The 57671-nt window shown below is 50.5% G+C and carries 45 protein-coding genes (1 of these 45 running past the window's edge); 3 read left to right on the forward strand and 42 right to left on the reverse strand.

Annotated elements, in window-relative coordinates; all coding sequences use genetic code 11:
- Positions 1 to 421 precede the first annotated feature (421 nt).
- The 9 genes from ligA to AC0YNS_RS21095 all read right to left on the reverse strand — a co-directional run bounded on the left by ligA (position 422) and on the right by AC0YNS_RS21095 (position 16207).
- Positions 422 to 2464, reverse strand: coding sequence for an NAD-dependent DNA ligase LigA (ligA, locus tag AC0YNS_RS21055; RefSeq protein WP_475782941.1), 2043 nt, complete (start codon positions 2462 to 2464; stop codon positions 422 to 424).
- A 29-nt stretch (positions 2465 to 2493) separates the two neighbouring features.
- Positions 2494 to 4869, reverse strand: a complete 2376-nt coding sequence (gene pcrA / locus AC0YNS_RS21060; RefSeq protein WP_475782942.1) for a DNA helicase PcrA — start codon at positions 4867 to 4869, stop codon at positions 2494 to 2496.
- 199 nt (positions 4870 to 5068) lie between these two features.
- Positions 5069 to 5782 (reverse strand): heptaprenylglyceryl phosphate synthase, encoded by a 714-nt coding sequence (pcrB, locus tag AC0YNS_RS21065; RefSeq protein ID WP_475782943.1) that lies wholly within the window; start codon positions 5780 to 5782, stop codon positions 5069 to 5071.
- A gap of 45 nt (positions 5783 to 5827) precedes the next feature.
- Positions 5828 to 6196 (reverse strand): STAS domain-containing protein, encoded by a 369-nt coding sequence (locus AC0YNS_RS21070; protein WP_090982433.1) that lies wholly within the window; start codon positions 6194 to 6196, stop codon positions 5828 to 5830.
- A 30-nt stretch (positions 6197 to 6226) separates the two neighbouring features.
- The gene (locus tag AC0YNS_RS21075; protein ID WP_475782944.1) at positions 6227 to 8407 is read right to left on the reverse strand and encodes an ATP-binding SpoIIE family protein phosphatase; all 2181 of its coding nucleotides are present in this window, start codon (positions 8405 to 8407) and stop codon (positions 6227 to 6229) included.
- Positions 8398 to 10254 (reverse strand): AfsR/SARP family transcriptional regulator, encoded by a 1857-nt coding sequence (locus AC0YNS_RS21080; RefSeq protein ID WP_475782945.1) that lies wholly within the window; start codon positions 10252 to 10254, stop codon positions 8398 to 8400. The genes AC0YNS_RS21075 and AC0YNS_RS21080 overlap by 10 nt, the downstream gene beginning before the upstream one ends.
- Positions 10255 to 10469: 215 nt before the next feature.
- Entirely contained in the window at positions 10470 to 13019 is a 2550-nt protein-coding gene (locus AC0YNS_RS21085; RefSeq protein WP_475782946.1) for a U32 family peptidase, read from the reverse strand.
- A 147-nt stretch (positions 13020 to 13166) separates the two neighbouring features.
- Positions 13167 to 15059, reverse strand: coding sequence for a stalk domain-containing protein (locus AC0YNS_RS21090; protein ID WP_475782947.1), 1893 nt, complete (start codon positions 15057 to 15059; stop codon positions 13167 to 13169).
- A 32-nt stretch (positions 15060 to 15091) separates the two neighbouring features.
- Positions 15092 to 16207, reverse strand: coding sequence for a S1C family serine protease (locus tag AC0YNS_RS21095; protein ID WP_475782948.1), 1116 nt, complete (start codon positions 16205 to 16207; stop codon positions 15092 to 15094).
- A 244-nt stretch (positions 16208 to 16451) separates the two neighbouring features.
- Between AC0YNS_RS21095 and AC0YNS_RS21100 the strand changes: the two genes are divergently transcribed.
- Positions 16452 to 17420, forward strand: coding sequence for a sugar phosphate isomerase/epimerase family protein (locus tag AC0YNS_RS21100; protein WP_091225049.1), 969 nt, complete (start codon positions 16452 to 16454; stop codon positions 17418 to 17420).
- A 149-nt stretch (positions 17421 to 17569) separates the two neighbouring features.
- Here AC0YNS_RS21100 and AC0YNS_RS21105 read toward each other — a convergent pair whose 3' ends face one another.
- Positions 17570 to 17782, reverse strand: coding sequence for a hypothetical protein (locus AC0YNS_RS21105; protein ID WP_090982421.1), 213 nt, complete (start codon positions 17780 to 17782; stop codon positions 17570 to 17572).
- A 347-nt stretch (positions 17783 to 18129) separates the two neighbouring features.
- On the opposite strand from AC0YNS_RS21105, the gene AC0YNS_RS21110 reads away from it, so the two are divergent.
- On the forward strand, positions 18130 to 19740 hold the full coding sequence (locus AC0YNS_RS21110; RefSeq protein ID WP_475782949.1) for a nitrite/sulfite reductase: 1611 nt from the start codon (positions 18130 to 18132) through the stop codon (positions 19738 to 19740).
- A 150-nt stretch (positions 19741 to 19890) separates the two neighbouring features.
- Here the strand turns inward: AC0YNS_RS21110 and uvrA are convergent, their stop codons facing one another.
- The 7 genes from uvrA to ftsE all read right to left on the reverse strand — a co-directional run bounded on the left by uvrA (position 19891) and on the right by ftsE (position 30989).
- Entirely contained in the window at positions 19891 to 22779 is a 2889-nt protein-coding gene (gene uvrA, locus AC0YNS_RS21115; protein WP_475782950.1) for an excinuclease ABC subunit UvrA, read from the reverse strand.
- A 70-nt stretch (positions 22780 to 22849) separates the two neighbouring features.
- A complete protein-coding gene (gene uvrB / locus AC0YNS_RS21120; RefSeq protein WP_475782951.1) occupies positions 22850 to 24853 on the reverse strand; it encodes an excinuclease ABC subunit UvrB in 2004 nt (667 codons plus the stop codon).
- A 278-nt stretch (positions 24854 to 25131) separates the two neighbouring features.
- Positions 25132 to 26445, reverse strand: coding sequence for a PDZ domain-containing protein (locus tag AC0YNS_RS21125; RefSeq protein ID WP_475782952.1), 1314 nt, complete (start codon positions 26443 to 26445; stop codon positions 25132 to 25134).
- A 131-nt stretch (positions 26446 to 26576) separates the two neighbouring features.
- Positions 26577 to 28046 (reverse strand): S41 family peptidase, encoded by a 1470-nt coding sequence (locus AC0YNS_RS21130; protein ID WP_475782953.1) that lies wholly within the window; start codon positions 28044 to 28046, stop codon positions 26577 to 26579.
- Positions 28047 to 28204: 158 nt separating this feature from the next.
- Positions 28205 to 29383, reverse strand: a complete 1179-nt coding sequence (locus AC0YNS_RS21135) for a murein hydrolase activator EnvC family protein (RefSeq protein WP_475782954.1) — start codon at positions 29381 to 29383, stop codon at positions 28205 to 28207.
- Positions 29384 to 29395: 12 nt separating this feature from the next.
- Positions 29396 to 30313, reverse strand: coding sequence for a permease-like cell division protein FtsX (gene ftsX, locus AC0YNS_RS21140; protein WP_475782955.1), 918 nt, complete (start codon positions 30311 to 30313; stop codon positions 29396 to 29398).
- Positions 30303 to 30989, reverse strand: a complete 687-nt coding sequence (ftsE, locus tag AC0YNS_RS21145; protein WP_475782956.1) for a cell division ATP-binding protein FtsE — start codon at positions 30987 to 30989, stop codon at positions 30303 to 30305. Before ftsE ends, ftsX begins: the two co-directional genes overlap by 11 nt.
- A 269-nt stretch (positions 30990 to 31258) precedes the next feature.
- Between ftsE and AC0YNS_RS21150 the strand changes: the two genes are divergently transcribed.
- Positions 31259 to 32734 (forward strand): VanW family protein, encoded by a 1476-nt coding sequence (locus tag AC0YNS_RS21150; protein ID WP_475782957.1) that lies wholly within the window; start codon positions 31259 to 31261, stop codon positions 32732 to 32734.
- 232 nt (positions 32735 to 32966) lie between these two features.
- Here AC0YNS_RS21150 and argH read toward each other — a convergent pair whose 3' ends face one another.
- The 25 genes from argH to flgM all read right to left on the reverse strand — a co-directional run.
- Positions 32967 to 34382 carry an argininosuccinate lyase gene (argH, locus tag AC0YNS_RS21155; protein ID WP_475782958.1) on the reverse strand — a complete coding sequence of 472 codons (1416 nt, stop codon included), beginning with the start codon at positions 34380 to 34382 and terminating at the stop codon, positions 32967 to 32969.
- A 31-nt stretch (positions 34383 to 34413) separates the two neighbouring features.
- A complete protein-coding gene (locus AC0YNS_RS21160; RefSeq protein WP_475782959.1) occupies positions 34414 to 35652 on the reverse strand; it encodes an argininosuccinate synthase in 1239 nt (412 codons plus the stop codon).
- A 62-nt stretch (positions 35653 to 35714) separates the two neighbouring features.
- On the reverse strand, positions 35715 to 36671 hold the full coding sequence (gene argF / locus AC0YNS_RS21165) for an ornithine carbamoyltransferase (RefSeq protein ID WP_475782960.1): 957 nt from the start codon (positions 36669 to 36671) through the stop codon (positions 35715 to 35717).
- A gap of 21 nt (positions 36672 to 36692) precedes the next feature.
- Positions 36693 to 37907 (reverse strand): acetylornithine transaminase, encoded by a 1215-nt coding sequence (locus tag AC0YNS_RS21170; protein ID WP_475782961.1) that lies wholly within the window; start codon positions 37905 to 37907, stop codon positions 36693 to 36695.
- Between the two features lie 19 nt (positions 37908 to 37926).
- Positions 37927 to 38715, reverse strand: a complete 789-nt coding sequence (gene argB / locus AC0YNS_RS21175) for an acetylglutamate kinase (protein WP_475782962.1) — start codon at positions 38713 to 38715, stop codon at positions 37927 to 37929.
- 42 nt (positions 38716 to 38757) lie between these two features.
- Positions 38758 to 39999 carry a bifunctional ornithine acetyltransferase/N-acetylglutamate synthase gene (gene argJ, locus AC0YNS_RS21180; RefSeq protein ID WP_475782963.1) on the reverse strand — a complete coding sequence of 414 codons (1242 nt, stop codon included), beginning with the start codon at positions 39997 to 39999 and terminating at the stop codon, positions 38758 to 38760.
- Positions 40000 to 40054: 55 nt separating this feature from the next.
- Positions 40055 to 41104, reverse strand: a complete 1050-nt coding sequence (gene argC, locus AC0YNS_RS21185) for an N-acetyl-gamma-glutamyl-phosphate reductase (protein ID WP_475782964.1) — start codon at positions 41102 to 41104, stop codon at positions 40055 to 40057.
- Between the two features lie 142 nt (positions 41105 to 41246).
- Positions 41247 to 42152: a YitT family protein gene (locus tag AC0YNS_RS21190; protein ID WP_475782965.1), complete on the reverse strand. Its 906-nt coding sequence runs from the start codon at positions 42150 to 42152 to the stop codon at positions 41247 to 41249.
- A gap of 115 nt (positions 42153 to 42267) precedes the next feature.
- Positions 42268 to 43384 (reverse strand): peptide chain release factor 2 gene (gene prfB / locus AC0YNS_RS21195; RefSeq protein ID WP_475782966.1). Its coding sequence is split into 2 segments (ribosomal slippage): positions 42268 to 43311 and positions 43313 to 43384, totalling 1116 coding nucleotides; the frame shifts between segments, so codons are not numbered across the junction.
- 57 nt (positions 43385 to 43441) lie between these two features.
- Positions 43442 to 45949 carry a preprotein translocase subunit SecA gene (gene secA / locus AC0YNS_RS21200; protein WP_475782967.1) on the reverse strand — a complete coding sequence of 836 codons (2508 nt, stop codon included), beginning with the start codon at positions 45947 to 45949 and terminating at the stop codon, positions 43442 to 43444.
- Positions 45950 to 46184: 235 nt separating this feature from the next.
- Positions 46185 to 46730, reverse strand: coding sequence for a ribosome hibernation-promoting factor, HPF/YfiA family (hpf, locus tag AC0YNS_RS21205; protein WP_475782968.1), 546 nt, complete (start codon positions 46728 to 46730; stop codon positions 46185 to 46187).
- A 222-nt stretch (positions 46731 to 46952) separates the two neighbouring features.
- Positions 46953 to 47150 (reverse strand): cold shock domain-containing protein, encoded by a 198-nt coding sequence (locus AC0YNS_RS21210; RefSeq protein ID WP_090575545.1) that lies wholly within the window; start codon positions 47148 to 47150, stop codon positions 46953 to 46955.
- 198 nt (positions 47151 to 47348) lie between these two features.
- Positions 47349 to 47690, reverse strand: a complete 342-nt coding sequence (gene fliT / locus AC0YNS_RS21215; protein WP_475782969.1) for a flagellar protein FliT — start codon at positions 47688 to 47690, stop codon at positions 47349 to 47351.
- Positions 47691 to 47695: 5 nt separating this feature from the next.
- Entirely contained in the window at positions 47696 to 48082 is a 387-nt protein-coding gene (gene fliS / locus AC0YNS_RS21220; protein WP_475782970.1) for a flagellar export chaperone FliS, read from the reverse strand.
- Positions 48083 to 48097: 15 nt separating this feature from the next.
- Positions 48098 to 49666: a flagellar filament capping protein FliD gene (fliD, locus tag AC0YNS_RS21225; protein WP_475782971.1), complete on the reverse strand. Its 1569-nt coding sequence runs from the start codon at positions 49664 to 49666 to the stop codon at positions 48098 to 48100.
- Positions 49667 to 49693: 27 nt separating this feature from the next.
- Positions 49694 to 50086 (reverse strand): flagellar protein FlaG, encoded by a 393-nt coding sequence (locus tag AC0YNS_RS21230; RefSeq protein ID WP_475782972.1) that lies wholly within the window; start codon positions 50084 to 50086, stop codon positions 49694 to 49696.
- Positions 50087 to 50302: 216 nt separating this feature from the next.
- A complete protein-coding gene (locus tag AC0YNS_RS21235; protein WP_475782973.1) occupies positions 50303 to 50977 on the reverse strand; it encodes an acyltransferase in 675 nt (224 codons plus the stop codon).
- A gap of 77 nt (positions 50978 to 51054) precedes the next feature.
- Complete coding sequence (locus tag AC0YNS_RS21240) at positions 51055 to 52839, reverse strand: flagellin N-terminal helical domain-containing protein (RefSeq protein ID WP_475782974.1); 1785 nt, start codon at positions 52837 to 52839, stop codon at positions 51055 to 51057.
- Positions 52840 to 53066: 227 nt separating this feature from the next.
- Positions 53067 to 53318, reverse strand: a complete 252-nt coding sequence (csrA, locus tag AC0YNS_RS21245; RefSeq protein ID WP_475782975.1) for a carbon storage regulator CsrA — start codon at positions 53316 to 53318, stop codon at positions 53067 to 53069.
- Entirely contained in the window at positions 53312 to 53743 is a 432-nt protein-coding gene (gene fliW, locus AC0YNS_RS21250) for a flagellar assembly protein FliW (protein ID WP_475782976.1), read from the reverse strand. Before fliW ends, csrA begins: the two co-directional genes overlap by 7 nt.
- 58 nt (positions 53744 to 53801) lie before the next feature.
- Positions 53802 to 54374, reverse strand: a complete 573-nt coding sequence (locus tag AC0YNS_RS21255; protein ID WP_475782977.1) for a DUF6470 family protein — start codon at positions 54372 to 54374, stop codon at positions 53802 to 53804.
- 19 nt (positions 54375 to 54393) lie between these two features.
- Positions 54394 to 55314 (reverse strand): flagellar hook-associated protein FlgL, encoded by a 921-nt coding sequence (gene flgL, locus AC0YNS_RS21260; RefSeq protein ID WP_475782978.1) that lies wholly within the window; start codon positions 55312 to 55314, stop codon positions 54394 to 54396.
- A gap of 24 nt (positions 55315 to 55338) precedes the next feature.
- The gene (gene flgK, locus AC0YNS_RS21265) at positions 55339 to 56919 is read right to left on the reverse strand and encodes a flagellar hook-associated protein FlgK (RefSeq protein ID WP_475782979.1); all 1581 of its coding nucleotides are present in this window, start codon (positions 56917 to 56919) and stop codon (positions 55339 to 55341) included.
- A gap of 15 nt (positions 56920 to 56934) precedes the next feature.
- On the reverse strand, positions 56935 to 57435 hold the full coding sequence (locus tag AC0YNS_RS21270; RefSeq protein ID WP_475782980.1) for a flagellar protein FlgN: 501 nt from the start codon (positions 57433 to 57435) through the stop codon (positions 56935 to 56937).
- Between the two features lie 21 nt (positions 57436 to 57456).
- Positions 57457 to 57671, reverse strand: partial view of a flagellar biosynthesis anti-sigma factor FlgM gene (gene flgM, locus AC0YNS_RS21275; protein ID WP_475783316.1) — the 3' portion only. It continues 52 nt past the right edge of the window; 215 of the gene's 267 nt are visible here — the last part of the coding sequence; its start codon lies off the right edge, out of view; the stop codon is at positions 57457 to 57459.

Genomic DNA, 57671 nt, shown 5'->3' on the forward strand with positions numbered 1-57671 from the left:
ACGCCGCCAGCGTTCGTCCTGAGCCAGGATCAAACTCTCCATAAAAGTGGTAAGCCCGAAGGCTTGGCCATTTTTAAGAATTCGCTTGTTAGCTCATTCAAAAAACTAGCTACGCAGATTGCTCTGCGATATTTTAAAACATTTTGTTGAATCTGACGTGATTCATATGTTCAGTTTTCAAAGAACTTGTTTGTCTCACTTTCGTGGTGACAAGTGATTATATTACCAGCTTCGTCATCATGTGTCAACAACTTATTTACTTTCTGTCGAAAGTTGTATGTTGTTGTTGCCGTATGTCTCAGAAGCGACAAGAAATAATTTAACACATCCGCAAACCCTATGCAACTTGTAAAAAATGACAAAGGAGCATGCCCTCTACAACCTGCGTAGAATTCATGCTCCTAATCATTTACTACAGTAATTACTGCAACAGCTTAAGCAGCTCTTCTTCATCTTCAATAACGGTTACCCCGAGATCGCGCGCCTTTGTAAGCTTACTCCCTGCACTCTCGCCGGCGATGACGAAGTCCGTCTTCTTGGACACACTGCCGCTGATCTTCGCACCAAGCGCCTCCAGCTTCTTCGCCGCCTCATCGCGCGTCATTAGAGAGAGCGTTCCGGTAAGCACAACGGTTTTGCCGCTGAATATGCTGTCCGTCCGCGCAGCCTCTTGCTGCTCCGCTTCTGCTTTGACACCAAGTGCCAGCATACGGTCTAAGCACTCCGAGATAATCGGATCGCTAAAGTAGGTGTAGATGCTGTCTGCCACAATCCCTCCAACGTCAGGCAATCCAACGAGCTCCTCGACAGTCGCGGCTCGCACAGCACTTAAGCTGCCGAAATGGTCCGCGAGCATCTTCGTTGTCGCTTTGCCCGTATTGGGGATACCAAGGGCAAATAGAAACGCTGCCAGATCCCGGTCCTTGGATTTCTCAAGCGCATCAAGCAGCTTACGCGCCTTGCGATCACCGAAGCGATCAAGACCGATTAGTTGATCATAGGTCAGAGAATAGAGATCCGCAGGATCGCGTACTCCGCATTCATCAAACAGCTGCTCTGCTGTCATGATGCTGAACGATTCGATATCCATCGCATCGCGGGACGAGAAATGGGTAATCCGACCGATCGTCTGGGGTCTGCAGCCAAGCTTATTGTTGCAGAACAAATGCGCTCCGCGCAGCTCCAGCGGTGTTCCGCAAGAAGGACATTCGGTAGGCGCTATGATTTCTATGCCGGGCTCATCGTCGGCTTTGCCCAGAATTTCCGGAATGACGTCGTTGGAACGGCGAATGATGACATGCGTGCCAAGCGCGAATTTAAGATTCTTACGCTCGATATCACCGATATTGTTGAGCGTACAGTTCTGAACAGTAACGCCTGCGAGATCAACAGGCTCGACGCGTGCGACAGGTGTGATTTTGCCGGTACGGCCCACTTCCCAGGATACAGACTCCAGGATCGTCGTCGTCTCTTCGGCCTCGAACTTAAACGCAACAGCCCAGCGCGGGAATTTATCGGTATAGCCGAGCGCTTCGCGCGTCCGCATGTCCGTCAGCTTCACGACTGCACCATCAATGAGGAAATCATGCTCACCTCGGCCTTCAGCGACACGACTGAGTTCTGCCTGCACCTCTTCAATCGTCGTGCAGTACAACGTATAAGGATTAACCTTAAACCGGTTATCCTTCAGAAACTGAATCATCTGTGCATGCTGCTCGAAGGATATACCTTCGGCGTACCCTATATTATAGAAGAACGCATTCAGCTTCCGCTCTGCGGTAATCCGCGGATTCTGGTTACGCAGCGCACCTGCTGCTGCATTACGTGCATTCTTCAGCGGTTCGACAGCACTTACATTGTAAGCTTCAAGCACGGAGAGATTCATAATGCCTTCGCCTTGAACCTCAATGAGACCGTCTTTGAACGGAATTGTCAGCGGTATGGAGCGAATCGTCTTTACTTGCGCCAGAATCCCCTCGCCTACAACACCGTTGCCGCGAGTCGATGCTTGCACAAGATTGCCCTCATCGTAAGTCAAATTCAGCGTAAGTCCATCAAATTTGAGCTCGATGACATAACTAGACTCGGGCAATGGCGCTTCGCTCGGATTCTTGGTGTTATAGTCTGCGATTGCTTTCTTCACCCGAGTATTCCATGCGAGCAGATCCTCCGTGTCCTGCGCTTTATCCAGACTCCAGAGCCGGGCGCGATGACGATGAGGCTCGAAGCCTTTCAAGATATCGCCGCCAACACGCTGCGTCGGCGAATCCGGAAGGAAGCTGCCTGTCTCCTGCTCCAAGCGTACCAGCTCGTCATAGAGCTCATCCCACTGTTTGTCGCTGATCGTCGGCAGATCCAGCGTATAGTAGTTGTGATTGTGCTCCGCAATGAGGTCGATTAGCTCACGCATTCTCGCAAGCTTCATCGGCTCGATATTAGATCCCGGTTCCATCGCAGTCGTCATAGACGTTCTCCCTCTCTCGTTCAAATTCCTTATACCTTCGTAATCGGTGCAAAGCTCGCAAGCAGCTTCTTCAGACCAACCGGAGCCGGGAATGCGATTTGGAGCTCCTTGTCATTACCGGTACCACGGACGGAGACAATCGTGCCGATGCCCCACTTGCCGTGTGATACTTTATCGCCGGCTACAAACTCGCCGCCCGCTCCAGCCCCTGCTGCTGCACCGGAAGCTGCGCGCGCCGCATCCATTGGCGTGGTAATCCGAACGCCGCTGCTGCTGCTGCCTGCTCCGGAAAGAGACCCCGACCGGGCAGCCGGCGACGGTGCACCGCTGCGGAAGCCAAATCCCGTTGATCCCGAAGCTCCGGCACCTGCTGCGCCACCTCCGCCAATACCTCGACTGCCTGAACCAAACCCGATTCCGCCGCCTGCCGGACGGCCGCGTCCTGTTGCGGATGCATCCGTCTTCAGCTCATCCGGTACCTCCCGAAGGAATCGCGAAGGCATATTCGCATTCGTCCGGCCAAACAACGTACGCATTCGAGCGCTAGTCAGATAAAGCTGCTTCTCCGCGCGTGTAATCCCAACGTAGGCAAGTCGGCGCTCCTCTTCCAGCTCTTCGTTATCATTCATTGCCCGACTGTGAGGAAATACACCTTCCTCCATCCCGATAATGAATACGATCGGAAACTCCAGGCCTTTGGCGCTGTGCATCGTCATCAGCACGACGGCATCCTTCACGCCGCCTTCCGGCTCATCTTTATCCATCGAGTCAATGTCTGCAATAAGAGCAAGATCCGTTAGGAATGAAACCAAGGATTTGTCTTCATTACGCTTCTCAAAGTCCTGCGTTACGGAGAGAAACTCGTCGATATTCTCTAAACGCGCCTTCGACTCCAGCGTGTTCTCACGCTGCAGCTCCTCGCGATAGCCGCTTAGCTCCAATACCTTCTCCGTCAGCTCTGTAACCGATAAGTATTCAACCATACGCGTCAGGTTATCGATAATATCACGGAATTCCGCTAGCGCCGTGCGGGCACGACCTGTTACATCAAGCCAGTCCAGCTGCTCTAGCAGCGCAAAGACCGAGATCCCGCGCAGTCCCGCTTCATCAAACAGTTTGGCAACGGTCGTATCGCCAATCCCCCGCTTAGGGACATTAACAATCCGTTGGAAGCAGATATCATCATCCGGATTCGAAACAAGCCGCAAGTAAGCGAGCAAGTCTTTAATCTCTTTGCGATCATAGAACTTGACGCCGCCGACAATTTGATAAGGAATATCGGATTTAATGAGTGTTTCCTCTATCACCCGTGATTGCGCGTTCGTCCGGTACAGGATCGCATGATCGCCGAACTTCCGGCCGCCGCCTACGTGTTTGCGAATAGCACCTGTCACGAAATACCCTTCATCATGCTCCGTGTCTGCTTGGTAAACGGTGATCGCTTCACCTTCGCCCTGATCCGTCCACAGTTTCTTCGGCTTCCGGCCGCTGTTAAGCTTAATAACGGCATTGGCAGCGTTCAAGATATTCGCGCTGGAACGGTAGTTCTGCTCCAGCATGATCGTTTGCGCTTCCGGATAGTCTTCCTCAAAGTTCAAAATATTCGTAATATCCGCGCCGCGCCACCGGTAAATCGATTGGTCGCTATCCCCTACAACGCAGATATTGTGATGTTTGCTGGCTAACATATTACACAACATATATTGCGCTCGGTTCGTATCCTGATACTCATCGACATGGATATAGCGGAATTTGTTCTGGTAGAAGGCAAGTACATCCGGCTCGTCCTTGAACAGCTGGATCGTTTTCATAATGAGATCGTCGAAGTCCAGCGAGTTGTTGCTCTTGAGCCGCTTCTGATAAGCGGTATATACCTTAGAAACGATCCCGTCAAAATAATCCCCGATCTTCAGCTCGAACTGCTCCGGTGAAATCAGCTCATTCTTCGCCCCGCCAAGTGCGGCCTGCACACTCTTAGGCTCAACTTTCTTCGTATCGATATTAAGATCCTTCATGCAGTTGCGGATAACCGACAGCTGATCGGCGGAATCCAAGATCGAGAAGCTGTTCGTAAAGCCGATCCGGTTAATGTCTCTGCGCAAGATCCGCACACACATCGAGTGGAAGGTCGATACCCAAATATCTTGACCGGCATTGCCGACCAGCGCGCTTACGCGCTGCTGCATTTCCCGTGATGCTTTATTGGTAAAGGTAATCGCCAGGATACTCCATGGCGCTACTCGCTTCTTCTCGATTAAGTATGCAATACGGTGCGTAAGCACGCGTGTCTTACCGCTTCCCGCTCCTGCCATGATGAGCAGCGGCCCATCTGTTGCTTGCACAGCTGCACGCTGAGGCGCGTTCAGTTTCTGAACAGCCTGGTCGATGCTGAATTCGTTTAACATAGAGAAAATAAACCCCTTTGTTCGCATTTGTTCGCCTAATCTCAGTCTAGACAACCGCCGAGATTGTGTCAATTACAACCGGGCAGATTGCAGTTATTTTCCAATAAATAAAAACGGCCTCCGAAATGACGATCCGCATGTCCGTTCAGCAGCCGATTCGTTCCGAAGCCGTTCTTGTTCATTTCCGCTATCTTCAGCTTTACTTAGGCAGTTCCGTGGATAACACAGCATTGACCGTCGACAGCGCCGCGTCCAGATCATCATAGATCACATTACCAACGATAACCGTATGCGCTGCTTCTGCCGCCTGTTTTGCTTTTGCCGCATCATCAATCCCGCCGCCATAGAACAGCCTCGCTCCCGTCACGAGCCGAAGGGTTCGCTTCACAAGCTCCATGTCGCCGAATTTGCCGCTGTACTCCATATAGATCACCGGCAAGTGCATAAGTCGATCCGCCATATAAATATGAGCCGCGACCGTCTCAGAGTCAAGCCCTGCCTGAGCACCCGTAAGCTTCGCCGCTTGGGCTTCCTCGTTCAAGATCAGGTACCCTTCTGCCGAGGTGTTCTCCCAGGGGATGAAAGCCCCGAATTTACGCAACGCCTGTATTTGTCTGCCTGCGAGCCATTCCGCCTTATCGGTATTCAGCACAAGTGGAATGAAATAATGGTCAAATCCCGGCACTGCGGCCTCTTCATTCGACACCTCAAGCGCACAAGGCACCTCATACCGGCGAATTCGCGACATCAGATCAACGGTATTGTCAAAGGTAACACCGCTTGATCCGCCCACTAGGATAGCATCGGTTCCGGACATGCAGATGGCATCGAGCCGCTCATCACTGATTTCACGTTCCGGATCCAGCTTAAATACATGCCGCCATTCTTTATATATTGCCGATTGCAGTTCCATGTTGCCCTCCGCCTAATTTAGATATCCTGCCATCCTTAAGCCGGCTTACAGCTCAAGCGCCTCAATTCGCTGCATAACGGCAAATTCATTGGGATAAATCATCATAAACTCCGTTAAGCCTACCATGCGGAACAGCTTCTCGTAATGGGGCGTTATGCCCCATGCGAAAGTGTGTACGCCTGCTTTGCTGCCCATCCGAGCCAGCCGGATCAGTACAGCCATCCCGCCGCTATTAATATAATCGACTTTCGTCAGATCCAGCGCCATAAACCGGATGCTTCGGCCGAGCTCCGATTCTTGCTCAAAACCCGCAATCAGCTTGCCCTCGGCTGCCTTGCTCAAATCGCCTTCCAACTTCAGTACCATCCCGCTTGGGAATTTCCGCGTTTCAATTTGCAAGGGCTGTTCGCTCATCTTCTCAAGCCTCCTTATCCAGGTCATCGGTTATCCGCCAGAAGCCGTCTGTAATTTTCTCATAAAATAAAGCTCCGTATAAAATCCGCGTTCATCTCGGCCGGTTGTCCAGTAATCCGCCAGCGTATCAATCATAACCAGTCCCCAGCCTCTGGGGTCCTCTGATTCCAGTTTCTTGCGCATCTCCGCTTCATCTCGGGAGAGCCTTGGATAATAGCCGCCGCCTTCATCGTAAATGCGACAAACGGACAGCATGCCGCCGATTTGGGCGATGACGGTAACGTATGTATTCGGCTGCAGCTTGTTGCCATGCTCGATCGCATTAATCATCGCTTCGCACACGGCGCTTTGGACATCCTCTTTGATTTCGGATTCCGGCCATCTCTCTTGCATCCAATCGCCCAGCTTCAAGGCGATAAGCCTCTCCTCGCCAAGCTTGCTGCGCAAGGACCATTCACGGGTCATAAACGGATTATCGAACGCCGCGGCTACGTCACCGTAATCGCCTCGCGGAATATCCAGCTTATCCAGCGCGCTGCGATATTCACCCGCAAGCTCCAGAACGACGACGGTGCGATCGTCTTGACCCGGTCCGCATGCCTCATCGACACGAGCAAGCCAATCATCCACTACGACAGACAATTCGCCTTCTGATTCCCAAGTCGCAATCTCCGCTTCAAGCCCGTCGAAGCTGTACATTTTGCCGGTTTGATCGATCGCCTCAATTAATCCATCCGTATACAGCAGGAACCGATCCCCGTCCTTCAACTGCAAGTCTTTCTCCTCGTAGACGGCCTCAGGGTCAATCCCGATCGGAAGCGAGCTGCAATCGATCGCGGTGAACTGCCCATCCTTGGCAATGATGTATGGCGACAGATGTCCTGCACTGGCATATTGCACCTTATTATTAGTTAAATCGATGATGCCTACACCGATGGAAACACAACCTTCGTCCCCCATCGCTTCGCACAGCTGTCGGTTCATACGGGCAAGCACCTCCGAAGGGCTGCCGTTTCTCCGAATCTCGGAGCGGAACACAAGCAGCTGCGCCGACATAATGAGTGCCGCGGGCAATCCTTTGCCTGACACATCACCGATCATCACTGCAAATCGGCTGGGGCCAAGCGACACAACATCGAAGAAATCCCCGCCAACCTCACGGTAGGATCGGCAGCGTGCTGCAATGTGATAGGCGCCTATCGTCAGATTTCCGGGCGGAAGGAGCTTCTGTTGCACATTGTAAGCCATTTTCAATTCCCGCTCCAGTGATTCGTATTCCCGGTTAATCCGATTCTGCAGCTCACTGTAGGCCACCGCAAGTTCTCCGGCTTCGTCATGTACAATAGACGCTGTATGGGCATGCCGGATATCCGTTCCGCCAACAAGTCCGCGAATATCCCGAATGAGGCCTCGAAGCTCCTGCCTAAATTGCATCGTCACATAACTGAACAAACTTAATCCGATTAAGAAATAAAATAAAGCAATCAGTCCGAATTTGTAAGGCTCCATCGATTCATGCGGTCTCGCTGTCACAATGGCCAGCTGAAACAGACTCAGAATCGTGACCAGAAACGTACAAGTATACGTAATCACAAGCGGTTGCGAAAACGAAGCCCGTCCATCAAAGCTGCCGGACAGCGGCTGGAGCTTCATCATGTAAGGACGAAACAGTCGCCGCACGGAGGTGAAGAGAACGAGCGCCACCGTCATGATGAGACTTTGCTCCCCCGCCATAATGCCGGTCAATTGCAGCCAATCGATGGAATCGCCTTTCTCTTGATCATTCCACACCTGGATCAGATCGGCCAAATGAAAGCTTGCCGAGATCAGCAGTCCGAGCAGCAGCACGCTGATCAGCAGCTCATAAGGCATACGATACAAACGAACGAGAGCTGCACTAGTCAGACTGTTGTCCCGTTGTATACCCGTCCTTGCGGAAGACGAAGCATCTTCTTGGAGCTCCTTAATGACGGGCTGCAGCCGCCACGCCGATGCGCAAACTAGAATGACCGCAAGCATAACCGACCCAAGCACGTTCACGATAAACGGAAAAGGGAACATCGCTTCAAAGTGCGAAACCAACATCGTTTCCGCACGCAAAATCAATAAACTGAGCACCAGCGCTATGACATAAATGAGCAACAGCCGATTAAGCAGCGAGCGTCCCGCAAAGGATGGCCGATTCTTATTCTGTGTCGTCCTCAATTCCATAGCAGGCTCCTAACCTCATCAAGCGGTTCGCTGCCCAGTTCCTCTTTGCAAACGCGCTCTAGGCGCCGGTACCAGCCGATCGCTTCGATTCGCCGATCTCCGCGCAAGCAAAGTCTAATCATAGCCTCGTACGCTTCTTCCTGTTCGGGCCGCAGCGCAATCCATTCGGCTAAACTCTGCTCCACCCTTGCCTCGTCATGCAATTCACCGTAGTAGCCGGCTATTCGCTTGATCATATTCGTCTGACGATCCAGAAGCTGCTCCCTGACTCGCTCGAGCCATTCCGCATAGGGAAGCTCCGTTCCAAGCAGGCCATAGAGAGGCATCGCCTTGTCGTATAAGCGGCAAGCCTCTTCGCGATCATCTATCCAGAGCTGGTCGCCAACACGGGACAACGTCAGATAGCTTTCCACATCGATCGCTTCAAAAGTCACTTCCGATATGCCTACGACGCCGCGTTTGGCATAAACCAGATCCTCCGGCATGCCGAGTTCCTTTAACGAGGAACGTAAGTCATGAAGGGTGACATAAAGCTGATTGGATCGTTTAGCGGGATCGCCTTCTCCGAAAACCCGTTCAATAACTTGCTCTCTATTTGCCTTATAACCCGGTTGAAGCAATAAATAGACGAGTAATTCACCGGCTTTCCGCCGCTTCCATATCGGTTCAGCCAGCTTACCTTCCGGTGTACTGAAGCTGATCCCATCAATGAGCTGTACCCGCCATCTGGCCGTATTGGTTTCAGCGGTATGCATATGCACATTGTCATTGGAGTTGTCCGGTGCGGGCTCCGGAACTGCGCCCTGTTGTACGTCATCTCTATTCAGCAGACCAGTCCCCAACTGTTGATCCAATTCGCTTAGCTGCTGCTGTCTAATTTGCTCTTGTGCAAAGAACGTGATCGTGTGGGCTTCCACATTCGCCTGATCTTCCATTGACTGCTTGAGCTCCGCTGCAAATCGGTCAATAGCCGGCGTGGAAACTAGTTTACGCAGCCGATCCAGCTTCGGATAGAATTGTTCCGCTTGAGCAAGCTGCCCTTCTTGAAGAAACCGTTTCAATCGAGCTCCGCTGGCAAAGATCGAGCTTTCAATATCCTCCGTCAGATCTGCCGAGAGATTCTCATCCGGCTGCTGCATCAGGATCGCTTTGCTCAAATAAGCAAAACGTTCAGGCAGCATCGCGCACAATTCCGCACTTGGCTCCTTACTCGTCAGCAAATCAACCAGCACAGCACCCGATGGGTTGTTCACCATATGGCGTTTGAGCCAGTGCAGCCACAGCTGCCAATCGGGATGCTCCTTCTCGAGGGGATCAAACAACAGCCGATCGAGCAGCACAAACCCGAGCCAAAGCGGCTTGCCTTCTTCTCTGAAACGTTCAGCGGACATAATAAAGAGACGCTGCGCCAGCTCATATTGCGCGGAACCATTGGCTGCCGCATGGGCCAGTGCCCACGGCACAAAACCGCTGCAGTTCTCCGGATTACGCGCCCACTCCTGTGCCAGCAGGGCCATTACAGGCTTAGACTCCTGCTTATCGCCTACCTGCTCGTACAATAGACCCAGCATCGCCATCATCGTCAGCATCGAGGAATCATCCGCTTGCGCGGCAAAACCTCGGAGTGCGGCTTCCAGTCTTAGCTTGGTTTCGACTAACCGTCCCCTAAGCAAGCCATCCTCGCATTCAGCGCGAAGCAGCAGCGGCGATTTCATTCTTATATCAGCCGGAATGGCCAACAATTGCGCAATAGCGGGCATTTGGCCATCAAGAATGGTCCGTTCGGCCTTCAGTACTTCCATTTGCCAACCGTCCTGGTTGGTCTTCACCTTGTTAGGTTGTTTCATTGGTCATCCTCACCAAGCCTATTTTATTCTCGACTTCCGGCACGCAATCATAACTGCCGGTACGAAATGTACACAACCTGAATTAATGCTACTATTCGCCCCCCAATCCCGAAAACCTCCCTGACTGTCGAAAATGAAAGAAATTTGTAAGGGCTCGGGATAGGAAATTATGACTATATAAGAAAAGAGAGGCCGCCTTAGCTGCCCCTCTACTCTTATTTGACCAGCTGACCTCTTGTAACGCCGAGCTGATTGATGGCTTTCAAGCTGCGCCACACTTGCGTACCGCCAATTCGTCCGGCGATGGCATCGCTGTAGAGCTCGATAACCTCATCTACTTTATCGGCGGTCTCTTCCAGAAACTCGATTCGGAAAGAGGCTACACCAAGATCACCGAATTGTTTGATGTATTCAGCGCCCGATTGCTCGATGGCGTTATAGACCGTATTCCGGCAGCCTTCATCGACGCGAACCGGATGAGACATTCCGATCCGGTCTTGCAGCGACACGCGGCGATCTTCGCACGGTCTGCCGCAGTTGGTGAAATCCGTACCTTCGCTCAGGAACGTGCAATATACGCAGTGCTCCGTATGGAACATCGGCAAATGCTGATGAATAACGACTTCCATGCGCGACGTATCGCTGTTGCGAAGCAAATCAAACATTTGCTGTACGTTCAAGTCATAAGACGGCGTTACCAGGCTGCAGCCGGCATCGAAGAAGAGATCAGCTGCTTTATGATTCGCGATATTCAGCGAGAAGTCCCCGATCAGCGTCGGGAACGGCTCATTCGGCTTGGAAGCGCGCGCCCTTAAATAGTAATACAGCGCACCTGTATTCCGTACCAGCACGGCATCCGGCTTCAGCTTCAAAATATTCGCATGGTAGCCGTTCTCGTTCGGCATATGAATCCGCGGCGTCACCAGCCCAATCGGCTTGCCTGCGCTCCGCGCAAGCTCCATCGCAGCGGGAAGCTGCTTGATAAACTCGAAATCGGCATACACCATGCCGACTTTCTCGGAGCGCACCGCAGCTTCAAGCTGCGGCAAGCTGCGGCAGAGCACCGTCAGCTTGGCCCCAGCGCCGCGGCCTGCGGCCGCAAGCTCGCCACCGGCGCCGACGCTGCCTTCACTCGCGCCGCGGCTGCGCACGTCGTCGTAAACCTCGACGGCGCGCTTCACATACACGGGCGGCTTCGGTCGCTCGCCGGCCAAAGCCTCGGCCGCTTCACGGCGCATCCGGTTCAGCTCGCGCATCGGCACGATGAGGTCGCCCTGCAGGTCGACCTCCAGTCCCTCGAGCTGATATACCGTGCCGCCAAGTCGGCCTAATTGCTCTTCGAGCAGCGCGTGGTCCATCGGACGTTTCTCCGCATGCTCGAGCAGAAGCTCGGAGGCAACCTCAACCGTATTGCCCTTCTCGACATCGGTCCACCACGTGCGGAGCGGCTGTCCGAGTCCGCCGGTTACTTTCACATGCAGCGGGAATACGCGGTAAGGCTTCTCGGTTTCATACGAAGCACGAAGACGTTTGTCCAGCGCCGGGTCGTTTGTTTTCCAAACCCGATCGCCTACATGAACCTTACGCAGGTCGATATCGTTACGCCCCGGCACCAATTCAATAACAGTGCCCTCTTGGGCTTCGCCTTCAAACTTCGTGCCTTGTCTGCGCAAATCGTAGACGCGGCCGCCCTCTTCCTTCTTCGTCGGATCTCCCGCATCGAAGACAATCCCGTCGCCGCGTTTAAGAGGCGCTTCGATCCGGCAAACAACGGCATCGCGAAGTACCCGCTCCACGCGTCCAAGATAGACGCCGCGGCTCTTCGGGAATGTCCCTTCTACTAGCTTCTTGTTGTTGGTTCCGGTTAGGAAGCCATGCGTGAATCCACGCGAGAAGCTCTGCTGCAGCTCGCGGATATCTTCCTTCGAAGGGGCAGAGCGATCCCCATCGAAATATTTATCAATCGCCTTGCGGTATTTGCTCACCACGTTGGCTACATATTCAGGGCTTTTGAGACGACCTTCGATTTTGAAAGAAGTCACGCCTGCTTCGATAAGTTCCGGTACGAGCTCGACAGCCGCGAGATCCTTCGGCGAAAGCAGGTACGTAACGTCGCCCATCACCTTCTGCTCGCCATCTACCATCAGATCGTACGGAAGTCGGCAAGCTTGCGCGCATTCGCCGCGGTTAGCCGAACGACCTCCCCACATCTCAGAGGTCAGACACTGACCGGAGTACGATACGCATAGAGCGCCATGAACAAACACTTCCATCGGCAGTTTCGCTTGCTCACCGATGGTCTTGATTTGCTTTAAATTGTTCTCCCGGCCAAGCACGACGCGTTCGATATCGAACGGCTTCGTGAACTCTACCGCTTCCGGAGACGTAATCGTCATCTGAGTCGAGCCATGAATCGGGAAATCCGGCGACAGCTCGCGAATGAGCTTCACCAGTCCGAGATCCTGCACGATAACCGCATCGACACCTGCATCGATACAAGCTTCTATCAGCTGCTTCGCACTATTCAATTCTTCTTCAAACACCAATATATTAAAGGTCAGAAATCCTTTAACGCCATAGCTGTGCAGGAAGGCCATAACTTCCGGCAGCTCATCCGTATGAAAATTATTCGCCCGCGCCCGTGCATTGAACTTCTCTACGCCAAAAAAAACAGCGTCGGCTCCATTTGCCACAGCTGCCCTCATGCAATCCCAATCGCCGGCCGGTGCCAGCAGTTCGACATCTTGCCGCTTCATCATTACCATCTTGACTTCCGCCATCCTTATCTATCAATCACTTATTTGTTTTAAGTGTACCAGAGCTTACGCCTAAACAAAAGCGACCTGCCTACGCAAAAGCCGCTCCCCTCCGAAATATTTCCGGTTGGAAGCGGCGCCTTTGTGATCTGCGAGCTAATTTGTAAACGTAAACGAATTAACAGCCTTCTCGATTTGACTGAGATTGCTCTCGGTGAGGTTGGCTTGGTTTAGCGCATAGGAGATTAAATAAACGCCTCCATGCATTTCCACCACATAATAGACGAGTTTTACCGGTACATCGAGATTGTTCATTTCCCATTCCACTTTCGTAACGGGAATCCCATTTCCGATTGTCGATGGGCCGGTTGACGTAATATGGGCACCAGATTTAATCATTTCAGGGTCAGTCGTAATATATTGCTTTAGCGTTTCATTATATTCGCTTGCTTCCCGATCTTCCCAGACGTTAATCACGAATGACCCTTCCGGCAAAGCATACTCGACCGTGTCTTCCTCGAAGTTTTTCTTCGTTGCGGTCCACGATTGAGGCAGAACAATAGAGTAACCGTACGTATTGCTTTTCTTCGTGACCGTCATTCCGGCAAGATCGGAGTCATCCCCCAGATCGGTAAAATTTTTCTCGATAAATGCGGTGTCGATGTCCGCAAGCGCTGCTATTTGAGCAAACAAAGCGTCGCCTTTCACCGGCTCATTGAAGTAATAGAAATCAATCTCATACTTATGGGTACCTGAAGTTAAGAAGACTTGATATTCATTATTCCAGTCTTTCTTGTCGTACGTATATTCGTAACTCATTACCTCCGCCTTTCCATCCGGCAAGATAACGGTCGACTCTGAGATATTGCGAACATAATCAGATAACGTGGTTTCTTCCAATTGCTTACGTGAACGTTTCAACCATTCTCCCGCCGTATCCCCTGCTTGCAAGGAACTGACACTAAAGGTCAAATAGCCGTCATCACTTGTAAAAGCAGGCGTAGACGCTTCCTTAACACGAGCCCAATTGACAGGAAGTTTGACGGTAAACCCAAAGTCCGCGTCCATAATCGTAATGTTGTTGTCTTTTACCTTCGTAACATCTTTAATGCTCCCATCACTTTTGGCAAAAGAAGGCTTGAAACTGTCCATAACAGATTGATAAGCATTTAACTTCTCACGGGAGTCGGATTTAACACCTACAGCAATGAAATAGATTCGCGTACCGACCTGGATAGCGCGGTTGTCGTAGAACCAGCCATCCCGATCTTTACTGATTATCCGCTCAAAGCTTAGATCGCCAAGGGTTACCGTCTTCTTCTCGACTGCAAACTCACCTTCAGAGAAATAACCCATAATATAATCGCGAAGTTCTTCACGGGTATAGGCTTGATCCACGTCTTCAACAAACACGCTAACGCGGCGGTCTTCCTGCGCGGAAGTCCATTGCGTTGCACTTCCGTTATCGGATTGATAGCTTAGCGCCAAATCCGAGGGATAGTTCATCGTCCAGCCGTAGTAGCTGTCGCCGACCTTTGTTTTACCTGCATCCGTATTAATGCCGCCGGTGTTTGAGCCCGCTGTTGTACCGGAAGTGTTGGCTTTAACGCCGTTAATTGTGATTTGATTGCCGCTCAGTGCCAGCGTGGCACCAAATGCCGATACAATGACTCGAAGCGGCACCATCGTGACACCGTTCACGATTTTCGGTTCAGCCGTCAGTGTTATCGGCGCACCGTTAACCTTTACGATTTTGCTGCCGATCGTCAGGACAACCTTAGTTGAATTATAAGAGAGCGTAATGATCTTATTGTTCTCCAGCTTGAGGCCTGCTCCGAAAGCTTTGGTAATGACGCTTAAGGGAACCATGGTCGTGCCGTTCAACTTAAACGGCTTCTGTATCGTAGACGCGCTGCCGTTTACGGATAGAGTCGGACTGCCGATCGCCAGTTTGATAACCAGCTTGTCTGCTGCCGCTCCGGCGGTAATCGGCATAAGTGCGAATAACATACAAGCCGTAATGAGTATAGCCAGCCATTTCTTCTTCATAGTAAGTGGAATCTCCCTTATAAGGTAGTGTATTACTTCGATTCGGCGAGCGTTATTCGCTTCGTAATCAGGTCGCCTTCCGACTGGAGCATGATTTCGATCTGCTGTCCCGGCAGATAGCCTTTAAGCAGTTCGTTAATCTCTACAATGGAAGCCACTTGCTTACCCCCTACGGAAAAGATCTGATCGCCCGGATGAAGATTGGCTTTCTTCGCACCTTCACTCCAGACTGACTCGATTTCCAGCGGTTCCGTTGTCGGCAAGCCGACAATAGCAGACCAGCTTTCTTCCAGCTCCGCACCAAGCGATGGGCGCTTCACCTTGCCGTATTTGAAAAATTGGTTAACCACGTATCGAACGGTATCTGCCGGAATGGAAAAGCCGAGACTTTCGACGCCATCGCTGACAAATTTCAGTGAATTTATCCCGATTACCTCGCCCTTCTCATTCACAAGCGGGCCTCCACTATTCCCCGGATTAATCGCAGCATCGGTCTGGAGCAGCTTGTAGTAGGACGCGATAGAACGATTCATGCCACTCAGAATACCGGTTGTAGCCGTATTGCGGAGGGAGAACGAAACAGGTGTGCCAATCGCGATGACCGGCTCCCCTACTTCGAGTTGAAGCGGCACGGAAGCGAAGGTGGCCGGCTTCAGCTTCGTTGCATTGATTTTGACCAGAGCCAAGTCGCTCGTCTCGTCGATGTTAACCCGCTTGCCCGCATACTGCTTGCCATCGGCAGTTACCACTACAATGTTCTGCATATCCTTCACGACATGGGCATTCGTCACGATCCAGCCATTCGCCTTCCAGATGACTCCTGTTCCATGCGCCAGCGCAAATCGATTCGAATCACCGATTTCGGTTGGCTTCCCAATGATGCCTACAACAGATGGCGACACTTTCTTGATGACTTCCGGTATCTGCGATTTAGGCGTGTATGTATAGCTGTGTGTCTTCGAATCATAGACTCCGGTACCGCCGAGCGCTTCTGTCATCGCACTCGCTTTTACATAAACCTCTCCGTTAATGATCTTCGCATCTAGTGCGGTGGTCGTGGAACCTCCTGCTGCTATTACGGTACCGGTCATTAACAGTGCTCCTGCCGTTATTACGGCACACGCCATTCGCCACCCTCTTCGCCCCATCTGATTCCTCCTACTTTCTACCATCTGCTACTCTATTATGAACACTAGTAATACTAGGACGATTCTACTATATTTACCCATAACAAACAATTGGGGGAATGCTGCTCACAAGGAGTCAGTTTTTGTCCACTTACTATGCTTTTTTGGCATTGGAGACGTTGAATCTTAACCTTGTCTTCTGCCCATGCTATAATGAGTAATGCCATTCGCAATACATATCCATTTGGGAGGTAACTATACACGTATGAAACTCGGCGTATTCTCGGTCCTATTCGCACAGAAATCATTCGAAGATGCATTGGATTACATCGCATCTAAAGGCTTGGATGCCATTGAAATCGGAACAGGCGGCTACCCAGGCAACGCACACTGCGATCCTGACACTCTGCTTGCTGACGAAAGCAAACTCAAAGCATTCAAAGATGCAATTGCATCCCGCGGCTTGACGATCAGCGCACTTAGCTGCCACGCTAACCCGCTTCACCCGCAGAAAGCAATCGCAAGCGAGCATGACGCTGTCATCCGCAAAACGATCGTGCTGGCTAACAAGCTTGGCGTTTCCGTAGTAAACACATTCTCTGGCTGCCCCGGCGACCACGAAGATGCGAAATACCCGAACTGGCCGGTTGCACCATGGCCGAACGATTTCCAAGACATCTTGAAATGGCAATGGGAAGAGAAAGTTATCCCTTACTGGAGCGAGATCGCTAAGCTTGCTACAGAGAACAACGTCAAGATCGGTCTGGAGCTGCACGGCGGCTTCTCCGTTCACAGCCCTGCAACATTGCTTCGCCTTCGTGAAGCTTGCGGCGATGCGATCGGCGCTAACCTTGACCCGAGCCACATGTGGTGGCAAGGAATCGATCCGGTTCAAGCGATCCACATTCTTGGACGCGCTGGCGCGATTCACCACTTCCATGCCAAAGATACAACGATTGACACGAACAACGTGAACAAGCACGGCGTAACGGACATGCAGTCTTATGCCCTGATGCTTGACCGCGCTTGGCAGTTCCGTACAGTCGGTTACGGTCACGATATGAAGGTTTGGGCTGACATCATCAGCGCACTTCGTCTTGTTGGCTACGACTACGTTGTCAGCATCGAGCACGAAGACGGCCTGATGTCCGTTGACGAAGGCTTCACGAAAGCTGTTCAAAACCTGCAATCCATCCTCATCAAAGAGCCGCTTGGCGAGATGTGGTGGGTTTAATCCCTATAGAAGAAACTCCGGCCTTTCTTGGCCGGAGTTTTTTGCTTTATAGCTGCGTTGTTACATCGTGGTACAAAAAAAGCCGCCCGGCTCTCCTGCACATGCCGTGCAAGAACCGGAGCGGCTTATATCGGTACAGGCTGTATGTATTACTGCAGCCAGACTTTGAAAATCATTACGTAATTCGCAAATGCGAACACGAGCAACGATACCGTTGCAAATCCGATTGCAAATACATTTTTCTTCGGGCGAGCCATGAGCAGACGAACCCAGCCGATGAAAATAACGATCGTGAACAGCAGCATCATAATATCCATGGGATCAAATTTTGCGATTGTTGCTACTTTTTCAGCAAGAAACATTGGTGAAGACCTCCTTATTTTCGCACGTAGCCTATATTAGTTATGTTAGCCTCATCACGAGCTCGATGCAAGCCACAATCGAGAATCGTAACAAGTTTGTCACCATTCATAGAAGTAACGTATCGAGAACATGGATACTTTCTTATATTTTGACGAAGGTGCATTCATTATAATTAGATCCTTCGTCATTTATAATTAATCCTTATAGTTGTCCCATTGCTTCTCATTGTCGCATGGTTTGAATTATGTTACCATTCATTATAGCAATTTCATACGGAAATCGTCGGATTTTCGAACCCTTTAGAGCAGAGCAACCCGAGCATAACATTCCTAGGAGGAACGAAGCAATGGCATATGAAGCCGTATGGATGAATGACCCTTCCAAATTAAATAAATTTGAGTTTATTAAAATGGAAAAAGACGGTCTGGATGTAATTCGCACCATCATCGACAAGTATTCGAAGGAAGGATATGCGTCCATTCCCGAAGACGATATGAACCGTTTCAAATGGGCCGGCGTTTACGAGCAGAAGCCCCGTGAAGGCTACTTCATGATGCGTATTCGGATTAACACCGGTATTCTTACATCTGCACAAGCGCGTGCAATTGCTTCCATCGGCCGCGATTACGGTCGTGATCTCATCGACGTGACAACACGTCAAGCGATTCAATACCACTGGCTTAAAGTGGAGGATCTGCCCGACATCTTCAACCGCCTCGAAGCGGTTGGCTTGTACTCCTACGAAGCTTGCGGCGACTGCCCGCGTACGATTGTCGGCAACCCGCTTGCCGGTATCGACCGTGACGAGCTGATGGATACACGTGAGCTTGTGGAGCAGGTGAATGATTTCTACCTGATGAACCGTGATTTCTCCAATTTGCCACGCAAATATAAAATGTCCATTTCTTCAAACATCTATAACAATGCTCATGCAGAGATTAACGATATTGCCTTCACGCCTGCAACTAAGGTGATTGATGGCGAAGAGGTTATCGGCTTCCATGTGTACGTAGGCGGCGGTTTGTCCGCGAAGCCGCATCTGGCGAAAGAGCTTGATATGTTCGTTCGTCCGGAAGAAGTGCTTAAGGTTTCGATCGGCGTTACAACCATCTTCCGCGACTTCGGTTACCGCGAGAAGCGTCACCAAGCTCGCTTGAAGTTCCTGATGGCGGATTGGGGTCCCGAGAAGTTCCAAGAGAAGCTCATCGATATTATCGGCGAAATGCCAACAGCGGGCGAAAGCAAGATTGTCGGCTGGAACGCTGTATACTATGATGGCGTATACCCGCAGAAACAAGAAGGCTTGAACTTCATCGGTTTGAACGTACCTGTAGGTCGTACAAACTCCGATGAACTGGAGCAGCTTGCTGATGCAGCCGACAAGTTCGGTGATGGCACGATCCGTACAACGATGTCGCAAAACATTATGTTGGCCGGCGTCCCTGACGATAAGCTCGAAGAAGCGCTGCAAGTGCCTGTTCTGAAACGTCTATCGCCGAACGCGAAGCCATTCATGAGCCGTACCGTTTCTTGCACAGGTAACGAGTTCTGTAACCTGGCTGTCGTAGAAACGAAGGAACGCGCTCGCCGCGTTGCCGAGTACCTCGATGAGAGAGTTGAACTGGATGAGAAAATCCGCATTCACTTCATCGGCTGCCCGAACGCTTGCGGTCAGAAGCATATTGCCGACATCGGTCTGCAAGGCGCTCTCGTGAAAACGCCAGAAGGCATGGTTGATGCATTTGATATCGCGGTAGGCGGTATTCTTGGGCCAGGCGCTAAGTTTAACGAATCGCTGAAAGGCCGCGTCAAAGGCGATGACCTTGGCGGCGTGCTTGCACAGCTGCTGCTGTTCTACAAAGAAGACCGCGAGTCCGGCGAAACGTTCCACAACTTCGTGAAACGCGTAGGCGTACCGGCGTTCCAAGAGAAACTGACTGCTATTTTGGCAAGTTAATTGTTAATCGAGTTAAACAGCCCATCCTCTAATGAGGATGGGCTGTTTTGTTTTTGGCTGTCGATAATGTCTCGGGCGGCACCCTCACCACGCTAACGAACCGCGGGGTCTTATTCGCGAGAAACTGGCACTTCAAGAGGTGCATTTGATTTATTCTTCGATGCCAGCAGCAACGCTTTGTACTTGATTTCGCTGCTGCGCAATCGTACGTTCACGGTCACGCTCCAGAATCGGCTTCAAGTAGCGGCCTGTATAAGAGCCCGCAACTTTAATCACTTCTTCCGGTGTACCGGTCGCTACGATGGCACCACCGCCATTACCGCCTTCAGGACCTAGATCCAGCAGGTAATCGGCCGTCTTAATAACGTCGAGATTGTGCTCGATAACGAGCACCGACTCGCCCGACTCTACCAGACGGTGCAGGACAACTAGCAAACGATCGATATCATCAACGTGTAAGCCTGTTGTCGGCTCATCGAGAATGTACAGCATCTTGCCTGTGCTGCGGCGATATAGCTCGGCTGCGAGCTTCACGCGCTGCGCTTCCCCGCCGGATAGAGTTGTTGCCGGTTGACCCAAGTTCATATAGCCAAGGCCAACGTCTAGCAGCGTCTGCAACTTCCGGTGGATACGAGGCACATTGCGGAAGAATTCCGTGGCGTTCTCAATCGTCATCTCCAGCAGTTCCGCAATGCTCTTGCCTTTGTACTTCACATCAAGCGTCTCCCGATTGTACCGTTTGCCTTTGCAAATCTCGCAAGGCACATATACGTCTGGGAGGAAGTGCATCTCGATCTTGATGATGCCATCTCCGCGGCAGGATTCACAGCGGCCGCCTTTGACGTTGAAGCTGAAGCGGCCTTTCTTATAGCCTCGGACCTTCGCTTCATTCGTCGATGCGTATAGATCCCGAATATCATCGAATACGCCGGTATACGTAGCCGGGTTCGATCGCGGCGTACGGCCGATTGGCGATTGATCGATATCGATAACCTTCTCGATATGCTCAAGCCCCCGGATCTCCTTATGCTCACCTGGACGAACCTTCGCTTTGTTCAGATCACGGGCGAGTGTCTTATAGAGAATTTCATTGACAAGCGTCGATTTACCGGAACCGGAAACTCCTGTTACAGCTGTAAAGACACCAAGCGGGAACTTCGCATTCACACCACGCAGATTGTTCTCCTTCGCGCCTCTCACTTCCAGCCACTTGTCGTTTGTCGCGCGGCGAGTCAGCGGAACCGGAATGAATTTACGACCGCTCAGATAGGCGCCGGTCAACGATTGCTCGTCCGCCATCACCTCTGCAGGTGTTCCCATCGAGACCACTTGGCCGCCATGGATACCGGCGCCTGGACCGATGTCGATGATGTAGTCGGCCGCGAGCATCGTATCTTCATCATGTTCGACGACGATTAGCGTGTTACCGAGGTCACGCATATGCTCCAATGTTTGAATCAGCTTGTCGTTATCGCGCTGATGCAGCCCAATACTAGGCTCATCTAATATATAGAGGACGCCCATCAGACTCGAACCGATCTGCGTAGCTAATCGAATACGCTGCGCCTCACCGCCGGAGAGTGTACCCGCAGCACGGTTGAGTGACAAATACTCCAGTCCGACATTAACTAGGAAGCCAAGGCGGCTGTTGATTTCTTTCAAGATGAGGTTCGCTATCAGCTTCTCCTTCTCGGTCAGTTCAAGAGCGTTGAAGAAACGATCCGCGTCGCCGATGGAGAGTGACGTCACATGGGAAATATTCTGGGTGCCAATCGTTACGGCAAGGCTTTCTTTGCGCAGACGATGGCCTTTGCAGCCTGCACATGGCTTAGCGCTCATGTATTGTTCAATATGATCACGGATGCCGTCAGATCCCGTTTCCCGATAACGGCGCTCCAGGTTGTTGATAATCCCTTCGAATGGCACGAGCGCTTCCTTGGAATGCCCGAAATCATTCTCGTAACGGAACCGCACACGCTCGCCGCCTGTACCGTTCAATAGCTTCTTCATATGTTCTGCAGACAGCTCGCTTACGGGTACATCCCGTGGAATGCCGTAGTGCACACATACGGCTTCAAGGAATTGCGGGTAATAATTCGATGTGCTGCCTGCCCATGCTTCGAAGGCACCTTCTTCGATCGATTTGCTTGCATCCGGAACGAGGAGATCCGGATCCACGATCATCTTGGCTCCTAGTCCGTCACAATCCGGGCATGCGCCGTATGGACTGTTGAACGAGAACATTCGCGGCGCCAGCTCATCGATACTGAATCCGCAGGCCGGACATGCAAGATTAGAGCTGAACAACAGCTCTTCCTTCTCCATGATATCAACCAGTACTTGACCGCCTGACAGCTTCGTCGCTGTCTCGAGCGAGTCGGCAAGACGGCTGTGAATATCGCTCTTCACGACGATACGGTCCACGACAACTTCGATATTGTGCTTCTTGTTCTTCTCAAGCTCGATCTTCTCGCTTAGCTCACGCAGCTCGCCATTGACGCGTACACGAACAAAACCTTGCTTCTGCACATCGGCAAGCAGCTTCGAATGCTCACCCTTACGCCCCGAGACGATTGGCGCCAGAATCTGCAGCTTCGTCCGCTCCGGATATTCCATGATCCGGTCTACCATTTGCTCTACCGTCTGGGATGTAATTTCGATTCCATGGTCCGGGCAATGCGGTTTCCCGACACGCGCAAATAAGAGACGCAAATAATCATAAATCTCAGTCACCGTTCCGACTGTCGAACGCGGGTTGCGGCTCGTTGTCTTCTGGTCGATGGAGATGGCCGGCGAAAGTCCATCAATGGAATCCACATCCGGCTTCTCCATCTGCCCGAGGAACTGACGTGCATAGGCAGACAGCGATTCGACGTATCGGCGTTGACCTTCGGCATAGATCGTATCAAATGCCAGAGAGGATTTACCGGAGCCGCTGAGCCCGGTCAACACGACAAATTTATCACGTGGAATCGTCACGTCGATATTCTTCAAATTATGGGCTCTCGCCCCTTTAATTACGATGGAATCACTGGCCACTGTTAATCCTCCTAAGAATATAGCACGAACTATATTCGACTTCGTAAGCTATCTTTAGCTTCAAACCGATCTACATCCCCAGCTCTGCTTTAAGCTCAAGCAGCGCATCGCGAAGCTCTGCCGCACGCTCGAACTGCAAGCTCTTGGCCGCTTCCTTCATCTCGGCTTCCAAACGCTGCAGCAACGACTGGCGCTCCTTCTTCGACATCTTCTCGACACCGATCCCGGACAAGAAATCGTTCTTCTGATCCGCTGACTTCGTCGCTTCGATAATGTCATGCACTTTCTTGCGGATCGTTGTAGGCGTGACGCCATGCTGCTCGTTGTAAGCAATCTGGATGGTACGACGACGATTCGTCTCTTCGATCGCCTTCGTCATGGAGTCGGTCATCTTATCTGCATACATAATAACACGGCCATCGGAGTTACGGGCTGCACGACCGATCGTTTGAATCAGCGACCGCTCTGAACGTAAGAAGCCTTCCTTGTCCGCATCCAATATGGTCACAAGTGAAACCTCCGGCAAATCCAAGCCTTCCCGGAGCAAGTTAATCCCGATGAGAACATGAAATACGCCAATACGCAGATCACGCAATATCGCGAGTCGTTCCAGTGTCTTAATGTCGGAGTGTAAATAACGAACCTTAATGCCGACATCCTTCATATAATCAGTCAAATCCTCTGACATCTTCTTCGTCAGCGTTGTGACCAGAACACGTTCGTCCTTGGCAATCCGATCACGGATCTCAACAAGCAGATCATCGATCTGGCCTTTCGTCTTCCGCACTTCGATAATCGGATCCAGCAAACCGGTCGGACGAATAATCTGCTCTACCATCGTAGGGCATTTCTCCAGCTCATAAGGTCCCGGCGTTGCGGATACATAGACCACTTGTTTGACTTTATTCTCAAATTCTTCGAAACGAAGAGGACGGTTATCCATAGCAGACGGCAATCGGAAGCCATGATCGACAAGCACTTCTTTACGCGCACGGTCACCGTTGTACATCGCCCGGATCTGCGGAATCGAAACGTGAGACTCATCGATGACGACGAGCATATCATCCGGGAAGTAGTCCATCAGCGTATAAGGTGTTGCTCCACGCTCACGGAACGTCAGCGGTCCGGAATAGTTCTCGATCCCGCTGCAGAAGCCCATCTCCTGCATCATTTCCAAATCGTAACGCGTTCGCTGTTCAAGCCGCTGCAGCTCTAGCAGCTTCCCTTGCTCGCGAAGCTCCGCCAGTCGCTCTTCCAGCTCGGCCTCGATGTTCTTGATGGCCACCTTCATCGTATCCTCGTGCGTTACGAAGTGGGAAGCCGGGAAGATCGCGACATGATCGCGTTCACCGACGATTTCGCCGGTCAACACATCGATCTCCGTAATGCGTTCAATCTCATCACCGAACAATTCGACCCGCATCGCCCGTTCATTATTGGCTACCGGGAAAATCTCTATTATATCGCCGCGTACACGGAATGTTCCGCGAATGAAGTTAATATCATTGCGTTGGTATTGAATATCAACAAGTTTATGAAGAATAGCGTCGCGGGACTTCTCCATCCCTACCCGCAAACTAAGCACAAGCTTCCCGTACTCCATCGGAGAACCGAGACCGTAAATGCACGATACGCTCGCTACGATAATGACGTCACGACGTTCGAACAAAGAGCTCGTAGCGGAGTGGCGCAGTTTATCAATTTCATCGTTGATGCTGGAGTCCTTCTCGATAAATGTATCTGAGGATGGGATGTAGGCTTCAGGCTGATAGTAATCATAATAGCTGACGAAATAAGAGACGGCGTTATCCGGAAAAAATTCCTTAAACTCACTGCAAAGCTGAGCGGCTAGCGTCTTATTATGCGCGATAACCAAAGTCGGCCGGTTCAGCTTGGCGATTGTATTCGCAATCGTATACGTCTTCCCTGTGCCCGTTGCGCCTAGCAGCGTCTGATGATGCGCGCCCGCTTCGATCCCATCCGTCAGCTGCTTAATTGCAGTCGGCTGGTCGCCTTGCGGCGTATAATCCGATCTCAGCTCAAAGAGCTTCTCCTGTCCTTGCTTCTCGAACATTCTTCCTACACCCCAATCCTACGTCTTCTATGAAAATTCAAAAGGCCTATTAATTTGTATGCCCAATATACAGGAAAAAAATAGATTGTCCGTTAAAATCATGCTGTTTACCCAAGCATAAGAATATGTGTTCCCATATGATGTTTATTATACCGATTAACGGGGGCAGTTGCAACGAAAGGTTACTACTTCCTGTCCGGCTTGGAAGGACTTACCGCACGATGCAAAATGCCCCGGCAACCGCCCATTAATGGACAGCGCCGAGGCACCTTCTTATTCTATAATGTCGCTGATTTCGAAGATGATGCTGCCGCATGCTGCTTTGACTTCGCCGTCCGTTTGCTCCAGAGCAGATCAAGCAGGGAAGCCGGCGCTGCCGCTGCGTAATAGTCGGCTTTGTCATCCGGTGCGAGCACGACGCCCAGCTGGTGATGCTCCCCCGCATAACGCGCACGCTGCGCGAACTTGATTTGACCATCATAATTGAGCACTTCCAGCTTACAGAAGGCTGAATTCACATGAAGCGCGCTATACAGCTCTTCCTTCGACCGGACACGAACGCCATTCACCTTATGAATGATCTCTCCGACCAGAATGCCCATTGATTCCGCAGGTGTACCCGGTATGACAGCCAGCACACGCAGCCCCTGATCGTTATGCACATATAGCGGCGCGCTAGCCGCTTCTTTGAAATAACTGATCGCCACGAGCGCCTCGTGCAGCAATAATGCGCAAAGCGCGGCTGCAAGCGTCAGCGGACTCCAGAAGGAAGCCGCGACAGCCACGATTCCGGTACCAATCCCATAGAATAGCAGGCCTTTCGAGGCACTTCGTGCTTTCGCTGCCGGCAGCAGCGAACGTGTCAGCTCCGAGAACCCGATGATCATCGGGAACCCGATCATCGTAAATCCGCTGCTCCACTGGCTGCTATCTCCGAGCAGCAGCGTCCAAGGCAGTGCTGCATCCCCGCTTCCGCCGGTAACAGCCGGCACAAGCAGCAGGATCGGCACCGGCCAATAGCCATGCAGGGCTTGGCCCCCTACAAGCTTGCCTCTCTTCCCCTCAAGGAAGAGCGGACTTGCAGAACGCGCTCCCTGCCAGCGAACGAGCAGCGCCTCTGCCACATGCATAAGCGCAACCAATACGAGCAATCCGGGAATATCCAAGCCAGCTAACGAGCTTGCAGCTGAACCGATCCAGTCGCTTCGATCGCCGAGCGCAGTCCAGCCAAGCCCCCATTGCAAGACACCCAACAACCCTGCGCTATAAGCAAAGCATAAGTACCTGACCCGAATAATCACAAGTACAGCAGCAGTTCCCCACATCCATAGCACCGCATCCGTAGTAACCGAGACACCTAAGAACAGACTAATACAAGAAATCAGTACACCAACGAGCAAGCCTGCTACGATCGTTCTTCCAAGCTGAATCGGCCAAGCATGAAGCCGGACATGGAACATCTTCCGCTCCATTCTTGTCTGCCGCATATATTGAAGCATGATCAGGAGCACCGCTACATAATAAAACGGAGATAGCAGCAGTCCGATGGCCGCCGATCCCGCCTGACGAAGCAATTCCATTGCCGCTTCCAAAGCTTCCACTCCCTCTCGCAAACCAGTACCACTTCGTGATCAAAATAAAAAGAAGGTCCCTCCGCATGACTGCACGGAGACAACCTTCTCTCTATTCGACATGGTCCAAGCGATTTCCTGCCTGCCTGGCGTTATTGTCCGCTGGCAAGCTTCTGCTGAAGCACGTTGACTGCCTTCAATAACTGGGTATCGTTCTTCTCATCGCGAATCTTCGCAACGAGCGCCTCCTCTACCTTCTCCGCAGTCACTTTATCGGCACTGCCGGTGATCGGCAGCTCCGCTTTCTTCTGGAAGGCTTTCACACTTACGACTGTTTGCTGACTGTAATACCCATCTTTACGATCAATGGTATAACCTAGTCCCGCGAGCATGATTTGGAGGCTGCGCGTGTTCTCATTAATTGTATCCGGCTGCAAAGTCGCTTCTTTGGACATGCGGGCTACCGTGTAATAATCCGGCGGCAGCACCTCGATGTCCGGTTTCAGCCCTTTCTCGTGAACCCAGTTGCCAAGCGGCGTCAACCACTTCGCAATGGTCATCTTGACTAAGCTTCCATCGGACATCGCTTTGTCGTAGCTGACCTGCACAGTTCCTTTGCCAAAAGAAGTCTCGCCCACCAACGTAGCATGCGCCTCTTCCTTGAGCGCCCCTGCCAGCACCTCGGACGCGCTTGCGCTGCCCTTATTCATCAGTACCGCGATCGGGTATTTCTTGCCGCTTCCGGCAGACACCGTTTTCTCCCGATGCCCGTCCTTATCTTCTACCTGCACGATCGGCTCGCCCTTCGGCACGAAAGGCTGCGCAACCGATACAACAACAGGCAGCACGCCGCCGGGATTGCCCCGCACGTCAATGATCAACGCCTTCATCCCTTGTTTCTCCAGCTTCGTTAGTTCTTCTTCGAACCGTTCGCCGGTATTGAGGGAGAATTGACGAATCTCGATAACACCGATGCCGCCATCCTGCATGCGCGCATAGACCGTTTCATAATCAATGTCGTCCCGTACGATCGTCAACTGCAGCGGCTGCGTCATTCCGGCCCGCTGAATGACCAATTTCACCTTCGATCCTTTGGGTCCGCGGATTTTGGCTACGGCATCATTCAAGGATAGGCCGTCCAGCGTCTCCCCGTTTACTTTTAGCAAAATATCATTCGGGAGAACACCTGCCCGCTCTGCCGGTGAATCCTTAATCGCGGACTCGACGGTGATTTTGCCATCCTTCATCTGAACGCCTGCACCAATGCCCGTAAACGATCCTTCAATGGACTCAGAGAAGTGCTTCGCTACTTCCTTCTTCATATAAACCGAATAAGGATCGCCCAGCGCTTCCATCATCCCGTTAACTGCCCCGTCAAGCACCTTCGTCCGATCGACCTCGCGAAAATATTTGTTCTCAATCAAACCGAGTACCGTGTTTAATTTCTGAAGCTCCTTCTCGCTCAGCTCATCATGTCCGGACGATTCCGATGACGCCGCTCTAGCTGTCGTTCCATCGCTCTCAATTGCAATGAAGCGGTCTGCAACCGTCAAGGTCACAAGCGTAGATGCCGCCATTGTGAGCAAGATGAACGCTGCTACTGTTCGTCCTTTGAACTGCACGTCAACACCCCTTCGTGAGCATACCCTGCCTATGGTGAGATTGTTTTTCCCCTTACTTCTGACATCTCCCCTAGTATATGACAAGCCGCACCCAATTATTTGCATCTGGGTACGGCATCGTCATGTCAGCATTCGAGCCTGTAGGCTCCGCCCGCTATTTATTTCAGATAAGGTGCGGGATTAACCGCCTCTTGGTTCTTGCGTACTTCAAAATGCAAATGGTTCCCGGTGGACATGCCCGTGCTTCCCACTTCCGCAATTTTCTGGCCGCGCTTCACGGTTTGACCTTTCTCTACCTTGATGCCGCCATTGCGAATATGTCCGTAAACCGTCCACAGCCCGCCGCCATGATCGATGATGACACAGTTGCCATACTCACTCCACCACTGTGCAACAATGACCAGACCCGACTCAGCGGCGTAGATCGACGTTCCGCCCGGAGCCGCCATATCCATCCCGGCATGAAGTTTCTTTCTTCCGGTTACGGGGTGAATCCGATAGCCAAACGGTGAAGACAACCGCCATTCGGCATGAAGCGGCATACCAAGCTTGCCGCCGGTGTAGTACACTTTAATTTTTTTCTTCTTCGCTTCCAAGTCGGACACTTTCTTCGCCAGACTAATCAGCAGATCTGCTTGCTCTTCGCTGATCTCTTCCAGCTCTTCCGCCTGGCTCTTATATTTAAGCACCATAACTTCTTTTTCTTTCTCTTTATCCTTGAGCAGGTCAGCAAAACCTGCGAGCTTCACGTACATCTGCTTGACTTCGCCGAGCGACTTCTCCACTTCGGCCTTCTTCTGTGTAATAAGCGCTTTGTCTTTCTTGTGGTCAGCGAGAATATCACGGTCTTGGCTTAGAATCGACTTCAACGAGTCCATCCGGTCAATAAAGTCGCCAAAGCTTGTTGCGCTGAGCATCACATCGATATAGGATACGAATCCATTCGTATACATCAAACGAATGCGTGACTGCAGCAGCTTGTCCCGCGTCTTCAGACGTTTCTCTGCCGTATCGAGGTCTTCACCGGCTTGCTGCAGCTTCTCCTCCGTCGTTTCCACTTGGGACTGCACGGTGCTCAGCTGCGTGCTGACTTCACTGATTTGCTGCATGATTTCGTTGACAGACTTCGCTGTCTTCTCTTTCATGGCCAGCACATATTCCTTGTCTTTGTCCGCTTGATTGCGGTTATGAGAAGCTGCGCTCATCTCTTTGCGCACTTTAGCGAGCTCACTGTTGATTTTGTCTAGCTGCGAGGAAGCTTCGCCTTGATAGGGTTGGAACACAAATCCGGCAAATACGATAATGGCTAGAACGGCGATCCCTTTCTTCACGTTCACGTTTCCATTCACCTACACTTTCAAGTACTTTCGCACCGACAAGGTGCTTCCCCAAATGCCAATCAGAATGCCGAGCCCCATAATCAGGACGGACACATTAAAGCCTGCTTCCTTCAATGTCACAAGTTTAATCATCATGAGACCCAGCTCTACTTGAGATACCTCAACCAATCGGGAGTACCCGAGCATCAGCAAAGTAACCGTGACAACCGAACCGATGATGCCAATCAATGCACCTTCGATAAAGAACGGCCAGCGGATAAAATTATTCGTAGCCCCCACCAGCTTCATAATGCCAATCTCGCGGCGACGTGCCACAATCGTCATCTTGATCGTGTTGGAGATGAGGAACATCGCGGTTAAACCAAGTCCCGCTACGATAACCAGTCCGATGTTGCGAACGGCGTTCATTATTTTGAACAGCGATTCTACGGTGCCTTTCCCGTATTTCACGCTTGTAATCGGCAATGTCTCATCTGCTTTGCCAATCGCTTCAATCTGTTTCGCGGCAAAAGCGATCTTCTGCGGCTCAAACACCTCTACGGTAAAGGAATCCGGCAGCGGGTTGTTCGTCTTGTCATACCCTTCGAGCAGTTCAGCACCGTCGGCACCGATGCTCTCGCGAAGGGATTCAAGCCCCTTCTCTTTGGATACAAATTCGATCTTGCTAACTTCCGGAATGTTGCCGATGGCATTCTTAAGCTCGTTAATCTTGGCATCCTCTGTATTCAGCTGCAAGTACACCCGAATCTGTACCTGGCTCTCAATTTGGTCCGCCAAGTTGTTGACGTTCAATGCCAGCAGTAGAAAAGCGCCAAGAATAAATAAGGAAATGACGATGGAGCTGACGGAGGCAAAAGTCATCCAGCCGTTGCGCACCACGTTCTTCACCCCTTCGCGAAGGTGGCGGATAATGGTGCTAACTTTCATAGCCATACTCTCCTCTCACTTCATCACGCACAATCGTTCCGTTCTCGATGGCGATGACGCGTTTGCGGAGCGTATTCACAATCTCTTTGTTGTGCGTGGCCATGATGATCGTAGTGCCGCGGAAGTTAATCTCTTCGAGCAAATTCATAATGCCCCATGAGGTTTCAGGGTCAAGGTTGCCGGTAGGCTCATCCGCCACGATGACGGCCGGATTGTTGACGATCGCGCGCGCGATGGCGACCCGCTGCTGCTCGCCGCCCGATAGCTGCTGAGGGAAGCTTGCATGCTTACCGCGAAGTCCGACGAGCTCCAGCACTTCCATCGTCCGTTTCTTGATGACTCTGCGCGGCGCTTCAATAACCTCCATCGCAAACGCGATGTTCTCATAGACGGTCAGTTTCGGCAGCAAGCGATAATCTTGGAAAATAACGCCTATGTTCCGCCGAACATAGGGGATCTTACGGGGTTTTAACTTACCGATGTTAAACCCATTCACGGAGATTTGTCCTTTGGATGGAATTTCCTCGCGGTAGATCAGTTTCATGAAGGTAGATTTTCCAGCTCCGGAAGGTCCAACCAAGTAAACGAATTCATTACGGTCTATGCGAACAGAAACGCCGCGGAGTGCATGAGTGCCGTCTGCGTACGTCTTCCAAATATCTTGCAATTCAATCACGATATCACATCCTGTAGGTAGTCAGCTTTTAACTATTCGACATGATCGCGGTAAATCCTCTACCAAAGTCCTGTTTTCTGCATTTTTCATATTTCTCATGACCGTAAAGCGCGAATCTAGTGCTTCGTACCGTATATTTTTCGACAAACGTCCTGTTCGCGGCCTTTAGCGGCTTGGTTCATTGAAGAGAATTGTACAAACAGGTGGCAGAAATGAAGCCCTCGGCGCATATACATGTACGAATACTGGCCCCGAGGTGATAGGAAGCTATGAATACGAAACGGCTGCAGCTAATCTGGATTCTGGCGGGAGTGTGCCTGCTCGCGTCTGCCGGATGGGGCGGGTTATGGTTATATGCGTCCCAGCATACGATTCCGAAGCAAGTACATGTTGTCTTGAGAAAACCTACAGAGACGAACGGACAGATGCTGGGGAGTGATGCCGTCATCCCCATTGGTTCCCTTCGCATCGAGGATGCTAAGCAGTTGCTGACTCTGCGGAAGCAACAGCTCAAACAGCTAGCGATTACGATAAAAGGCGGCACGGGTGAAGGGAAGAAGAAAACGTGGACACTCGAACAGCTCGGCATTGAAGTGGATACGAAGGATGCCGTGGCGGCCATCGACCGCTTGAACAGCGGTTCATTGTGGACAAGAGCCAAGTATCGATGGGGATTTCAGCAGCAGCTGGCCATTGGAGTGAGTTTGGACAAAGAGGTGTTCGTGGGGAAAATACGCAGTACTTGGGGCTGGATGGACGCAGGTGAACCGGTGAATGCAACGCGGAAAATTACGAACGACGACAAGGTCGTCTATACGCCGCACAAGGATGCCTATCGACTCGATACCGATAAAATGTATGCCCATGCTGTTGCTGCCATCGGAAAGTCGATTGCGAGCAAATGGGGAAAGAAGCTGTCTCCGATGACCTGGCCGGTGGAGCTCCGCGTTATCCATCCTTCCATCACCCTGCAGCGCTTGAAGGATGAAGGGGTCGAACGGCTTATCTCTTCCTTTACCACGACGTTTAGGACGAGCGGCGCCGGTCGTGCTTACAATGTGACAATGACGGCTAAGACGCTGAGCGGCATGGAGCTTGCTCCCGGTGAACTGTTCGATTACAGCAAAGTCATTGCCCTTACCAGCAAGAAATACGGCTATCGCCAAGCGCCCGTCATTCTAAACGGCGAGTTCGTTCCGGGCGTCGGAGGCGGGATCTGCCAAGTGTCCAGCACCTTGTACAATGCTGTATTATTTGCAGGCCTTGATATGGTGGAGCGGCGCAATCACTCCCTCCCCGTTGCTTATTTGCCGATGGGCCGAGATGCGACCTACGCCGATGATGCGATCAACTTCAAGTTCAAGAACACGACCGGCAAGCATCTCGTCATTGTAACGGAAGTGGAGAATCGCCGAGTGACGGTAAAGATCTTCGGGACCTTACCGAGGAATGTGCAGTACAAGTTAGATTCCAAGACGGTGGCTACTGTCGTTCCACCGGTGAAGGAAGTGCCGTCGGCTTCCATGATGCCCGGCGAACGACGCAAGCTTGCATCCGGCAAACCCGGCTACATTGTCGAGACGTACCGCACGAAGCTGGAGAATGGTGTGAAAGTTTCGCGCACGCGCATCTCGCGGGATACCTACCGGGCACAACCTGTCGTCTATGCCGTCGCTCCGGAGCAGTCTCATCCCGACAACGGCAAGGATGAAGCGCCGCTGCTTGAGGATGGCGTAGCGCAGTAGGCGGAAGTGATAAACTGTCCATTCTGGCGGCAGGTAGCTGGTACCTCTCTTGGTGCTATTTCGTCGCTTTCTCACTAATGTGCGGTAGCTACTACCTACCTCTCTTCTAGCGTGCCCGCTCAACAGCGAGGCCGCCGATAGCCTGAGGCAGCTCCTCCTACCTAAATAGCATACAAAAAAGGCCGTAAAGCCAAGTAGTATAGTCTACTTGAAATTACGGCCTGTTTGCTATTTAGCGGCTGCGCTCCGCGTATTCGGTAATCCATTCCGCTGTTGCGGCCAGGTCTTGCTCCGCGCGGGCGATGGCTTCGACGACTTGCGTCTTGGCCGTGCCGCCGTAGACGTTGCGTGCATTGACAACATTCTCCGGCTGCAGCACCTCATAGATGCGATCGTCGAACAACGAAGAGAACTGCTTGAACTCATCGAGCGTGAGATCCAGCAAGTATTTGCCCTGCTGAATGCAGTACAATACCGTCTTGCCGATGACTTCATGCGCTTGACGGAACGGCAGACCTTTGCCAACCAGGAAGTCGGCGATATCGGTCGCGTTCGAGAAGTCTTGATTGACGGCTTGACGCATCCGGTCCTTGTTCACCTTCATCGTTGCCACCATTGGGGCAAACAATTGCAGCGCGCCTTGCAGCGTGCGGACCGTATCGAACATGCCTTCTTTGTCTTCCTGCATGTCCTTGTTATAAGCAAGCGGCAGTGACTTAAGTACAGTCAGCAAGCCAACGAGGTTGCCATAAACGCGACCTGTTTTCCCGCGAACAAGCTCCGGCACGTCCGGATTTTTCTTCTGCGGCATAATGCTGCTGCCTGTGCAGAATGCATCGTCGAGCTCAACAAAGTGGAACTCGGTGCTCGACCACAAGATGAACTCTTCGCTTAGACGCGAGAGATGCATCATGATGATGGATGCATGCGACAGGAATTCCAGAATGAAGTCGCGGTCGCTTACCGCATCGAGGCTGTTCTCGTAGACGCGGTCAAACTTCAGCTGACTCGCTACGAAATGACGATCGATCGGGAACGTCGTTCCTGCCAATGCGCCAGCTCCGAGGGGTAATGTATTCACCCGTTTGTAGCTGTCCTGCAAACGCTCGATATCACGGCCGAACATGGAAACATAGGCCATCATATGATGCGCGAACAGGATTGGCTGTGCACGCTGCAGATGCGTATAACCGGGCAGAATCGTATCAATGTTTGCTGTAGCTTGCTGCACCAACGCAGCTTGCAGCTTCTGCAGCAGATCAACGAACTCCACGACCCGCTTGCGCAGGTACAGATGCATATCCGTCGCAACCTGATCGTTGCGGCTGCGGCCAGTGTGCAGCTTGCCGCCAACCGGACCCACATCGTCGATCAGCGTCTTCTCGATGTTCATGTGAATATCTTCATCGGCAATGGAGAATTCAATGTCGCCGCGCTTGATGCGCTGCAAGACGCGATGCAGGCCATCAATGATCTTCTCCACGTCGTCTGCAGGCAGAATGCCCTGCTTGCCCAGCATCGTGACATGTGCCAGGCTGCCTTGAATATCTTCTTCCGCAAGCTCTTTATCAAATAAAATGGATGCCGTATATTCCTCTACCAGTTGGTCGGTTTTCTTCGTAAACCGGCCGCCCCATAATTTACTCACACAGGTGCACTCCTTTATCGTTTCGCTTGCCTTACTGCTGCTTGTTCTGCTCCACGCCGGAGGAAACTTTCAGACGCAGCGCGTTCAGGCGGATAAAGCCGGTTGCATCGCCTTGGTCATACGCTTTGGACGGATCCGCTTCCATCGTTGCGATATCCGGATTGTACAAGCTGACCGGGCTCTTCACGCCGGCACCGATTACATTGCCTTTGTACAGCTTCAGACGAACAACGCCTGTTACGTTCTTCTGGCTTTCGAGTACGAGCGCTTGCAGCGCCAGACGCTCAGGTGCGAACCAGAAGCCGTTATATACGAGTGATGCGTATTTGGAAATGAGGGAATCACGCAAATGCATGACGTCGCGGTCCATCGTGAGCGACTCCATTTTGCGGTGTGCAGAGAATAGAATCGTACCGCCCGGTGTCTCGTATACACCGCGGCTCTTCATGCCGACGAAACGGTTCTCCACCATATCAACACGGCCGATGCCGTGCTTGCCGCCAAGCTCATTCAACTTCTCCATTGCTTGCAGCGGGCTCAGGTTCTCTCCATTAACTGCGACACAATTGCCGGCTTCGAAGGTAAGCTCCACATATTCAGCTTGATCCGGCGCGTCCTCAGGGGACACGGACAAGACAAACATCCCTTTGTTCTCGTCACTGCTTGGATCGAACCAAGGATCCTCCAGCATGCCGCTCTCAAAGCTGATGTGCAGCAGGTTGCGGTCCATCGAATACGGCTTAGCCGCAGACGCTTGAACCGGAATGTTGTGCTTCTCTGCATATGCGATCATTTCAGCGCGTCCCGGGAATTGTTCACGGAATGCTTCAATGCGCCAAGGAGCGATTACGTCGATGTCCGGAGCAAGTGCAGCAGCCGTCAGCTCGAAACGAACTTGGTCGTTGCCTTTGCCTGTTGCGCCGTGCGCAATAGCTGTTGCGCCTTCAGCGCGAGCGATGTCCACCATGCGTTTCGCAATCAGCGGACGTGCGATGGAAGTACCCAGCAGGTACTGACCTTCATAGAGTGCGCCGGATTGGAACATTGGATAGATGAAATCTTCCGCGAACTCGTCGCGCAGATCATCGATGTACACTTTGGAAGCGCCTGTAGCCAACGCTTTCGCTTCCAGACCATCCAGCTCATCCTTTTGTCCGATGTCCGCTGTGAATGCGATAATTTCCGCATCGTAGGTTTCTTTGAGCCATTTTAGAATAACAGACGTATCCAGACCGCCCGAGTAAGCCAGCACGATTTTTTCCTTCGCCATGATTCAGTCAACACTCCCTATTGTGAATTGAATGCTATAAGTCCCGCGTAATGTTCGTTGCCCTACATAATTGCAGCCATGATCGCCTTCTGCGCATGCAGACGGTTCTCAGCCTGATCGAAAATAATCGATTGCTTGCCATCGATAACGCCTTCGCTTACTTCCTCGCCGCGATGCGCTGGCAGGCAGTGCATGAACAAATAGTCGCTCTTCGCGTAGCGAACCAGATCCTCATTCACTTGATACGCGGCAAAAGCCAGCTCGCGCTCCTTCTGTTCCGCCTCAAAGCCCATGCTCGCCCATACGTCCGTGTAAACGACATCAGCGTCCGCGATCGCTTCCTTCGGATCACGGCACACATGAATGCGCGAGCCGGTTTCGGCTGCGCTCGCCTTCGTCAACGCTACAACATCAGCGTCCGGCTCGTAGCCTTCCGGCGTCGCCACCGAAATATGCATGCCGAGCTTCGCTGCGCCCATCATTAAGGAGTGCACCATATTGTTGCCATCGCCGATGTACGCCACTTTAAGTCCTTCAAGGCGCCCCTTATGCTCGAGCACCGTTTGATAATCGCACAACGCTTGGCATGGATGCGACAGATCTGTAAGGCCGTTAATGACCGGCACGGTAGCTGCACGAGCAAGCTCGATGACCGTACGGTGCGCAAACGTGCGGATCATCATGCCGTCCAGATAACGCGACAGCGTCTGCGCCGTATCGGAGATCGTCTCCCCGCGGCCGATCTGCAGATCGTTACGGCTAAGGAACAGCGCATGCCCGCCGAGCTGGTACATCCCGACTTCAAAGGAAACACGCGTACGCGTGGATGATTTCTCAAAAATCATGCCGAGGGTTTTGCCCTTCAGCGGGTGATAAATTTCGCCGGCCTTCTGCTTGCCCTTCAGCTCGATCGCCAGATCGATCAGGTAGCGTACTTCCGCAGGCGTATAGTCAGCCAAGCCGATAAAGTCACGGCCTTTGAGGCCAATTGCCAGTTCTTCGGTCAACAATTGTGACATGTGGGTGGTTCTCCCTTCTTTCTACAGCTGCGCTGGAGCCGTTTGATCCGCAAAAATCGAGGTCAGAATGCTCACCGCTTGATCTATTTCTTCACGCGAAACGATTAGGCTAGGCAGCAAACGGACAACGTCCGGACCTGCTGTAACGACTAACAAACCACGCTTCTGGCCTTCAGCGATGATATTCGCAACCGGACCGCTGCATACGATGCCGATCATCAGTCCCTTGCCGCGAATGTCCTTCACAAACGGGTTGCCTGCAAGCTTCTCACGCAGCTGCCCCACGAGGTAATCGCCGCTCTCAGCCGCACGCTCCGGTGCTTTCTCGCTGATAATCGTCTCTACCGTCGCCTTCACGACAGCTGTAGCAATTGGAGTCCCGCCGAACGTCGAGCCGTGGCTGCCGGCTGTGAACGCTTCGATCAGCTCGCCTTTGGCCAGCATAGCGCCGACTGGGAAACCGCTCCCCAGTCCTTTGGCCAATGTGAAGATATCAGGCTCAATCCCGTAATGCTCAAACGAAAACAGCTTACCGGTACGACCCATGCCTGTTTGAATCTCATCTATGATAAGGAGCAAACCGCGCTCCTTGCAAAGCTTAGCCAAATGCTGCACGAACGCAGGCTCAACCGGAATTACGCCGCCTTCTGCCTGGATCATTTCGATCATGATAGCAGCCGTCTTATTGGTAATTGCCGCTTCCAGCGCTTCGATGTCATGCAGCGGGATGTAGCGGAACCCTTCAGGAAGCGGCCCAAAGCCTTCTTTTACTTTCTCTTGACCCGTTGCCGTCAACGTTGCCAGCGTTCTGCCGTGGAAGGATTGGGCGAACGTAATGATTTCATAGCGACCGTTGCCCTTCACTTTCTGATGGTAACGGCGGGCAAGCTTAATTGCCGCTTCATTGGCTTCCGCGCCGGAGTTGCAGAAGAACACGGCTTCGGCATGGCTGTTGTCCGTCAGCACCTTCGCTGCCGCTTCTTGATTCGGAATGTGAAACAGATTGGATACATGCCACAGCTCATCGAGCTGCTTCACAAGCGCTTCTTTCACTTGCTTCGGCGCATGACCCAGATTCGTTACGGCCAGGCCGCCCATGAAATCTAAGTATTTGTTCCCTTTGTCATCCCAGAGCCAGCTGCCTTCACCCTTCACAAGTGAAATCGGATATCTTGCATACGTCGGAAATAGCGAGCTGCCAGCTGCTTCTGTACCTTTGTTCATATCGCTCATCATTCGTTCACCCCACTAATAATTAAGATTGTATAATTCTTGTTCCAATGCCGCCTTCGAGAACAGCCTTGCTGAGTACGCCCGGTACGTCGCCATTAACGATGACGACTTCCTTCACGCGTCCTTGAATACATGCGATCGCTGCGCGAACCTTCGGAATCATGCCTCCGTAAATCTCACCGCTTGCAATCATCTCTTCGATCTCATCCACGGTTGCAGTAGGGAGCACTTGCTTCTCTCCGTCTACCGTCTTCAGGATACCAGGCACATCCGTTACCACAATCATCTGCTCCACACCCAGATGCGAAGCAACAGCACCTGCTGCCGTATCTGCATTGATGTTGTAGCGTTGTCCTGCCGCGTCGATGCCGATCGGCGCGATTACGGGAATGTAGCCCATGCCCATGACGCCTTCGATAATCGTTGCATTTACATCCGTTACATCACCGACAAAACCGATCTCGTCTGCGTTCGCCACAGGCTGAGCCGTGATAAGCTCGCCGTCAACACCGGACAAGCCGAGCGCTTTCGCACCGCTTAGACCGATGCGACGGACGATTTCCTTGTTGATCCGTCCTGCCAGCACCATTTCCACAACGTCCAGCACTTCGTCGCTTGTTTTGCGCAAGCCGTTCACGAATTCGCTGGCGATTCCCAGCTTGCCAAGTGTTTCCGAGATAGCCGGGCCGCCCCCATGAACGATGACGGCTTTAACGCCGCGTTCTTGCAAACTCCTCAAATCTTCGAAAAAAGAAGCCGGAAGCGCCGCTAGCGTGCTGCCCCCGCATTTCATCACAAACCGCTGTTCCATAGGTTTCGTCCGTTCCCTTCGTTCCCGAAATCCTGCCCGTTGCTATGTGCGATATGCCGCGTTGATACGGACATAATCATAAGTGAGGTCACAGCCCCAAGCTGTTGCCACGCCTTCACCCATATGCAGATCCACATGAATGACAACCGTGTCGCCTTTCAAGTAAACAAGTGCCGCTTCTTCGTCAAAAGCTATCGGCCGCGATTGCGTAAGCGTCACGATATCGCCTAGCGCGATGTCGACTGTCTCCGGATTCACAGGTACGCCTGCGCGTCCTACAGCCGCAATAATACGGCCCCAGTTCGCATCTGCGCCGAATACAGCGGACTTCACGAGCGAAGAGCCGATAACGGTCTTCGCGATCGCTTGCGCCGCATCATTCGATTCCGCTCCGCGCACTTGCACCTCAACAAGCTTCGTTGCTCCTTCTCCGTCACGCGCGATCGCTTTGGCCAGCACCTCGCACACATAACGGAGTCCATCTGCGAACGCCGCATAATCAGCGTGACCCGCATGCAGCTCTTCGTTGCCTGCAAAACCACTAGCCATCGCTACAAGCATGTCGTTCGTGCTGGTATCGCCGTCAACAGTAATCATGTTAAAGGTTACGTCCGTTACTTGGCGCAGCAGAGTCTGCAGCGCTTCGCTTCCAATCTCCGCATCCGTAGTAACGAAGCCAAGCATCGTCGCCATGTTGGGATGAATCATCCCGCTTCCCTTGGATGCGCCGGCAATATGTACGATCTTGCCGTCTACGGTCACGGAAACACAGACTTCCTTCTTCACGAGATCCGTCGTCAGGATCGCTTGGCAGAAATCATCTGCCGCAGCATAGGAATCTGCCAATCGTGCAGGCAGCTCCGCAATGCCACCGCGTACGCGGTCCATTTTCAGCAGCTCGCCGATGACGCCGGTAGAAGCAACCGCCACCTGCTCGGCAGGTACGCCGATAGCTTCAGCGAATGCGCTGCGCATTTCATAGGCATCCGCATCGCCTTGCTTGCCTGTGCACGCATTCGCGTTGCCGCTGTTCACGATGACCGCGCGCAGCTTGCCGCCGGCGCCGATGCTCTCGCGTGTCACCTGAATCGGTGCCGCTTGGAACACGTTCGTCGTGTACACGCCTGCTGCCGCAGCAGGCACTTCACATACGATTGCGCCAAGGTCATGGCGCGTCGTCTTCTTCAAGCCGCAATGCAAGCCGGCGGCTTTAAAACCTTTAGGTGTCGTAACAGAGCCTTCCGGCACGACGATATAGGTTGGTGATGTGTTCCCCTGTCCCATTGTTCAATCGCGTCTCCTTTTTGGATGAATGCTGAGTTGACCAGAGGTCTCCTCTTTACGGGTACATCGGCACGAAGTTAAGGCCTAGCGCCTCGTCCCAGCCCATCATCAAATTCAAGTTTTGAATGGCCTGCCCAGCAGCACCCTTCACAAGATTATCAATAACCGACACAATCGTGATGCGCCCTGTACGCTCATCTACGGAGAAGCCGATGTCACAGTAGTTGGAGCCTGATACTTCTTTGGTTGCCGGCCATGTGCCGTTCTTGCGAATACGGACAAATTTACGACCTTCATAATAATTGCTGTATAACGCAATAAAGTCCTCAACGCTGTGACCATCTTTAACGGTCGCATAGATCGTGCTCATAATACCGCGCGTCATCGGAACCAAATGGGTCGTGAACGTCGTCAGTACTTTCTCGCCTGCAATATCCGACAACACTTGCTCGATCTCCGGAATATGCTGATGCTTATTGATCTTGTAAGCCTTGAAGTTCTCATTGATTTCCGGATAGTGATTGCCTACGCTGGTTCCGCGACCTGCGCCGGAAACACCGGATTTGGCATCTATAATAATGGTGGAATGATCGATATAGCCTTCTTGTACCGCAGGAATCAATCCAAGCAGTGCCGAGGTCGGGAAACAGCCCGGATTGGAAATAAGATCAACGCCTTGCACAGCATCGCCATACACTTCACATAGACCGTAAACGGCTTGATCCAAGTACTGCTGCTCCGCAGGCTCTTTCTTATACCAAGTCTCGTACTCGCTGCGAGATTTAAGCCGGTGGTCACCGGAAATATCAATCACTTTCAGCCCTTCCGCCAGAAGCGAAGGGATAAGCCGGGCTGCAATGCCCGGTGGAGTTGCTATAAAAACAACCTCAGCTTTGCTTCGTATCAAAGCCGGATTAACGTCATCAAGAATATCTGTGCAAATTTCGGTCAAATGCGGGAACCCTTCCGCAATCGGCGCACCTGCGCTCGACGATGAAATGACAGAAGTCACTTCTACTTGCGGATGGTGGGCCAGAAGCCTGATAAGCTCAACGCCGCCGTACCCTGTTGATCCGATAATCGCTGCTTTCACTGCTTTACTCATGTCCGTTCTCTCCCATCCATATCCTTCCTAGCTATCCATTGTACACGAACAGGGGGATAGAGGAAATAGCTAACACTTTGTATTATTATACATACGTATTCATAATAATTCAACGTAAAAAATACGTATATTTGCGGCAAATTTACGGCAATTGAAAGCCTTCCCCCAGCACCTCGGCTGTATCGCTAATAATAACAAACGCATAGGGGTCTGCCGTCCTCACGAGCCCCTTCAGCTTCGACACTTCGCCTTGTCCGACAACGACCATCAGCACGGTACGCGCTTCGCCCGTATAACCGCCATGCCCATCCAGCTTGGTCAATCCGCGATCCAGATCATGGAGCACTACCTGCGTAATCGCCTCCGGCTTGTCCGAAATAATGAAGGCAACCTTCGAGGTAGCAAGCCCTGTCTGTACAAAATCGATCGTTTTGCTTGTTACAAACAAGCCTACCAGTGCATAAAGTGCATTTTCCGGCGCGATGATAATCCCCGCTGCGGCAATGACGAGACCGTCGAAGCACGCTACTGCCAGCCCCAGCCGCACACCGGTGAAACGATGCAGCAGCTGCGCCGCCAGATCAAGACCGCCTGTCGAAGCTCGTCCCCTGAAAACAAGGCCAAGTCCTGCCCCGACGCCAATCCCGCCATAGATGGATGCGAGCATCGCATTATCCGTAGGTGGCTGCCAATCGGAAGTGAACAAAACAAGCAGCGGCAGCAAGAAGGAGCCAAGTGCTGTCTTCAGTGCGAAGCGTTTGCCGAGCAGCCACAGTCCCACCAAGAAGAGCGGCACGTTAAGTGCCCACTGTGTATAAGCAGGCGGGATATCCCATACGCGATTGACCAAGATGGAAATACCCGATACACCACCGGATGCAATACCAAGCGGTACCAGAAACATGTTGAAGCTGATGGCGATCAGAAAAGAACCGACAAGCAGCAGCGCCACGCTGAGCGCCGCTTCACTCTTGGGCCCCAATGGTTTTCTTAGTCTTCGATTTTCTCTATGTAGCTTCTTCATCCCTTGTTCTTGCTGCAAACTCATTGCTGACCCCATCCTTCTATAGGTAACATCCATTCATCCACAAAAAAGAGTTCCGACACATAGTAGTGTAGGAACTCTTACTCCAGGCTATGCACGCGTTCTTACTAGCCCTTCATTATTGCTCTTCATGACGGATCTTGCTGCGCAAGTAGCCATCGATAAACATATTCAGATCGCCGTCCATCACCGCGCCGACATTGCCTGTCTCCACCGACGTGCGATGGTCCTTGACCATGCTGTACGGATGGAACACATAGGAGCGGATTTGACTGCCCCAAGCAATATCGGATTGCTCGCCGCGAATTTCTGCCAGATGCTTCTGCTGCTCTTCAATCTTACGTTCGTAAAGCTTGGAGCGAAGCATCTGCATCGCACGCTCACGGTTCTGAATCTGCGAGCGCTGCGTCTGGCAGGAAACGACGATACCCGAAGGCATATGCGTGATCCGAATGGCCGATTCCGTCTTGTTGATATGCTGACCGCCCGCGCCGCTGGCCCGGTACGTGTCGACCTTGAGATCCTCTGAACGGATATCAATTTCAATGTCATCGTCAATCTCCGGCATAATGTCACAGGAAACGAAGGACGTATGTCTCCGACCGGAAGCATCGAAAGGCGAGATTCGCACAAGACGATGAACGCCTTTCTCCGCCTTCAAATACCCGTATGCATTATGGCCTTTGACGGAAATCGTTACGCTCTTGATGCCCGCCTCGTCCCCGGCAAGGTAATCCAGAAGCTCTACCTTGAAGCCGGATTTCTCTGCCCAACGTGTGTACATCCGGTACAGCATTTGGCACCAGTCCTGCGACTCCGTGCCGCCCGCGCCGGGATGCAGCTCAAGAATGGCATTCAGCTTGTCATAAGGCTCATTAAGCAACAGTTGAAGCTCAAACTCGCTCACTTTGCCAACGAGCTCCGCAACACTACGCTTCAATTCCGCCTCGAGGCCGGCATCTTCGCCTTCATCTTCCGCCAGCTCCAGCATCGTTTGCAGATCTTCATGCTCACTTTGCATCCGTTCAAATTGATCGACGACGGATTTGACGGCGTTCATCTCGGAGATGGTGGTCTGTGCACGTTCATTGTCATCCCAGAAGCCCGGAGCACTCATTTTCTCTTCGAAATTGAGAATCATCTCTTGCTTAATATCTAAGTCAAAGAGACCCCCTGAGTTCTTGGAGACGCTTCGCCATTTCACGCAGATCTTGTTTCATCGTTATATCTATCATGACGGTCGCTTCACCTCAAAATTAACTTCGTTGCCCTACCTTATGCACTAGGCAGGCTTATTGTCCGTGGCATTGCTTGTATTTCTTGCCGCTGCCGCACGGGCACGGATCATTACGGCGCACGCGTTCTTCTTTGCGAACCGGACGCTTCTGCTGCATTTCGCTGCTTCCGCCGGACTCCGTTTGACCTTTCGCTACCTCTTGGCGCTCCAGGTTGTTCTCCACATGTGCTTTCATGATATATTTGGTGACTTCTTCTTGAATATGCTCAATCATTTCCTTGAACATCTCGAAGCCTTCGAATTGATATTCACGCAGCGGATCTGTACCGCCGTATGCACGAAGGTGGATACCTTGACGAAGCTGATCCATCGCATCGATGTGATCCATCCACTTGCTGTCTACTGCGCGCAGCACGACAACCTTCTCGAATTCACGCATCGTTTCATGACCGATTCCTTCTTCACGCTGATCGTAGAGCTCAATCACTTTGCCGTACAAGAAATCATTGATTTCTTCCGGCTCTTTGCCCCACAGATCTTCTTTCGTGATGCTGTCCTCGTTCAGGAAATTGCCTTCCGCATAATCCACGATTTCTTGCAGCTCCCAGTTCTCCGGTACATCATCAGACGGACAGTGAGCTTCTACGATCTTCGCAATAACCGGCTTGATCATCTCGAGCACGATTTCGCGAATGTTCTCGGAGAAGAGTACCTCGCGGCGCTGCTTGTAGATAATTTCACGCTGTTGGTTCATTACGTCATCGTATTGCAAGACGATTTTACGTTGATCGAAGTTGTTGCCCTCTACGCGTTTCTGCGCAGATTCGATCGCACGGGAGATCAGACGGCTCTCGATCGGTTGGTCTTCTTCGAAACCAAGACGCTCCATCATCCCCATGATGTTCTCAGAGCCGAAACGGCGCATAAGCTCATCTTCAAGCGACAGGTAGAACTGCGAGGAACCCGGGTCCCCTTGACGACCGGCACGACCGCGCAGCTGATTATCGATACGACGGCTCTCATGGCGCTCCGTACCAATAATGTGCAAGCCACCAACACCATCAACCGTTTCGCCAAGCAAAATATCGGTACCACGGCCAGCCATGTTCGTTGCAATCGTAACGGACTCGGATTGACCCGCGCGAGAAATGATTTCGGCTTCCTCTGCATGGTACTTCGCGTTCAGTACTTTGTGAGTAATGCCGCGTTTCTTCAGCAGCTCGGAGAGCTTCTCGGAGTTCTCGATGGAAACTGTACCTACGAGCACGGGCTGTTTGTTCTTGTGGCGATTAACGATCTCTTCAACCACCGCTTTGAACTTGCCGTTCTCTGTCTTATAAACAACATCCGCAATATCATCACGGATATTCTTCCGGTTTGTCGGCACTTGAATAACTTCAAGACCGTAAATTTTCTTGAATTCTTCTTCCTCTGTCTTCGCTGTACCTGTCATACCGGACAGCTTGCGGTACATCCGGAAGTAGTTCTGGAATGTAATCGTAGCGAGCGTCATGCTCTCATTCTGTACTTTAATTTGCTCTTTCGCTTCGATCGCTTGGTGCAATCCATCGCTATAACGGCGGCCAGCCATTAGACGGCCTGTAAACTCATCGACAATGACAACTTCGTCTTCTTGTACCACGTAGTCTACGTCGCGTTTCATAATAACATGCGCTTTGAGCGCTTGCTGAATGTGATGGTTGAGCGTAACATTGGCATGATCGAATAAGTTCTCAATGCCGAATGCTTTCTCCGCTTTCTCAACGCCTGCATCCGTCAATGTTACAGAACGCACCTTCACGTCAACCGTATAATCTTCTTCCACTTTCAAACGAATCGCAAAGCGATCCGCTGCAAAATAAAGCTCCGTCGATTTAGCCGCCTGACCGGAAATAATGAGCGGTGTACGAGCTTCATCGACAAGAATGGAGTCGACTTCATCAATAATGGCATAATAAAGCGGACGCTGTACCATTTGTTCTTTGTACAGAACCATGTTGTCACGCAAGTAGTCGAATCCAAACTCATTGTTCGTTCCGTATGTGATATCGCATGCGTAGGCTGCTTGCTTCTCATCATGATTGAGGCCATGCAGGTTAACACCGACAGTTAAGCCTAGGAATTTATAGAGCTGACCCATTTGCTCGCTGTCACGCGTAGCCAAGTAGTCATTAACCGTAACGACGTGAACGCCTTTGCCCAGAAGCGCGTTCAAATAAACAGCAAGGGTAGCGACGAGCGTCTTACCTTCACCGGTCTTCATCTCAGCAATTTGGCCTTCGTGCAGCACCATACCGCCGATCAGCTGTACGTCGTAATGGCGCTTGTCCAGAACGCGTTTGGAAGCTTCTCTAACAACTGCAAATGCCTCTGGAAGCAGGGTATCAATATCTTCGCCCTTCTCGAGACGTGCTTTAAACTCCTCTGTCTTCTCACGAAGTCCATCATCTGACAACTTGGAAACTTGCGGCTCCAGGCCGTTAATTTCCTCCACGGTACGCATTAGACGCTTAATCTCACGTTCGTTGGCGTCTCCGAATAATTTCTTTACAAGTCCGAGCATGGTCTTCCCCTTTCGTCTGTTACGCCTGTTTGCATAAATTGTATCAGTTTGCGGCAGTTCCCGCAATGTCGGCCCCCTGAGCCAGAAGCTGGATTGCGCACGCAAACCCGCTGTCATCCTGTATTTCTTGCCGGTTGCCCCGAGCGGCGTCTCCATTATATGCCGGTTAAGTGAGCAACATTCCCGCCCTTATGCAAAAAGAGCCCCGGTTTCCCAGGGCCCGATGTGATCCATATTAGTCTGCTTCAATTAATCCATATCGTCCGTCGCTGCGTTTATAAACAACATTCACTTCTTTGGTTGTCGCATTCGCGAACATGAAGAAGCTGTGTCCCACCATGTTCATTTGCAAAATCGCTTCTTCCACGTCCATCGGCTTTAATAGGAAGCGTTTCGTTCGAACAAGCTCGTAGTCCTCTTCCTCCTCCAGTACCCGAACGGCTGCGCCGTCGTCTTTGAACATCGTGCGAATGCCGCTTTCTTTGCGATATCGGCTGTTGATTTTAGTTTTATGTTTGCGAATCTGACGATCCAGTTTGTCCACTACCAAGTCAATGGAAGCGTACATATCCTCGCTCTTCTCCTCTGCTCTGAGCATCGCGTTCGAGAGTGGAATCATGACTTCAATAGCATGCTTGCCTTTCGTAACTGACATTGTAACGTTTGTCTCGGAGGTGAACGGCTCTTCAAAATACTTTTCTAGGCGGCTTAGCTTCTTCTCGACATATTCGCGCAAGGCGTCTGTCACCAGGATGTGTTGACCTCGAATGTTGTATTTCATGTGGCATTCCTCCTTTTACATAGTCTTATTATAACATCCTATGTGGGCGATCTCAAAGATATTTTCTGTATTTTGTGAAATATCTAATAATTTAATAATTGCAAGATTCTAGAAGTAGATTAGTGGGTAAACATAAGAAAAAGCCCTGGTTGCCCAGGGCTTCTGCCGATCATTCGGTTAAGCGCGTACCATTTATTATGTGGCCGCTTAACAGCGGTATGATTACAGTTTAGTAACGTTTGCAGCTTGAGGACCACGCGCGCCTTCGACGATGTCGAATTCTACGGATTGGCCTTCTTCAAGAGTTTTGAAACCTTCGGATTGGATTGCGGAGAAATGTACGAATACGTCGCCGCCTTGTTCTGTCTCGATGAAACCATAACCTTTTTCTGCGTTAAACCATTTAACTTTACCTTGCATTGAGAACATTCCCTTCATCTTCAAATAGCTGCGAGATCACTAGGCGTGGCCCACAAATCGAATATAACACCCACTTCACAATATTGTCAATAAATTTTTGTAAGCGAATACATTATTGATTTCATTGGTTTAATTTTTTCGCCATCCACAAAAAAAACACCCTCAAGGGGTGCTTTTCATCGATATAACATCGTATCACTAGTTCTTCTCATCGAAGAACATACTGTTGTCCGTACCGTATGCCCCTCCGCCGCCATAGGCGTCCCGTTGAACGCGGGCACGGTTGAATTTATCCATGCCTAGGGTTGCTTCATTCTTAAGCTCTTCCATACGCCCCTGAATGCGAGAGTCGAAGCTAAGAATCCGATTCACCTGCTGTTGCTTGGTGCTGTCGGCCGGATGAAGTGCAAATTGCTCTTGGATCGCCTCAATGATGCTTCCTCTTTTGTCCAGGAAGTCTTCAATCTGTTCAACAGTCACTTCGTGGATGTCCGCTACAAGCTGCAAGGTTAACTGCTCTAGTTCTATTAAGGCTTCCATACCAATTATGAGCTCCTCTGAACGCTTGCCACCGGTTTGGCTGCGGCTACCCATGTTTCGCGAAGTTCCGTTAAATAACCGAGCACTTCCTCAACAGGTGCTACGTCTTTCTTCAGGTTCGCTTCCCGTAGACGATTCTTGAAGTATTCATACAGCTTCAACAATCCGTCAGCCAGCTCCGATTTGCGATCCAACGTAATTTCGAACTCCGCAACGATATCTTGAACCTTCACAAGATTACGATGAGCGTCCTCATTCTTACCTTCTTTGATTGCCAGAATGGCAGCCTTCGAGAATCGAATGGCGCCATCGTAAAGCATAATCAGCAACTGTGCAGGTGAAGCTGTTTGGACGGAGTTGTCGAGATATCTATTCTTCTGTGCTTGCAGCATCAACGGTTCCTCCTATTATTGGCCCCCAATAGAGCTCATCAGACTAGACGATTGGGAATTCAACTTACTGATCGCGGTCTCCATCGCGGTAAATTTCTTGTAATATCTGTCCTCCATGTCCAGTAAACGACGGTTCCACGCTGTAATTTGGTCATTTAGCTTGGAGAGCTGTTTACCCATAATGCTGTCCGACTTCAAGACCTCGTCAGAGAATAAGGATGTACCTGCTTTGCTGGAGAGATTCTCAAGCGTGCCTTTCAGGTTACCGTACATCTTCTGAACAATCCCGACATCCGACTCATCCGCATCCCCATTGCCGGCAGCCGAGAATAGCGCCAATACCGCATCCGGATCCTTCTCAATGGCTGTCTTAAGCTTCTCTTCATCTAATATAGAGATCTTACCGTTATCCAGATAATTGGTTGATCCAATACCGATGGACGATAGGGTCGTATAGTTAGCATTGCCTGTATTTACAACAGTGGAAGTGACGGTCCGCAAGGAAGCAATAGTTGACGTAAAAATACTATCGTTATGCAGTATCCCTGTCTTTGCCTTAGTCTCCCAAAGCTTAATATCGTCCTCTTTCATGTCTTTTCTCTGATCTTCGGTCAGCGGTTGGAAGTCGCGGTTCTTCTTCTCTCCGACTTTGTCCTGCAAAGTCTTCAGTACATCATTGTAGTCGGCGATGAAGGTCTTAATCGAATCGACAATCTTGTTCGTATCCGTGGATACCCCGATGGAAGTAGCTACATATTTGGTAGGATCAGCTTCTTGTCCTGCTATTCCCGTAAAGACACTCTTCTGCTTCAGAACGATATCCATGTTATTGACGGTGAACGAGTTGCTCTCGCGTTCTGTCGCAATTCCGTTGATTTCTAGTTTGGCATTCTCGCCTGTAGCACTTGTTGCAGGCAATTTTAGAATATTAGCAGCAAAACCACCTGTATCATTCGTAATCTTAATATCTGCATTTATCCCTGTCGCCTTCGTCGTAAAACCAATTTGTCCCGTGTACGAATCGTAAAAAGCATTCACATTCGTCGTCTTATTAATACGAGAGATCACATCATTGAGCGAATCCACACTCGTATCTACATCGATCTGAGTTCCGTTAATTTTGAAGGAATAGTCCGTTCCGGCGCCTACATTAGGAGTTACTTTCAGTAATGCCTTCTGATCTTCGAGCGTTTTGGATGCATCGAAAGCGGGATCAGTTGGAACAGCAGGAGCTTGACGGATATCGGTTCCCGACATCTTAGCCGAAGTTGCAAGTGCCATAACCTTAATAGATGTTGTACCTATCGGCGCATCTGCTCTAGCGGTAGCCGTAAACACTTGATTATCGCCGCTAATCGTTGTCAGCTTCGCTCCTAATGTTCGATCGGCTTTGAAATTAAAGACTTTATTATTACGGAAATCAAGCAATTTCTTGTTTAAATCCTTGTAAGCGTCACGCTGCCATTCCACGTTCTGCTTCTGCTGTTTCAGCTTATCTGCCGGTACCTTACCAGCTGTCATAAGTTGCTTGACGATGGTGTCGATATCCATGCCTGATGCCATTCCATTAAGCCTCATTACCATTTCGTTACAGTCCTCCTTCTGACGCTGCTATCTCCGTTCATCGATCCAAATTCCGGCGTTCTCGCACATTGCGGCTACCATATTCAATATTTTCTCCGGCGGTACTTCTCGAATGAGTCTTCCCGTATCCTTCTCGACAACTTTCACCATAATCTGCTTGGTTTTCTCGTGGATCGAAAATTCACAAGAAGTCGCCACACCCATAACCGCTTTGTTCGCTTTCTCAATCGCTTTAATCAACATTTCTTCGCCGAGCGGTACCTTTACGCCGGTGTTCTCCGCTTGCTTTAATTCCCTTGCATTCTGAAGCGCAGGCGCAGCACTCGGCTGCTGATCTGACACGACTTGCCGATCGCTGGCAGTAGTAGTTATAGGACTGCTTATGGGAACAGAATTGCTGATTGGCAAATTCGTATTCATAACGCTTTCCTCCCGAAGTTATATTACTTCTTATATCGGTGTAATAAGAGCAAACCTGTATAGCCTAGTGAAAAAATGTATGTAGGACTAATAGCTTAGATAGAAAACAAAAAGAGACCCTAGATAATCTAGGATCTCTTTTTTTCTCAAGGGATACTCTGTTCAAGAAGGTTTTGAATTATCCCCTTCTATATTCCTATTTATTTTATTAATCTACTACGATATTTCATGAAATTCGCTCAACTTCTGCGAAAGTTCCTCTTTCAGTTGTTCGACAATAAACTTGTCATCATATCCGTTGAATACTCCTCTATTCTCTAGTACACTGACAAGTTCTTCTCCTGATTGAGGTTTAATCCATTTTTCTTGTCTATAACAGTATAACTTCAAGACTCGCGCAGGATTGCCAAACACGACACAATGCGATGGAACATCAAAATTCACTACAGCATTCGCTCCAACTACACTTCCATGCCCAATTGTGATATTCCCAATTAGCGTAGCAGAATGACCAATCCAAGCTCCGCGTTTAATTGTAAGTACATTGTTCTTACTTTGGATCCCTTGACGATTGATAGGGATCTGTGGGTTTCCATATTCGTGCTGTGAATCAGATATATAAGTTCTCGGGGCAATTAATACATCTTCTTCTATTAGAATCTGATTGAACGATTCAATAATTGAATTCAATCCGATTAACGTTCTATCACCGATTTTGATCCCTAATTTTTCATTTTGATTGCCTACTGAACTACAAATTAATTGTACTTGATGTGCTAGCGTTACATTATTACCAATCCAAACTTTGCTGCCATTTGAAATATTAATGCTATTCCCCAAACTAACACCGGTTCCGAAATATAACATGTTGTCAGGTAAATCGTTCGCCATTGTAGCACTCCTCAAAAAATTCATTTAAAAAAAGACCTTGGATTTTCATCCAAGATCTTTTTGTCACTACGCTTAAATTAACGAAGCAATTGAAGAACGCCTTGTGGTTGTTGGTTAGCTTGTGCAAGCATAGCTTGTGCAGCTTGTGCAAGGATGTTGTTCTTAGTTTGCTCCATCATTTCTTTCGCCATATCAACATCACGGATACGGGATTCAGCTGCAGTCAGGTTCTCGGAAGCTGTTCCCAAGTTGTTGATTGTGTGCTCAAGACGGTTTTGAACTGCCCCTAGTTTGGAACGCTCGCTGGAAACAGTAGCAGTTGCTTTATCAAGAACTGCGATTGCTTTAGCAGCATCAGCTTTAGTGGAGATGTTAAGAGCAGCTTCGCCTTTAACGTCATCAGTTCCGTTTGTTACAGAGTTAGCTGCTGTGAAGCCAGCATCGCCTGCTTTAGCTGTGATACCAAGAGCTTTGGAACGCATATCGGAAATTTCAAGGCTCATGGATTGACCCGTGTTAGCACCGATTTGGAACGAAGTTTTGAACTCTTCTTGGATGCCGCCATCAGTAATTCCAATTTTACCTTTACCAGCTGCACCAACATAAGTAGCATCTGTAATGTTCAACTTAGTTAGAGTTGTAGTATCCTGTGCGATTTTAACACCAGGAACTTTTGCGCCAACTTGAGCTGCAATGTTTTTTACGAGTTCTTTAACTTTATCGCCGTCAGCTGCCTCAGCATTAGCCAGAGCTGTACTGATATTAACGCCAATTGCGTCGCCTTTATATTCGCCGTCATTAGCATTGTAGAATTCGATTTGTTGACCAGCGATAGTCATACCTTTACCTACTAGTGCTTTAATTGCAGCATCTGTTGCAGCATTATTAGCAGCAGCAGTACCTGTAGTATCTAATCCTGCAAAGTCAATTGTTTGCACTTCTTGAGTATGAACCGTAGTACCAACAGTTGCTGCTCCACCAGTTGCTGCAGTAGCTAGAGCTGCTGAGAAACTTGCTGCTGCAATGTTGCCAGCAGAACCATTCGCACTACCTGTTGTTGTTGCAGCTACTGTCAATATGCCTGCTGCATTAGTAGCTGTGAAGTTACCTGCCAATGCAGAGTTTTTGCCAATAGCAGTAGTTAAAGCAGAAGACAATGCAGTTCCAAAGTTAGCTGCAGTCACAGTACCGCTATATTTAATTGTAATTTCATTTCCTGTAGCATTAGCTGTATCAACTACAGCAGTAGTAGCTGTTACATTAGCTGTGTCTTCTACTAGGTTTACTTTGATTGCTTGACCATTCAAAGTAAATGTTGCAGATTTCCCATTATCACCTGTAACCAGTGTACCAAATGTAGTTGCTTGTGAAGCTGCAGTATTTACAGTTGCACCAGTAACAGATGTAGCTGCAGTGTAGCCAGTTTTAACAAGGCTAACTTTGCCATCGCCTTGAAGCAATTTTTGAGTATTGAACTCAGTAGTGTTACCTACGCGGTTGATTTCGGAAGTCAGTTGGTTCATCTCATCTTGAAGCGCGCCACGGTCAGCGTCAGTGTTAGTTCCGTTAGCTGATTGGTTAGCAAGTTCGCGCATACGTTGAAGGATGCTGTGAGTTTCGTTCAAAGCGCCTTCAGCTGTTTGGATAAGGGAGATACCATCTTGGGAGTTCTTAGCAGCCATGTCCAAACCACGGATTTGGCCACGCATTTTTTCGGAGATTGCTAGACCAGCTGCATCGTCACCTGCACGGTTGATGCGAAGACCGGAAGACAATTTCTCGATGTTCTTAGCTGTTGCTTGGCTGTTTGCACCCAGTTGACGGTGTGTGTTCAAAGCTGTGATGTTGTGATTAATTCTCATTTTTTTCTTCCTCCTTGAAGTTGGGTAGTTCTCCACATCCTTGTGGAGACCTTATGTCTGTTCCGCAATCAGGTCGGCCGCCATGCTGCGAAACAGCGACTAATGAATATATCGACGGTCACTTTGTGATTCTTTATAGCAGAATCATCCAAAATCGAAAAAAACGACAAAAATTTACGGAAATCATGCGGCGATCCTCGTTATTCCAACAAAAAACCCAATGCCATCTAGGCATTGGGTTTTTTGTCACCATGGGTTGGAAGTTGAAAACTCTTCAAATCCGCTACGTTCAGCTGCTTCTGCAGCGCTTGTTTATTGCTCTCTTGTACGGCATCATACACTTCTTTGCGCAGGATGTTCACATCACTCGGTGCTTTGATGCCTACTTTAACCTGATCTCCATCAATTGAAGAAATGACAATCTCAATATCATTGTTTAACAGAATCGATTGACCTTTTTTCCGGCTCAATATTAGCATGATTGTTCACCGCTTTCCAATTGAACGACTTTGAAGAGAGGTTCCTTGGTGCCGTATCTGCTAGACGGCGGGAGCACGCTCTGCTTCCCTAATCCGTTCTTCAAATTCAATAGAATTGGCGCGAGTAAATTAATGGTCGAATCTGCGAATGGATCTGTAGTTGTTACAATACCCAAGACACATACATCCTCAGGAGCTTCAATTTCAAGCGACTTCTTGTCCTTCTCCTCGATCTCGAACGTGTAATCCTGATCGGCAGTGAATGGCGATATCACTAAGAAAGAAATATAATCATGCTCCAGGCTTTGCAAATATGCAAAATGCGGATTCTCTTCCACTACCTTAACCGAGAACTCGTTACATTCTTCGAAGCCGAGAATACTTCCGTTTAATTGAAACGTTCTGCCTTGTAAGAAATCGAGCATGTCACATACCCTCCTCTAACAGATAATGCTATAGCTTGCGCTATAGCATTTCATTTTATCATATGTATTTGTCGTATTCACCCACGCTGAATTCAACCGAGTTCCTCTGCCTTAAGTATACTTCAACTGAACCCGGATGGTACTGCGTCTCCGGTTTACGCGGTGTATACTCAATAATCGGCTTCTGAGCTTCGATGTTGATGATTGGCGCGTGGGCCGTATAACGTACTCTTACATTATCGATGGAAGCCTCGCCGGTATAAATAATGCGATTCTTATGCTGAAGCGCCTCTCGTCCGATCTCTGCGAAAGCATTGTTGGGATTGGAGATTTGCGCCATCCGATTGCCCTCTTGCACAATCTTCGCAATGGCTTGAAGCGCAGCGCTCTTATACTGACTATAGATCGAATTCATCCAATCCAGATGAGGTCCGGCGCCCAAAGCCGTGAGGGCTGCAGTGGAGTCCACTTCAAGCTCACCACGCGGTGATTCAATGTCTACTATGGCCTGCGGCTGTTGAATAGACAAGTCTCCCGGCGGAGATTGAATGTCCAGACTGGCGTTGTTCGTTTGAATGCCGATCTGAGCATAGGTTTGATGAATATTTAAACGCGGAAATTGAAATTCCACAACAATTCCCCCAGACGGATTATCTTATATAATCCAACAAGCTAGGCTGGATGATCTTGGCTCCGATGGACAAGGACGCTTGATACACGTTCTGATCTTCCTGCAGCTTCGTGATGATTTCGGCCATATCCGCATCTTCGATTTTGGAATCGAGCTCTGTCAGGTTCACGTCGAGATCCTTAATACGAGCATCCATCAAATCGATCCGATTCGATCTTGCGCCAACCTCTGCACGGACGTTCAGGATTTTGTCCATTCGGCTGCCTAGTTGTCCCAATAAGTTCTGCACTTGCTTCTGATCTCCGGTAGAGAAGGCTGTTTGGAGCCCGCCTAATACCGTGAAAAGATTGTCCGGCGTTGTAGGAGGAGCTGGTGGGGCTGGATTAGCAGCACCAAACACCGCATCGCCCGTCACATTGATCGGGATCGTAACACCAGCCGCAAATTGATACAGGATAGCTTGCGTATCCGCTTGCTCTGTTTGTGCCCCAGCCACTGTATAAGGATCTTTGTCCGTAAACTGGCCATTAAAAATAGCTTTACCGTTGAGTCTATCGTTGCCAAGGGAAACCGCTTGTTGGTAGAGCTGACCCATCTCTTCTGCAATCGCATCCAATGCCGATTGGGGGTTCGCACCGTTAGCCCCTTGAACCGTCAATTCATTGGCACGCTGCATAATATCAGTCAGCTGAGACAAAACCGTATCCGTATGATCGACGAATGACTTAGCCGTATCAATATTCTTCTGGTACTGCTCATTGGCAGACAGCTCACTGCGATACCGCAGAGCATAGGTAATACCGACCGGATCATCGGAAGGTTCATTTATCTTACGACCTGTTGAAAGCATATTCTGATGCTTGTCCATCCGGTTTAAGTTATTATTCACATTTCTAAGCAGCTGTGAGTGCATCATGCTTTGCGTAATTCTTAATGACAACTTCATCCCCACCTCTCTTAGCTATTACCGTCCTACCGTACCCGTACCGTTAATGAGTTTCTCTAAAATCTCATCGTAAGCCGTCATAAACCGAGCTGCCGCTCCATATGCATGCTGAAACTTAATCATATTAGACATTTCTTCATCGATCGAAACGCCGCTGACCGCTTGACGACTGGAGTCTACTTGCTCAGCAAGTACCTGTTGATTGTTAAGCTGGCGCTGCGCTTCTTGCCCTTGTACCCCTAACTGACCAACAATCGCTCTGAAATAATCATCGATGCTTCCGGTTGTTACTCCGCCGTCCGTTGTAGTAAATGAGAACTTAGAATCTTTGATATTCGCTAGCAATACAGCAAGGGTATTGTTACCTTTGACCGCTATTTCACTGGATCCCGTTCCGGTTGTCCGCAGCGATGTTGCGATTAAGCTGGCATCAGCAGCAATCGTAGGATTCAAGCGAATACTGTCAGCCGTAATATCGCCTGAAGCAGATGTGAAGAAATCATCGCCTGTCTTAGCAGGGGTGTCAAAGGTATATCCTAATTTATGAAGACCGTTAAGTCCATTAACGATGACCGTCGTATCCTGTGCCAGCAATCGATTCGAACCCGCGAACGTCAAACTGCCGCCATCCGGCGTTTTCAATGTTGTTCCGTCAGGAAGCATCGATCCCGCAGGAATCGTGATGGTAATCTCTCCGTTAGCAATACTGTTCGCCAGTACGTTCAGCTGATTCTGATAATCCGCCACGTACTTCTCCTTCGCAACGAACATTCCGAATACTTCGCCGCTATTCAAGTCTCCGGATCCATCTCCCGTGCCAAAAGCAGCCGTGAGTGCATCCACAGAAGTTGGTGTAGCGGTTCCGCCCGTTGTCAGGTTCATGCCGCCGATTGAGATATCGTAGCCCGCGCCTGTATTCACCACGTTAATATTTACGATTTTGGACAAGTTGTCGGTTAGTAGATCCCGTTGATCTCTCAGATCATTAGCATCGTTGCCTAATCCTTCAACCCGTGAAATCTCTGTATTCAAATTCGAAATCGTTGTAATGATAGAGTTGATTTCATTGACTTTAACTCCAATGTTATTGGATAAATCCGTACTTAGATCTCGCAGCTGCTTGCTCGTTTGATTGAAGGCATCTGTTAATGCGATCGCACTCTCGCGCACGATCTTCCGACCCGTTACATTCTCCGGATCTTTGCTTAGATCGGACCACGACTTCCAGAAGTTGTCGAGTACGGTACGAATACCTGAATCCGATGGTTCGTTCACAATACTCTCCAGCTTATTGAGCGTGTCCGCTTGGATCTGCCAATTGCCTAGAGACTTATTCTCATTCCGAAATTGATCATCCAGGAAGGATTGACGAACGCGAGTAATGGATGAGAACTCTACGCCTGTTCCCAACTGTCCGGGTACGTTGGATCTGCTTATGCCCGGATATTCCATGGGTCTGGAGGCTTGCATATTGACGACTTGTCTGGAGTACCCTGCCGTATTAGCATTCGAGATATTGTGACCGGTTGTATTCAATGCAGCCGTCTGCGTGAACAAACTCCGCTTGGCTGTTTCAATGCCGTGGAATGTAGAACTCATTACAGGGTTGCCTCCCTATCCTCTTGTATCAAATAAGCCGTTGCGCGCATTTCCGTATCCGGGACTAAGTGGATGCTGGTACGTAACATCACCATGCGGATCCTCGACCAACAAATCTATAGAATAATCAATGAACTTAAGCGACTGCTCGATTAGCTGCTGGTTCAGCTGACTGACCTTCTGCAGCTCATCAAGCAGCTCGGTAAGTTCCTCATGAAGTTCGGTTAGTTTCTTCTTATCTTGAGATGCTGTGACCGTCCGTATCATCTCGCTGATTTTGCCGCCTTTGTAACGAAGCATCCCAATACCCGAGAAGTATTGTCCGGATAGCCTCATCCGCTGCTGCTCCAACTCTTCAGCCGTCTTCAGCAGCTTCCGTTCTTTCTGAAGAATGGCGTTTAGCTTCTCCACTTGATTGTGGACAAGATAAGGCGTCTTCTCATTGGCCAATGCCAGCAGTTCTCGGTATACGCTAGCCTGCTGCTCAAGCGTTGCGATAATTGTTTCCACAATCACAAGGATTCACCTGTCTTGTTGTTAGTTTTTAAGAAATGGAAGCAGCTTCTCTGCGATCTTGCCCGATTCCACATGATAGCTTCCGGTGCTTACGGATTGTTTAAGATCATCAATCAACTTAGCGCGGTCAGCGTCATTGACACGACTGGAAGAGAGCATCTCCTGTGCTTCGGCAGATATTTGCACTTTATCCGTTTTCCGTTTGCGATCGAGCGCATTTGCCTGCTGATCGTTCT

The sequence above is a fragment of the Paenibacillus sp. J22FR21 genome, from assembly GCF_056269135.1.

Excerpts from the sequence above, each read along its gene's own strand:
- fliD (WP_475782971.1), bottom strand. The coding sequence starts at position 49,666 with ATGGTAATGAGGCTTAATGGAATGGCATCAGGCATGGATATCGACACC.
- argC (WP_475782964.1), bottom strand. The coding sequence starts at position 41,104 with ATGAGTAAAGCAGTGAAAGCAGCGATTATCGGATCAACAGGGTACGGC.
- argB (WP_475782962.1), bottom strand. The coding sequence starts at position 38,715 with ATGGAACAGCGGTTTGTGATGAAATGCGGGGGCAGCACGCTAGCGGCG.
- fliT (WP_475782969.1), bottom strand. The coding sequence starts at position 47,690 with ATGGAAGCCTTAATAGAACTAGAGCAGTTAACCTTGCAGCTTGTAGCG.
- AC0YNS_RS21085 (WP_475782946.1), bottom strand. The coding sequence starts at position 13,019 with ATGGTAATGATGAAGCGGCAAGATGTCGAACTGCTGGCACCGGCCGGC.
- AC0YNS_RS21210 (WP_090575545.1), bottom strand. The coding sequence starts at position 47,150 with ATGCAAGGTAAAGTTAAATGGTTTAACGCAGAAAAAGGTTATGGTTTC.
- csrA (WP_475782975.1), bottom strand. The coding sequence starts at position 53,318 with ATGCTAATATTGAGCCGGAAAAAAGGTCAATCGATTCTGTTAAACAAT.
- AC0YNS_RS21160 (WP_475782959.1), bottom strand. The coding sequence starts at position 35,652 with ATGGCGAAGGAAAAAATCGTGCTGGCTTACTCGGGCGGTCTGGATACG.
- secA (WP_475782967.1), bottom strand. The coding sequence starts at position 45,949 with ATGCTCGGACTTGTAAAGAAATTATTCGGAGACGCCAACGAACGTGAG.
- AC0YNS_RS21240 (WP_475782974.1), bottom strand. The coding sequence starts at position 52,839 with ATGAGAATTAATCACAACATCACAGCTTTGAACACACACCGTCAACTG.
- fliW (WP_475782976.1), bottom strand. The coding sequence starts at position 53,743 with ATGCTCGATTTCTTACAAGGCAGAACGTTTCAATTAAACGGAAGTATT.
- flgK (WP_475782979.1), bottom strand. The coding sequence starts at position 56,919 with ATGAGTTCTACATTCCACGGCATTGAAACAGCCAAGCGGAGTTTGTTC.
- hpf (WP_475782968.1), bottom strand. The coding sequence starts at position 46,730 with ATGAAATACAACATTCGAGGTCAACACATCCTGGTGACAGACGCCTTG.
- AC0YNS_RS21110 (WP_475782949.1), top strand. The coding sequence starts at position 18,130 with ATGGCATATGAAGCCGTATGGATGAATGACCCTTCCAAATTAAATAAA.
- AC0YNS_RS21090 (WP_475782947.1), bottom strand. The coding sequence starts at position 15,059 with ATGAAGAAGAAATGGCTGGCTATACTCATTACGGCTTGTATGTTATTC.
- AC0YNS_RS21075 (WP_475782944.1), bottom strand. The coding sequence starts at position 8,407 with ATGGAATTGAGGACGACACAGAATAAGAATCGGCCATCCTTTGCGGGA.
- fliS (WP_475782970.1), bottom strand. The coding sequence starts at position 48,082 with ATGCTGCAAGCACAGAAGAATAGATATCTCGACAACTCCGTCCAAACA.
- argF (WP_475782960.1), bottom strand. The coding sequence starts at position 36,671 with ATGTCACAATTGTTGACCGAAGAACTGGCAATTGGCCTCAAAGGCCGT.
- AC0YNS_RS21080 (WP_475782945.1), bottom strand. The coding sequence starts at position 10,254 with ATGAAACAACCTAACAAGGTGAAGACCAACCAGGACGGTTGGCAAATG.
- AC0YNS_RS21095 (WP_475782948.1), bottom strand. The coding sequence starts at position 16,207 with ATGGGGCGAAGAGGGTGGCGAATGGCGTGTGCCGTAATAACGGCAGGA.
- pcrA (WP_475782942.1), bottom strand. The coding sequence starts at position 4,869 with ATGTTAAACGAATTCAGCATCGACCAGGCTGTTCAGAAACTGAACGCG.
- AC0YNS_RS21230 (WP_475782972.1), bottom strand. The coding sequence starts at position 50,086 with ATGAATACGAATTTGCCAATCAGCAATTCTGTTCCCATAAGCAGTCCT.
- AC0YNS_RS21070 (WP_090982433.1), bottom strand. The coding sequence starts at position 6,196 with ATGAGCGAACAGCCCTTGCAAATTGAAACGCGGAAATTCCCAAGCGGG.
- pcrB (WP_475782943.1), bottom strand. The coding sequence starts at position 5,782 with ATGGAACTGCAATCGGCAATATATAAAGAATGGCGGCATGTATTTAAG.
- AC0YNS_RS21170 (WP_475782961.1), bottom strand. The coding sequence starts at position 37,907 with ATGATGAGCGATATGAACAAAGGTACAGAAGCAGCTGGCAGCTCGCTA.
- ligA (WP_475782941.1), bottom strand. The coding sequence starts at position 2,464 with ATGACGACTGCGATGGAACCGGGATCTAATATCGAGCCGATGAAGCTT.
- argJ (WP_475782963.1), bottom strand. The coding sequence starts at position 39,999 with ATGGGACAGGGGAACACATCACCAACCTATATCGTCGTGCCGGAAGGC.
- ftsX (WP_475782955.1), bottom strand. The coding sequence starts at position 30,313 with ATGAAAGTTAGCACCATTATCCGCCACCTTCGCGAAGGGGTGAAGAAC.
- AC0YNS_RS21105 (WP_090982421.1), bottom strand. The coding sequence starts at position 17,782 with ATGTTTCTTGCTGAAAAAGTAGCAACAATCGCAAAATTTGATCCCATG.
- AC0YNS_RS21190 (WP_475782965.1), bottom strand. The coding sequence starts at position 42,152 with ATGAGTTTGCAGCAAGAACAAGGGATGAAGAAGCTACATAGAGAAAAT.
- AC0YNS_RS21150 (WP_475782957.1), top strand. The coding sequence starts at position 31,259 with ATGAATACGAAACGGCTGCAGCTAATCTGGATTCTGGCGGGAGTGTGC.
- AC0YNS_RS21100 (WP_091225049.1), top strand. The coding sequence starts at position 16,452 with ATGAAACTCGGCGTATTCTCGGTCCTATTCGCACAGAAATCATTCGAA.
- AC0YNS_RS21235 (WP_475782973.1), bottom strand. The coding sequence starts at position 50,977 with ATGGCGAACGATTTACCTGACAACATGTTATATTTCGGAACCGGTGTT.
- uvrB (WP_475782951.1), bottom strand. The coding sequence starts at position 24,853 with ATGTTCGAGAAGCAAGGACAGGAGAAGCTCTTTGAGCTGAGATCGGAT.